Here is a 56,749-nt window from a genome sequence, read left to right on the forward strand (position 1 = left end):
GGGCGAAGCGTTCCGTTTCGCCGGCAACACGTTTCGCGTGTTTAACAGCCGCCCGCTTCCCGAAGGCAAGATCAAGGACGGGACCAACTTTGCGCAAGATGCACGCGGCAACTGGTTTCTCAATATCGTGATCGAGATGCCCGATGTGCAGGCCCGCCCGGTCCGTTCCGGTGTTGGCATCGATCTCGGCCTGAAAGACTTCGCCACACTTTCGACCGGCGAGAAACTGCCCAATGACCAGTTCGGTCGACGGGCGGCGGAAAAGCTGGCGAAAGCGCAACGGGCGCGAAAGCACAAGCGGCATATCGCGAAGCTGCACGCCAAAGTGGTGAATGCCCGCGCCGACTTCCAGCACAAGCTCGCGCTCGATCTGGTGCGGCGTTTCGATTACATCGCGGTCGGCAACGTGTCGGCCGCGACGCTCGCCAGAACCAGGATGGCGAAGAGCGTCTACGACGCGTCCTGGTCGTCCTTCCGAAACAAGCTCCGCTACAAGGCGATCGCGCACGGAGCCACGTTCGAGGAAGTCGACGAAAGCGGTTCGACCCAGTCCTGTTCGGCGTGCGGATCGAAAGACAGCACGACGCGGCCGAAAGGTACCGCGGGACTGCGAATAAGAGAGTGGGCCTGCAGTGACTGTGGTGTCGAACATGATCGTGATATCAACGCTGCGCTGAACATTCTCCGATGCGGACGTGCATCGCCAGGTGTGGGAATCCTCCGCCTTTAGGGAGAGGAGGGCGTCAATGTCATGCTCCTCGTTGTCGTTGGATCGCGTTGCGCATCACCGAGTATAGGCGGCGATCGAAGCGGAGAATATGACGGGGCCGATACGGCCGACGAGGGCGGCCGCCTCGCGAAAACCCGCCAAGCGCCCGCCGGGCGGCTGCCCGGCGTGGCTCACGGGCCCTCGGTGCGCCCGCGCGACGCCGCAAGATTGTTTCCGGATCCGGCAACTGTCGGGGCTTTGACCGCGACAAATGGTATCTTTGCCGATCGGGACGGTGCGAAAAAGGGGCCGATGAGCCCTTCGCACCCACGTTCCGCTGTGGAAACTGACGGCCGCGCGAGCGGTCGGATACTGGTTGATCCGGCCGTTGGGCCGGACATCGTGCGTCGCGCGCCGGGGGGCGGCGGGCGGCGCAACGACGCAAATCCGGGAGGACCCTTGAGAGAAACTATTCCCATCCACGACACGCTCACGCGCTGGCTGCCGCAGGCGGCGCTCGTTGCCGCGGCCATCGCGCTGACGGGCTGCACGATGACGCCGTGGACCGACAGCTGGCAACCCGCGCGCCAATCGGCGCCCACGTCGGCCGCGACGCCGGGCGTGATTGCCGGCTATTACCGCGTGAACCCGGGCGATACGCTGGCGGGCATCGCGAACGCCTACGGGCAGCGCGTGCAGGACGTGGCCAGCTGGAACCACATGGCGCCCACGGACGCCGTGTCGCCGGGCCAGGTCCTGCGGGTCGCGCCGCCGCCCGCGGCGACCTCGTACGGGCAGCCGCCCGCGGCAGCCGCCCAGCCGGGTTCGCTCGCATGGCCGGCCACGGGCGTCGTCGCGACACCGTTCTCGGCCGGCAAGACGCGCGGCCTCGTGATCGCCGCATCCGGGCCCGACCATTCGGTGCGGGCCGCGGCAAACGGGCGGGTGGTGTATGCCGGCTCCGGCGTCAAAGCGTACGGTCCGCTCGTGATCCTGAAGCACGACAACGGGCTCATCACGGCCTACGGGCACAACGGCAAGCTGCTCGTCAACGAAGGCGACGCGGTGCGCCAGGGCCAGCCGGTCGCTGAAATGGGCACCGACGCGAGCGGGCGTTCGACGTTCGAGTTCGAAGTCCGCCAGAACGGCAAGGTCGTCGATCCGATGAACTTCCTGCCGCGCAACGGCGGCTGATCGTTGCCAGCGCCACGTGTGCGCCGGGCGGCGCACACGTTCCCGCCCACTTCATTTTTCCATCTTCATCCTTCCTTAAGCGTCGCGCGGCCAGACTGTCTCGCATGATTGCCGAGCCAGCGAATGCCCAGTGCGAGCGCCGCCGCGCCGAGCGCGATCAGCGAGCACTGGATCGCGACGGGCAGGTAGCCGTGCGGCCGCGGATCGACGAACGGGTACGGATACCAGTCCTCCACCGCGCCGCGCACCAGCGTATAGCCGAGATAGACGACCGGAAAGCCGAGCCACGCAAATGCACTGCGGCGCGGAATCGGCGAGCGCGGTTCGACATACAGCCAGTCGCACAGCATCACGAGCGGCACGATCCGGTGCAGTACCCAGTTGTTGAACGCCGGCGTGACGTGGCGCAGCGCATCGAGCCGCGCGAGCAGCAGCTCGTAGACGATCGCGGTGATCAGCACGTACAGCACCGCCGCGCCGCGCATCGATTCGTAGCGGGCCGAGCCGGGGCGCGCGATGCGCCACAGCCCCGCGGCCAGCATCGCGGCCGCGTAGAGGCTGCTCAGTTGCGTGAAGTAGCTGAGGTAGTTGCCGAGATGGAAGGTCGGCAGGCGCCAGTAGTCGGCGACGCTGTGCAGCGTGGTGGACACCGCGAGCAACGCGGCGATCAGCCGGTAGGCTGCAACGAAGAACGCTTTGCTCATGATGCCCGCGCGCCGTCGCACCAAAGCTTCATCCTGCCACAGCCGCCCGGGCGCGCGATGCGGATTTTCCATAGGCGGGCCGCGTGCGGCGCGCGTTGACGATTCGTCGGATATTTGATCGCGTCGTGCAAAACCGGCCGCCCCTGCGGCTACAATCGTCACAGCCTGGGCCGGGCGCAGGCCGGTTGCAGCTGGCCCCTTTCCCCGCATACAACACGAGACGAAGCATGAAAAACATCCTCGCGAAACAGACGCGCTACAGCTCGCCCGCGATCTTCTTCCACTGGGCCATCTTCGTGCTGGTCGCGCTGGCCTACCTGGCCATCGAGATTCGCGGACCGAAGGGTAGCGACAGCCGGGCGTTCTGGATGAACGTGCATCTGATGGCCGGGACGTTCGTCCTCGTGCTGTCGGTGCTGCGTGTGCTGTGGCGGGTCGTCAGCCGCGTGCCGGAAGCGATTCCGCAGGCCACGCTGCTGCGCTGGCTGTCGAAGCTCGCGCATGTCGCGCTCTACGTGTTCATCATCGCGCAGCCGCTGCTCGGCATCATGATGGTCAACATGGGCGGCAAGCCTGTGTCGCTCGACTGGCTCGGCGTGTCTTTCACGTTGTTCGGCCCCGACAAGGCGCTGCGGCCGACGATCAAGGAAGCGCACGAGCTGATCGGCAACGCGTTCTATTTCGTGATCGGCCTGCATGCGCTGGCCGCGCTCTACCATCACTTCATCCGGCGCGACGACGTGCTGCGGCGCATGGCGCCCTGATCGTCCGGCTCCGGACGCGCACGGAAGGCGAGGGCGCATGGTTGTGTTGACAACCATGCGCCCTCGCTTCGTTTACCTTCGCCCGCACTGGCCATCGTATTGAACATTCTGTAACATCTCGGCTGTTTTTACATTCCGCTTACTCGTCGCCGCACATGCTGCACCGACATCGTCACCTGACTGCCTGGCTTGGCCTGTTCGCGATCTGGATCGCGATTGCGGCGCCGCTGGTGTCGCAGTGGCGTATCGCGCAGGCGGCCACGCCCGAGGCGATCGTCTGCAGTACCGAGCATGGTGCGCATCGTTCGTCGGACGCGAGCGGCATGCACGATCATGCGCTGCATCTCGACGCGTGCGGCTACTGCGGCTTCTTCGCTCATAGCCCGGCCATCGGCGCGCCTGCCGCCACGTCGGTCGCCTTCATTCCCGTCGTTTCCGTTTCCGCCGTCGCGTCGCCTGCCGTCGCGGCGCGCGGTGACCGCTATCCGCGCGCCTATCCGCGCGCACCGCCCGAGCGCGCCTGACGCGTTTCTTCCGTTCTTATTACCGCCGATATCCGTGCGGCCCGTCGAGGCCGCGTGGAGGGCGTCACTCGGGCTTTCGATCATGATCAATTTCCAGTTGCGTGCGCCGCGGGCGCCACGCAATGCCGGTGCGCGGCCGCTGCCGCGCGTACTGAAACTCACCGTTCCCGCGCTGGCTGTCGGCGCGCTGGCCGCGAGCGCTGCCGCTGCCGATACCCCGCATGCGGCCGGCGCGGCGGCGGACGACACGGCCATGCTGTTGCCGCCCGTCGAAGTCGTCGCGTCGCCGCTGTCGACGCCACTCGTCGTCGTCACCGATCCGAAGGCGCCGCGCCAGCCGCTGCCCGCCAGCGACGGCGCCGATTACCTGAAGACGATTCCCGGCTTCACGTCGATCCGCAGCGGCGGCACGAACGGCGACCCCGTGCTGCGCGGGATGTTCGGTTCGCGGCTGAACATACTGGCGAACGGAATGCCGACGCTCGGCGCGTGCCCGAACCGGATGGATGCGCCGACCTCGTACATCGCGCCGGAAAGCTATGACAAGGTCACCGTCGTGAAGGGGCCGCAGACCGTGCTGTACGGTCCGGGCGCGTCGGCCGGCACCGTGCTGTTCGAGCGCGTGACGCCGCGTTTCGAGCGCCCCGGCATGCGCTTCGACGGCAGTCTCGTCGGCGGGTCGTTCGGCCGCAACGACCAGAACATCGACCTGACCGCCGGCACGCCCGACGTCTATGGCCGCGTGACCGCGAACCATGCCCATTCGCAGGACTACAAGGACGGCAACGGCAACACCGTGCCGTCGCAGTGGGACAAATGGAACGCCGATGCGGCGCTCGGCTGGACGCCCGACGACCATACGCGACTCGAGCTGACCGCCGGCACCGGCGACGGCTATGCGCGCTACGCGGGCCGCGGGATGGACGGCGCACATTTCCGCCGTGAGACGTTCGGCCTGTCGTTCGACAAGCGGCATCTCGGCGACGTGCTCGACCGGATCGAGGCGCGCGTGTACTACAACGAAGCCGATCACGTGATGGACAACTACACGTTGCGGCAGCCCGACCCGACGAGCAGCATGCCGATGCGGATGGCCGCGGACGTGCGGCGCCGCACGGTCGGCGCGCGTGCCGCCGCGACGTTCCGCTTCGGCGACGATTTCAAGCTCGTCACGGGCGTCGATGCGCAATTGAACCGGCTCGATTCGCGTGCGTCGATGGGGCAGCAGAACTACCGCGACCAGCCGTGGGATGCCCAGGCGACCATGTGGAACGCGGGCGTGTTCAGCGAGCTGACGTGGTATGCGAGCGACGTCTCGCGTGTGATCGGCGGCGCGCGCGTCGACTATGCGAGCGCACGCGACAAGCGTGCGATGAAGAGCGGCATGATGATGAGCAAGCCGAACCCGACTGTCGACGACGATCGGACGAAAGTGCTGCCGAGCGGCTTCGTGCGCTACGAGCGCGATCTCGCGTCGCTGCCCGTCACGTGGTACGCGGGGATCGGCCACGCGGAGCGTTATCCGGACTACTGGGAACTGTTCTCCGCGACGCGCGGGCCGGCCGGTTCGGTCAACGCGTTCTCGGCGGTGCAGCCGGAGAAGACCACCCAGCTCGATATCGGCGCGCAATACAAGAGCGACCGGTTCGATGCATGGGTGTCGGCGTACGCGGGCTACGTCCAGGACTTCATCCTGTTCAACTATGCGGCCGGCATGATGGGCCCGGCCACGCAGGCAACCAACGTCAACGCGCAGATCATGGGCGGCGAAGCCGGCGTGTCGTGGCGGCCGGTCGCGCCGCTGCGCGTCGAGACGTCGCTCGCGTATGCGTGGGGGCGCAACGTGGCGAGCGGCGATCCGCTGCCGCAGATGCCGCCGCTCGAGGCGCGCATCGGCCTCGAATACACGCGCGGCGCGTGGTCGGCGGGCGGCCTGTGGCGCATCGTTGCGCCGCAGCATCGCTATGCGCTGAACGAGGGCAACGTGGTCGGCAAGGACTTCGGCCCGAGCGCCGGATTCGGCGTGCTGTCGCTGCATACGCAGTACAACGTCAGCAAGACCGTGCAGATCTCGGTCGGCGTCGACAACGTACTGAACAAGGCCTACACCGAGCATCTGAACCTCGCCGGCAACGCGGGTTTCGGCTATCCGGCGAACGCGCCGGTGATGGAGCCGGGGCGTACCGCGTGGGTGCGCGTGAGCGCGAAGCTGTAGCCCGCAGCGCGCGTGTGCATCGCAGCATGCGCGCGCCTGGACGCCGCACCGCCCGAACGGGCGGCGCGCGTCAACCGATTAGAGAACCGTATCTAGTCGGGGCGCAAACGTTCACGAGTCGTGCTTCACTCCCGCTTCGACACCCGCCGTGCGCGCGATGCGGCGTGCGTGTCGATCCGGTGTCATTCGCACCGGCAGCACAATAATCAGGAGAACATGCATGGCCAGATCGATGCGTTCCAGGGTAATGGCAGGGGCAGTGGCATGCGCGATGAGCGTCGCGCCGTTCGCGGGGACGACCGCGCTGATGACGCTCGCGACGACGCACACGGCGATGGCGGCAACCGCGCCCGCCGACAACTATGCGGCGACGCGCTATCCGATCATTCTCGTGCACGGGCTGACCGGCACCGACAAGTACGCGGGCGTACTCGAGTACTGGTACGGCATCCAGGAAAACCTGCAGCAGCATGGCGCGACCGTCTACGTCGCGAATCTGTCGGGCTTCCAGAGCGACGACGGCCCGAACGGGCGCGGCGAACAGTTGCTGGCCTACGTGAAGACGGTGCTCGCCGCGACCGGCGCGACCAAGGTCAATCTCGTCGGTCACAGCCAGGGCGGGCTGACGTCGCGCTATGTCGCGGCCGTCGCGCCCGATCTCGTCGCGTCGGTGACGACGATCGGCACGCCGCACCGCGGCTCCGAGTTCGCCGACTTCGTGCAGGGCGTGCTCGCATACGATCCGACCGGGTTGTCGTCGACGGTGATCGCCGCGTTCGTCAATGTGTTCGGCATCCTGACGAGCAGCAGCCACAACACGAACCAGGACGCCCTCGCCGCACTGAAGACGCTGACGACCGCGCAGGCCGCCACCTACAACCAGAATTATCCGAGCGCGGGCCTCGGCGCCCCGGGAAGCTGTCAGACCGGCGCGCCGACGGAAACCGTCGGCGGCAACACGCATCTGCTGTATTCGTGGGCCGGCACGGCGATCCAGCCGACGCTTTCCGTGCTCGGCGTGACGGGCGCGACGGACACGAGCACGATTCCTGTGATCGACCCGGCGAATGCGCTAGACCTGTCGACGCTCGCGCTGTACGGCACGGGCACGGTGATGATCAACCGCGCCTCGGGCCAGAACGACGGGCTCGTGTCGAAGTGCAGCGCGCTGTACGGCAAGGTGCTGAGCACGAGCTACAAGTGGAACCATCTCGACGAGATCAATCAGTTGCTCGGTGTGCGCGGTGCCTATGCGGAAGATCCGGTCGCGGTGATCCGCACGCATGCGAACCGGTTGAAGCTCGCGGGCGTGTGATCGATGGCGGCACGTGAAGGACGCGCGCCGCTGGCGCGGCGCGCCGCGATCTATGGTGTCGTGGGGCTGGCGGCGATCGCCGGCGTCGCGATGTGGAGCGGCGCGGGACCGCATCGCGGCACGGGCGCCGCCGGTGACGCGCCGGATGCGGCCGCGGTGGGCGGCGTGGCGACCGCCGCACCGCAGGCCGCCGTGCCGGCGAGCGCGGGCCTGCCGCCGTCGCTGGCCGGCTCCAGCGCACCGCGCTTGCCGCTCGATGCAGGCGGCCATCTGGCGAAGTCGCGTGCGGTACGCGATTTCTTCGACTATTGCCTGACCGCGCGGAGCGACCTGAGCGCGGCCGCGCTCGATGCGTTCGTCGTGCGCGAGATCGCCGCGCAGCTCGACGGCACGGTCGCGCAGGCCGAGGCGCTCGACGTGTGGCACCGCTATCGCGCGTATCTCGACGCGCTCGCGACATTGCGCGATGCGGGTGCGGTCGACAAGTCCGATCTGGGCGCGTTGCAACTCGCGCTCGACCAGCGCGCGTCGATCGCGTACCGCACGCTCGGCGACTGGAGTCAGCCGTTCTTCGGCGCGGAGCAGTGGCGGCAGCGCTATGACCTCGCACGGTTGAAGATCACTCAGGATCGCTCATTGACCGATGCGCAGAAGGCGGAGCGGCTCGCGGCGCTCGAGCAGCAGATGCCCGCCGACGAACGCGCGGCGCAGCAGCAGGTGGACCGGCAGCGCGCCGCGATCGACCAGATCGCGCAATTGCAGAAGAGCGGCGCGACGCCCGACGCGATGCGCGCGCAACTGACGCAGACGCTTGGCCCCGAGGCGGCCGAGCGCGTCGCCCGGATGCAGGAGGACGATGCGTCGTGGCAGAGCCGTTACGCGGATTATGCGACGCAGCGTGCGCAGATCGACTCGGCCGGCCTGTCGCCGCAGGATCGTGACGCACAGATCGCCGCATTGCGGCAGCGTGTGTTCACGAAGCCCGGCGAAGCCGTGCGCGCGGCATCGCTCGATCGTGGCGCGGGCAGCGCGCATTGACGAAGCGCGCGCCGCCGTGTGCGGCGCGCTTCACGCCGCGCGCGTGATGTCCCGCGGCAGATGTTGCTCGATGGTATCCGCGAGCGTGTCGAACGCGGGGCGGATGCCTTCGTGCGCGACGCAGGCATAGCCGAGCAGCAAACCCTGCCGCGCGGTGTCGAGGTTGCTGTAGTAACTGGTGAGCGGGCGCACGATCACGCCGGCGTCGAATGCGCTCTGTGTGACCGCGCGATCGTCGCACGCGTCGGGCAGGCCGAGCACCAGATGCAGACCGGCCTCGTCGCCCATCACCGGCAACGCATCGCCGAAGCGTGCGCGGATCGCGTCGATCATCAGCTGCCGGCGCTCGCCGTACAGCGTGCGCATTCGTCTGACGTGCGAAGTGAGGTGGCCGTCCATGATGAATTCGGCGAGCACGGCCTGCTGCATCAGCTGGCCTTCGCGGTACAGCTCCGACAGCCCGGTGCGGAAGGTGTCGACCAGATGCTCGGGCACGACCATGTAGCCCATCCGCAGCCCGGGGAACAGCATCTTGCCGAGACTGCCGACGTAGATCACGCGGCCGCCGTCGTCGAGCCCCTGCAGCGACGCGAGCGGGCGGCTGCCGTAGCGGAATTCGCTGTCGTAATCGTCCTCGATGATCCAGCAGCGGTGCTGGCGCGCATATTCGAGCAGCATGCGGCGCCGCGCGAGACTCATCACCATCCCGAGCGGGTACTGGTGCGACGGCGTGACGAGCACGAGCCGCGGCGGATGCTGCATGTCGCTCGCGCGCGGATCGAGCCCTTCCTGGTCGACCGGCACCGGCGCCAGCGTGAGGCCGGCTGCCTGCAGCACGCTGCGCACGCCCCAGTAGCACGGCTCCTCGACCCACGCGCGATCGCCGATGTCGGACAGCAGCCGCACCGCGAGATCGATCGACTGATGGATACCGGTCGTGATGATCACCTGGTCCGGCGAGCATTTGACCGAGCGCGCGACGCGCAGGTAATCGGCGAGTGCGCGCCGCAGCGGCCGGTAGCCGCCGCCCGGCGCATAGGTCAGCAACTCCGGATTGGCCTCCTTCCACAGCCGCGCCTGCAGGCGGCTCCACGTGCGGCTCGGGAATTCCGACACGTCCGGCACGCCGGGCATGAACGCCCCCCACTGGCGCCGCGAGACGCCCGCATGCTCGACCAGTTGCCGCCCGCGCATCGACAGGCTGCCCTGCGCGTCGGGCAGCGGTAGTTCGTCGGCCGCCGCGGGCGGCGGCGGGGCGCCCGGCACGCGGATCGCGGCGGCGTCCGGCCGCGTATCGGCTACATAGGTGCCGCTGCCGGTGGTCGTCAGCACGTAGCCTTCGGCCGTCAGCTGGTCGTACACGTGCAGCACGGTATTGCGCGCGATCGACAGGTCGCCCGCGAGCGTGCGGGAGCTTGGCAGCTTCGTCCCCGGCCCCAATTCCCCGGTCAGGATGGCCTGTTGCATCAGTTGCAGCAGTTGCCGGTACATCGGTTCGGGCGAGTTGCGGTCCAGACGGGCGGACAGCCAGTCGGCGAGGATCACGGTATCCAAAGTGGTCCTACTAGGAATATTGAAATGGTTCCCTAGTATAGAACCGTGCGCGCCGTATAGTGGCTCGCATCTCAAAATCAATTGGCGCGGAACCAGGGGACAGCACGATGAAGTCCGATGATGTGATCGTCAGCTTTCGCGGCGTGCGGAAGACCTACGACGGCGAGACGCTGGTCGTCAAATCGCTCGACCTCGACATCCAGCGGGGGGAATTCCTGACGCTGCTCGGGCCGTCCGGCTCGGGCAAGACCACCTGCCTGATGATGCTGGCCGGCTTCGAATTCCCGACCGGCGGCGAGATCCGTCTCGACGGCGAACTGCTGAACAGCGTGCCGCCGCACAAGCGCAACATCGGCATGGTGTTCCAGAACTACGCGCTGTTTCCGCACCTGACGGTCGAGCAGAACGTCGGGTATCCGCTGACGGTGCGCAAGCTGCCCGCCGCCGAGCGCGCGGAGCGCGTCGCGCACGCGCTGAAGATGGTGCAGATGGAGCGCTTCGCGAAACGCTATCCGGCGCAACTGTCGGGCGGCCAGCAGCAGCGCATCGCGCTGGCCCGTGCGCTCGTGTTCGAGCCGAAGCTGGTGCTGATGGACGAGCCGCTCGGCGCGCTCGACAAGCAGTTGCGCGAACACATGCAGTACGAACTGAAGGCGCTGCACGAGAAGCTCGGCGTGACCTTCGTGTACGTGACGCACGACCAGGGCGAGGCGCTGACGATGTCCGATCGCGTCGCCGTGTTCGACAAGGGCATCGTGCAGCAGCTCGACACCGTCGACCGCCTGTACGAATCGCCGTGCAACGAATTCGTCGCGAACTTCATCGGCGACAGCAACCGGCTGCGCGGCACCATTGCGCGCGTCGACGGCGAATTCTGCGAATTCCGGCTCGACGACGGCACGAAGCTCGTCGGCCGCCATATCGGCGAAGCCGCCGAGGGCGCATCGGCCGTCGCGTGCATCCGCCCGGAGCGCATGAGTCTCGCCGCGCACGGCGTGAATGGTGCGAACGGCACGAACGGCGCCGCCGCCAATTGCGTGAGCGGCGAGGCGCGCAGCCTCATCTATTTCGGCGACCACGTGCGCATGCGTTGCGCACTGCCGGGCCAGGACGAATGTTTCGTGAAGGTGCCGCTCGGCACCGGCGCGCTCGACGCGTTCTCGCCGGGCGCCCCGGTCTCGCTTGCGTTCTCGCCCGAACACCTGCGCGTGTTCGCGTGAGCATGGTTTACCCGGTTTTCCGCAGCACGTCGTCAACAACAAAGCCCACTTCCACCACGAGAGGAGAGGAACCATCATGAAACGAGCAAGCTTTACCGCGCGCCGCACGGCGCTCGCGCTGGCACTGGTCGCATTTGGCGCATCGGCCACCGCTGCCGAGCTCACGGTCGTCAACTTCGGCGGCGCGAACGGCGACGCGCAGAAGGTCGCGTTCAACCAGCCGTTCGAGAAGGCGACCGGCAACAAGGTCACGGCCGTCGAATACAACGGCGAGCAGGCGAAGGTGAAGGCGATGGTCGAGGCGAAGCACGTCAACTGGGACGTGGTCGAAGTCGAATCGGGCGACCTGAACCGCGGCTGCGACGAGGGGCTGTACGAGAAGCTCGACTGGTCGAAGATCGCGAAGAAATCCGACCTGATTCCGGAGGCGCCGCAGGTGTGCGGCGTCGGCTTCTTCGTGTGGTCGACGGCGCTGTCGTACAACGCGGACAAGCTGAAGTCGGCGCCCACCGGCTGGGCCGATTTCTGGAACGTGAAGAAATTCCCCGGCAAGCGCGGGATGCGCAAGGGCGCGCGCTACAACCTCGAATTCGCGCTGATGGCCGACGGCGTCGCGACGAAGGACGTCTACAAGGTGCTCGGCACGAAGGCCGGCCAGGATCGCGCGTTCAAGAAGCTCGACGAGCTGAAGCCGTACATCCAGTGGTGGGAAGCGGGCGCGCAGCCGCCGCAGTTCCTCGTCGCCGGCGACGTCGTGATGTCGACCGCGTACAACGGCCGCATCGATGCCGCGCAGAAGGAAGGCAAGAACCTGAAGGTCGTGTGGAACGGCAGCATCTACGACCTCGACTACTGGGCGATTCCGAAGGGCTCGCCGAACAAGGCGCTGGCCGAGCAGTACATCGCGTACTCGCTGACGCCGAAGCCGCAGCAGGCGTATGCGCAGCACATCGCGTACGGTCCGGCGAACATCGCCGCGATCAAGGCGCTCGACGCCAAGACGCTCGCGAACCTGCCGAACTCGCCGGCCAACGGCAAGAACGCGGTGCTGGAGGACATCGGCTTCTGGACCGACCACAGCGACGAGCTCGAACAGCGCTTCGCCGCGTGGGCAACGAAGTAAGCGGTCAGGCATCCTCACGGGTGTCGTGATGCAACCGGCCGCGCGACGCGTCGATCGTGTCGCGCGGCATTCCGCCGGAACGTGCCCGGCCGGAGAGAACTCTTGAATACGATGACGATCGCGCCTTCCTCGCCGTCGACCGCCGCGCTCAAGCGCGAGCTGAAGGCCGCCGAGGCCCGCAAGCGCACGATGGCGCTGCTGCTGGTCGCGCCGCTCGCGATTTTCCTGCTGCTGATTTTCGTCGTGCCGATCGGCACGCTGCTCACGCGCGCGGTGCAGAACCCGGAGATCGCGACTGCCTTGCCGAACACGGTCGCCGCGTTGTCGGGATGGGACCGCAAGACGCCGCCGGCGGACGCCGCCTATGTCGCGCTCGCGGCCGACATGACGAAGGTGGCCGACAGCGAGGCGATGGGCGCGCTCGCGCGGCGCCTGAACACCGAGATTCCCGGCTATCGCTCGCTCGTCGCGAAGACGGCCCGCGCGATGCCGCTGAAGGGCGACAATGACGCGGCGCTGACGCCCGCGCAGACGCGCGCCAAATTCATCGACCTCGATGCACGCTGGGGCGACGTCGCGTACTGGCAGTCGATCGCGAAGAACGGCAGCCAGGTGTCGCCGTTCTACCTGCTCGCCGCGCTCGATCACAAGCAGGACGGCTTCGGCCACATCGTGCAGGCCGATCCCGACCAGTCGATCTACCTCGCGATCTTCGGACGCACGTTCGTGATCGGCGTGGCCGTCACGCTGTTCGCGCTGCTGCTCGGCTATCCGCTCGCGTACTGGATCTCGACGCTGTCGGAGCGTCGCGCGAACCTCGTGATGATCCTCGTGCTGATTCCGTTCTGGACGTCGGTGCTCGTGCGCGTCGCCGCGTGGATCGTGCTGCTGCAGAGCGAAGGGCTCATCAACACGGCGCTGATCGGCAGCGGGCTGATCTCGCATCCGCTCTCGCTGCTGTTCAACCGCGTCGGCGTGTACATCTCGATGACGCACATCCTGCTGCCGTTCATGATCCTGCCGCTCTACAGCGTGATGAAGTCGATTCCGCCGACCTACCAGCGCGCGGCCGTGTCGCTCGGCAGCCATCCGTTCGCCGCGTTCTGGCGCGTATACGTGCCGCAGACCTATCCGGGCGTCGGCGCGGGCGCATTGCTGGTGTTCATCCTCGCGATCGGCTACTACATCACGCCCGCGCTGCTCGGCGGGCCGAACGACCAGATGGTCAGCTATTACGTCGCGTACTTCACCAACGTGACGATCAACTGGGGCATGGCGTGTGCGCTCGGCGGGCTCCTGCTCGCGGCGACGCTCGTGCTGTATGCGGTATACGGGCGCTTCACGCGCACCAACGTGAGCCTCGGCTGAGCGCCGGGCACAGGGAAACGGGAAGGGGATGCCGACCATGAAACTCGCCAGGCCGCTGTTCGCGCCGCACATGTCGTTCGTCGAGCGCGCGTGGTACGTCGCATTGCGCGTGCTCGTCGTGCTGACGCTGCTGTACCTGATCCTGCCGGTGCTCGCGATCGTGCCGCTGTCGTTCTCGTCGAGCACGTTCCTCGTGTATCCGATTCCGGGTTTCTCGCTGCGCTGGTACGAGAACCTGATCGCATCCGACGAGTGGCGCATGGCCGCGAAGAACAGCTTCATCGTCGCGCCGTCGGCGACCGTCGTCGCGACCGTGCTCGGTACGCTCGCGGCCATCGGCCTGACGAAGGCCGACTTCCGCGGCAAGGGGCTGCTGATGGCCGTGCTGCTGTCGCCGATGATCGTGCCCGTCGTCGTGGTTGGCGTCGGCATGTACCTGTTCTTCGCGCCGCTCGGGCTCGCGAATACCTACACGGGGCTGATCGCCGCGCACGCAGCGCTCGGCGTGCCGTTCGTCGTGACGACGGTGGCCGCGACGCTTCAGGGCTTCAACCAGAACCTCGTACGGGCGAGCCTGTCGCTCGGCGCGAACCCGGTCACGACGTTCTTCCGCGTGACGCTGCCGGTGATCGCGCCGGGCGTGATGTCGGGTGCGCTGTTCGCCTTCGCGACGTCGTTCGACGAAGTGGTCGTCACGCTGTTCCTCGCGGGCGCGGACCAGACGACGCTGCCGCGCCAGATGTTCACGGGCATCCGCGAGAACATCAGCCCGACGATCGCGGCGCTCGCCACGATCCTGATCATTTTCTCGACGAGCCTGCTGCTCGCGCTCGAATGGCTGCGCGGCCGCAATGCGCGGCGTGCGGTGACCTGAAGCGGTAGCGCGACGGCGGCGCACGCGTGTCACGCATCGGCGCATTGCCGATGCTTGATGTCGCCGTCGGACGCGGCCGGGCCGGTCGCCGGCGCCGCACGACGAAGCTGGCCGCGAGCCCGGAAGGCCGCCCGGCAGCCGCCGGATCGTCGATCGTTGTGCGCATCGACGATGCCGCGCACAAGGCACGGTATCTCCCCAGCTTTCGTTTCGCTGACTGACATGGCGGCCGCCTGCAGGTTCGGTGCGGCTCTGCAACAATACGGATCGCGGCAACGCGCGCGCCGGTCTTGCCGTCCGGCACGCACGCCGCCGCGCCGCTCAATCCGCGACGCCGAGCGTCGCTCGTCAGCCGAGCCCAACTTGTCCGAAATCGCTTCCCCCGCCGGTGCGCACGAGCCGGCCGTCAACTGGCGCGCGATGTCCGCCGTGCTGCTGGCCGTCGCGCTCGCGACCCTCGACACCGCGATCGCGAACACCGCGCTGCCCGCGATCGCCGCCGACCTGCATGCGTCGCCGGCCGCGTCCGTGTGGATCATCAACGCGTACCAGCTCGCGATGGTCGCGACGCTGCTGCCGTTCGCGTCGCTCGGCGACATCGTCGGCCACAAGCGCGTGTATGTCGCCGGGCTGGCGGTGTTCACGCTGGCTTCGCTCGGTTGTTCGCTCGCGTCGACGCTGCCGATGCTGACGGCCGCGCGCATCGTGCAGGGCTTCGGCGCGAGCGCGATCATGAGCGTCAACGTCGCGCTGATCCGCGGCCTGTTTCCTGCGCACCGGCTCGGGCGGGGCGTCGGCTTCAACGCGCTCGTCGTCGGCGTGTCGTTCGCGGTGGGGCCGACGATCGCGTCGCTGATCCTGTCGGTGGCCGCGTGGCCGTGGCTGTTCGCGGTGAACGTCCCGCTCGGCGTGTTCGCGCTTGCGGTCGCGATTCCGTCGCTGCCGCAGACGGCGCGCGGCAAGCATGCGTTCGATCCGGTGGCCGCGCTGTTCAACGTGATCACGTTCGCGTCGCTGATCTTCGCGCTCGGCGAATTCGCGCAGCGCGGGCCGCTCCCGGTCGTGTTGGCGGCGGCCGCGGTGGCGTTCGTGTTCGGCTGGCTGCTGATCCGCCGTCAGGCCGGGCACCCTGCGCCGATGCTGCCGGTCGATCTGTTCCGCCGGCCCGTGTTCACGCTGTCCGCGCTGACCGCCGTATGCGCGTTCGCTGCGCAGGGGCTCGCGTTCGTGTCGCTGCCGTTCTATTTCGAAACCGTCCTGCATCGCAGTGCGGTTGAAACGGGGTTCCTGATGACGCCGTGGTCGGCGATCGTCGCGCTTGCCGCGCCGATCGCGGGGCGGCTGTCGGATCGTTATCCGCCCGGGCTGCTCGGCGCGATCGGCCTTGCATTGTTGAGCGCGGGCATGGTGTCGCTCGCCGCGCTGCCGGTGTCGCCGGGCGTCGTCGACATCGGCTGGCGGATGATGCTGTGCGGCGCGGGCTTTGGCTTCTTCCAGTCGCCGAACCTGAAAGCGCTGATGTCGAGCGCGCCGCCCGAACGCAGCGGCGGCGCGAGCGGGATCATCGCGACCGCGCGGCTGATCGGGCAGGCGACGGGCGCGGCGCTGGTTGCGCTGTCGTTCGGGATCGCGGGGCGCCACGGGCCGACGCTCGCGTTGATGCTCGGTGCGGGTTTCGCGGGCGCGGCGAGCGTCGCGAGCGGGCTGCGGCTGTTCGCGCCATCGCATCGGGCCGGCGCGCCGGTCGTGTCGGAGCCCGTGAAGGAGCCGGCGACGGAGTAGGGCACGGGATGCTCACCACCGGCGCGCGGCAGGCCATCGCCGCGCACCGGCCTTCACGCTTCGCTCAGAACCCGCCCGACTTGATCAGCTGGTTGAGGTTCGCGATGTTCAGGCTGCCGAAGCCGGTCGTCAGATCCCAGCCGGTGCCGGCCTTGTAGCCATACCCCTGATAGCCGTTGTTGCCCGACACGACGTCGTAGCGCACGAGCGACGAATGCGACGGAATGTCCGCATAGAAGTTGCCGGCCGGGAAGCCGAGACCCGTGCCGTTCGCCGCGAGCAGTCGTGCCCAGAAGCCCGTGAAGATCGGCGCGGCGAGGCTCGTGCCGCCGATCTGCTGCAACTGGCCGTAGTTGTAGATGTACGCGCCCGTGCTTTGCGCGGCATCGAACGCGACGTCCGGCAACCGGCGATTGCTGCCCGACTGCCACGACGGCGCGGGCAGGATCGTGCTGACGCCGCCGCCAGTCGCCCACAGCTTGCCGTTCGAATCGAGCCCTTCGTTCCACACCGTCTCGTTCGAGAACGCGCCGGACGACGTCGTGTAGAGCGTCGTGCCGCCGATCGCGAGCACGTGCGGCGACGAAGCCGGCCACGACACCGTGTAGTTCGAGCCGTCCGGATAGCCGCGGTTGTTGCACTCGTACACGCCTTCGTCGCCCGACGATACCGAGAACGTCTGGCCTTGCGCGGCTGCCGTCGTGAAGATCTGCTCCTCGGCGTCGAGCGTGCCGTCCGCGTCCGCATCGGTTTCGCACCAGCCGAGCGACACGTTGATCACCTTCGCGGTGTTGTCCGACACCGCACGGTTGAATGCCTGCGTGAGGCCCGTGTTGCCGGAGGCGTTCAGGTCCGCCATGTAGAACACCAGCTTGCCGACCTGGCCGCCGGCCGAGCCGACGATCGACTGGCTGTCGAGATCCCATTCGCCCTGTCCGTCCTGGTCGTCGCTGTAGCTGCCGCCGGTGCCGTTGGTCTTGACGGTCTGCGTCGACACCGTGCCGTAGCCGTTGCTCGACGTGAACTGCTTCAGATCCTGCAGCGTCTGCGATACGCCGCCGATCGTGATGATGCCGACGGTCACGCCGGCTGCGGTCGGCACGACGGTCGCGTTGTAGAGGCCCGGGAATTCCTTCGGATAGTGGCCCGTCGCCGTGCCGGCGGCGAGCGCCAGCGGCTTCGCCACGTTGCCGATGCGCAGCAGCGGCCGTGCGTGCGCGACACTTTGCAGCCCGAGCACCGAGCCGACGACGTCGCCGAGCGCACGCGGCACCTGCGCGGTCGACGTGTTGGCGAAGCCCGAGCGGCCCGCGTACTCGAAGTGCACGAGCGACGTGTTGAACGCGGCCTTCACCGTGCCAGCCGTGCCGCTGGCGGAGACCAGCAGCCGGTTCGGCGCGACTTCGACATTCGTGAAGCCGCTCTTGTGCAGATAGTCGACGACCGACTGCACCTGCGCATCGGTCGGCGCGTAGTTCGCTAAGAACTGCTCATGCGTCAGGTACTGGCGGTAATGCGCGCTGCCGGGCCGGTTCACGTCGCGCGCCAGCTGCTTGAGCTGCGCGGCGTTGCGCAGCTTCAGGCTGACGACGACGTTGGTCGTCTCACCGGCCGCGAGTTCGAGCGATGGCGCCGCACTGCGCGCCATCAACTGCGGGCCGGTCAGAAAGGCCTTCGTATGAGTATCGACCCAATCCGTCGCCGCGTGCGCCGTTGCGGCGGCGAACACGAGCGGTGCCACGCACGCGAGGCGGCGGGGCGACGGAAGGGGAAGGGCAAACCAGGCGTTCCTTTTCATCGGGAGTCCTTTTTAGGAGAGGCGACGTTACTGGAACCCCCGGCCCTTGTGGGGCCGCGAGCGGTGACGAGCGTAGGGCGTCGGTGCGCATCGGGTAGCTGCCATTTTCCATAGCTGTCAGTTCTGACAACGGGGGCGCATGAGTGCGCGCACGGCGTCGTACATGCCGACAAGGGCGAGCCCGAAGGCCGGAACCGGTTCGCGGTACGACGGTGCGGCGACGCGCGTCGCTCACACGCACGAGTCGTTCGTTGCAGCGTTGGAATGTGCGCGTTCGTGGAGGGGAGGGCCGCGTGGATGCATGACGTTTGCGTGTCAATGACCGAGCGCCGTATCGCACTATGTGGTCATTGGAAGCCACTCGTCAGGAACGGCTTCGCGCAGGCACAAGAACGGGGCCGGCCGAACCCGAACGTTTCCCGAACTGTGGAACAGCGCATCGGCCAGTCTTGCAGGCTGCTTTCGGATCGTGTGCCGCAATTGCGGATTAGAGGAAATGTTCGAATCGGGCGCCGACGCGAGCCGCTGCGACGCACGCGCCGGTCGCGCACGATCGAACGATGTCGTTCGCGAAATTCCGCCTTGACGCGCGCCGATTAGCGGATATCCTTCAATCCATAACCAACCGGTTATGGATTTTGGACGATATGCAAAACGCTCACGACACGCTGTTCCGGACACTCGCCGATCCCACGCGCCGTGCGCTCTTCGAGCGGCTGTGCGCGGAGGGCGAGCTGACGGTTGCCGCGCTGACCGCCCACGCGGGCGTATCGCAGCCGGCCGTGTCGAAGCACCTTGGCGTACTGAAGCAGGCCGGGCTCGTGAACGACCGTCACGAAGGCCGGCAGACGCACTACAGCGCGCAGCCACAGGCGCTGGCCCCGTTGATCGACTGGACGAGCCAGATGGCAGGCTTCTGGCAGAGCCGGTTCGATGCCCTCGAAGATCTGCTCAAAAGGATGGATCAGTAATGAACCAAGCCTCTACCGAAACGCGCTCCGTCGTCGTCGACCGGGAGCTGCCGCATCCGCCGGAGAAGATCTGGCGCGCGCTCACGCAACCGCACCTGATCGAGGCGTGGCTGATGAAGAGTGACTTCGAGCCCGTCGCGGGCCGTGCGTTCAGCTTTCGCGCGGACTGGGGCTCGGTCGACTGTACGGTGCTGGCGATCGAGCCGCACCGCACGCTGTCCTATACGTGGGCGGCCCACGGCCTTGAAAGCGTCGTGACGTGGACGCTCACGCCGACGCCGGCCGGCACGCACCTGCGCATGGAACAGGTCGGCTTCCGCGCGGATCAGGAGCAGGCGTACCGCGGTGCGCAGCACGGCTGGGTACGGTTCTTCGAATCGCTCGAACAGGTGCTGTCGCGCCCCGACGCGCAAACGGAGACCCGCGCATGAGCTCAACGGACCTCACGCCGTCCGAGCGCATCGATGCGCTGATTGCAGGCATCGTCGACTGGCGCGGCAAGACGTTCGCCGAGCTCCGCCAGACGATTCTCGCGGCGGACGAAGGCATCGTCGAGGAATGGAAGTGGATGGGCAGCCCCGTGTGGTCGTGCGACGGGATGATCGCGGTCGCGAACGCGCACAAGGGCAAGGTGAAGCTGACCTTCATGCACGGCGCGAAATTGCCCGATCCCGGCCAGCTGTTCAACGACGGTCTCGAAGGCAATGCGCGGCGCGCGATCGATTTCTTCGAAGGCGACAAGATCGACAAGCGGGCGTTGAAAAACCTCGTGCGCGCGGCGATCGAATACAACCGCACGCATCTGAAGAAGAACGCGCGATCGGGTTCCTCGGCGGGCGCGAAGGTGCGAAGCAGCAAGGCGGCGTGACGCGCGAGCCGGATACCGGCCGGTGACGTTCGGCGAGAGCGGGGCGCTGCCGCGCGGTCGGCGCTACGCCGCGCGCCAACCGAGCGGCAGGCGAAAAAAAGCCCGACACGAGGTCGGGCATCCAAATCGGCCGCAACCGCCCGCGAGGCGGCTGCGGCACCTGCAAATGGCTGCTTGCTTACGCTGCGAGCAGCGAGCGCAGCACGAACGGCAGGATCCCGCCGTGCTTGTAGTAGTCGACTTCGATCGGCGTATCGATGCGCAGCAGCACCGGCACGCGCTGCGTTTCGCCGTTCTTGCGATGGATCACGAGCGTGACGTCCTGCTGCGGCTTGAAGTCGTCGCCGAGGCCTTCGATGTCGTACGTCTCTTCGCCGGTGATGCCGAGCGACTGCACGCTGTCCGCGCCCTTGAACTGCAGCGGCAGCACGCCCATGCCGACTAGGTTCGAGCGGTGGATGCGCTCGAAGCTGCGTGCGATCACGGCCTTCACGCCGAGCAGTTGCGTGCCCTTCGCGGCCCAGTCGCGCGACGAGCCCGTGCCGTACTCTTCGCCCGCGAACACGACGGTCGGCGTGCCGGCTGCGACGTACTGCATCGCTGCGTCGTAGATCGACTGCTGTTCGCCGCTCGGCTGGTGGATCGTCAGGCCGCCTTCGACGCGCGTGCCGTCCGCCTTCGGCGGGATCATCAGGTTCTTGATCCGGACGTTCGCGAACGTGCCGCGCATCATCACGTCGTGGTTGCCGCGGCGCGAGCCGTAGCTGTTGAAGTCGGCCTTCTGCACGCCGTTTTCCTTCAGCCACTTGCCTGCCGGCGAGTCTTCCTTGATCGAGCCTGCCGGGCTGATGTGGTCGGTCGTGACCGAGTCGCCGAAGATGCCCAGCGCGCGCGCGCCCTTGACCGTCGGGATCGATGCAGCCGGTTCCATCGAGAAGTCGTTGCCGAAGAACGGCGGCTCGGCGATGTACGTCGACTTCGGCCAGTCGTAGACCTCGCCCGATTCGCCCTCGATCTTGCTCCAGAGGTCGCCTTTCTTGGTCAGCTTCGAGTAGTTGTCCTCGAACTTCTTCGGATCGAGCGCGAACTTGAGCAGCGCGTGGATTTCTTCGCTCGTCGGCCAGATGTCGCCGAGGTAGATGTCGCGGCCGCCCTTGCCCTTGCCGACCGGCTCGGTCATCAGGTCGCGCGTGATGTTGCCGGCGATCGCGTACGCGACGACGAGCGGCGGCGACGCGAGGAAGTTCGCGCGGATGTTCGGGTGGATACGCGCTTCGAAGTTACGGTTGCCGGACAGCACGGCCGCCGCGACGATGTCGTTCTTCGTGATTGCTTCGTTCAGTTCCGGCGTCAGGTCGCCCGCGTTGCCGATACAGGTCGTGCAGCCGTACGCCGCGACTTCGAAGCCGAGCTTCGACAGGTAGGGCAGCAGGCCCGTCTTCGTCAGGTACTCGGTGACGATGCGCGATCCCGGCGCGAGCGACGTCTTGATCTTCGGATCGACCGTGAGGCCGGCCTCGACCGCCTTCTTCGCGAGCAGGCCGGCGGCCAGCAGCACGCTCGGGTTCGACGTGTTCGTGCACGACGTGATCGCGGCGATCAGCACGTCGCCGTTCTTCACGTCGACGCCGTTGCTCGTCGTGTATTGCGTGTTGAGGTCTTCCGCCTTCTTCGCGAAGCCGTTTTCCGCGACCGGCTTCGAGAACAGGTCGGTGAACGTCGACTTGACGTGACCGATCTCGATGCGGTCCTGCGGGCGCTTCGGGCCGGCCAGCGACGGGGCGACCGTCGCGAGGTCGAGCATCACCGTCTTCGTGTAGTCGATGTCGCCGGCCTTCGGGATGCCGAACAGGTTCTGCGCCTTGAAGTAGTTTTCGAACGCGGCGATTTCGGCCTTCGTGCGGCCCGTGCCTTCGAAGTAGTCGATCGTCTTTTCGTCGACCGGGAAGAAGCCCATCGTCGCGCCGTATTCCGGCGCCATGTTGCCGATCGTCGCGCGGTCCGGCAGCGACAGCGAGCGCGTGCCTTCGCCGAAGAATTCGACGAACTTGCCGACGACCTTCTCCTTGCGCAGCATTTCGGTGATCGTCAGCACCAGGTCGGTGGCCGTCACGCCTTCGCGCAGCTTGCCCTTCAGCTCGACACCGACGACGTCCGGCGTCAGGAAGTACACCGGCTGGCCGAGCATACCCGCTTCCGCCTCGATGCCGCCCACGCCCCAGCCGACCACGCCGATGCCGTTGATCATCGTCGTGTGGCTGTCCGTGCCGACGAGAGTATCCGGGTAGTACACGGTGTCGGCGCCGTCCGTCTTCTTGTGGACGCCGCGCGCGAGGTATTCGAGGTTCACCTGGTGGACGATGCCCACGCCCGGCGGCACGACCTTGAACGTGTCGAACGCCTGCATGCCCCACTTCATGAACTGGTAGCGCTCGTTGTTGCGCTGGAATTCCAGCTTCATGTTCAGGTCGAGCGCGTCCTTCTGGCGGAAGTAGTCGATCTGGACCGAGTGATCGACGACGAGATCGACCGGGACCAGCGGTTCGATCTTCTTCGGGTTCTTGCCCGTACGCTCGGCGACGCCGCGCATGGCCGCGATGTCGGCGAGCAGCGGCACGCCCGTGAAATCCTGCAGCACGACGCGCGACACGACGAACGGAATCTCGTCGACGCGCTTCGCGGTCGGCTTCCAGTTCGCGAGCTGCTCGATGTGCTCTTCGGTGATCTTCTTGCCGTCGTAGTTGCGCAGCACGGACTCGAGCACGATGCGGATCGACACCGGCAGGCGTTCGATCTTCGTCTTCAGTTCCTTGCCGAGCTGCGGCAGCGAGTAGAACTTGCCTTTGCCGGAACCGCTGTCGAATTCCTTGAGGGTCTTGTGGAGATTGTGGGCCATGGTGATTTTCCTGGGTTTAAGGCTAGGAAACAAAGAGTCCTGTAGATGACGGCTATATCACATACAAGTCGACGTACTCATCGACCGGCATCGCTTCGAGCTTTGCCTGGTCCAGCGACACGTCGAGAATCGCTTGTTGCTGCTTGGCCGGAAAGCGGCGGGCGAGGTTGGTCCTGAACTTCTCGACCAGGAGCGGAACGCCTTCGGCGCGGCGCCGCCGGTGGCCGAGCGGATACTCGACCGCCACTTCGGCAAGCTTCGATCCGTCCGTGAACGCGATCGTCAGCGCATTCGCGATCGATCGCTTGTCCGGATCGTGGTAATCCTTCGTGAACTGCGGATCCTCGACGCACACGGTTTTCGCGCGCAGCGCGTCGATGCGCGGGTCCGCCGCGGCCGAGTCTTCGTAGTCGGCTGCCGTCAGCCGGCCGAACAGCAGCGGCACGGCGACCATGTACTGGATGCAGTGGTCGCGGTCGGCCGGATTGGCGAGCGGGCCCTGCTTGTCGATGATGCGGATCGCGGCCGCGTGCGTGCGGATCGTGATCCGGCTGATGTCGTCGGTGGTGCGGCCCGCCGCGGCGAGCTGCGCGTGCAGCTGCAGCGCGGCCTCGGCGGCCGTCTGCGCATGGAATTCGGCGGGGAATGCGATCTTGAACAGCACGTTTTCCATCACGTACGTGCCGTACGGGCGCTGGAAGCGGAACGGCTTGCCGTCGAACAGCACGTCGTAGAAGCCCCAGGTTTTGGCGGTGAGCGCCGACGGATAGCCCATTTCACCCGTTTTCGCGATCAGCGCGAGGCGCACCGCGCGGGACGTCGCGTCGCCGGCCGCCCACGATTTGCGCGAACCGGTGTTCGGCGCATGGCGGTAGGTACGCAGCGCGTGGCCGTCGACGAATGCGTTGGAGACCGCGTTGATCAGCTCGTCGCGCGTGAGCCCGAGCAGGCGCCCGACGACGGCCGTCGATGCGACCTTCACGAGCAGCACGTGGTCGAGCCCGACCGCGTTGAACGAATTCTCGAGAGCGAGGCAGCCCTGGATCTCGTGGGCCTGGATCATCGCGACCAGCACGTCGCGCATCGCGAGCGGCTTCCGGCCGGCCGCGCGGGCCGTGCGGGAGAGCCAGTCTGCCGTCGCCAGGATCCCGCCGAGGTTGTCGGACGGATGACCCCATTCGGCGGCGAGCCAGGTGTCGTTGAAGTCCAGCCAGCGGATCATCGCGCCGATGCCGAACGCGGCCTGGACGGGATCCAGCTGGAAGGACGTGCCCGGCACCTTCGCGCCGTTCGGCACGATCGTGCCGGGCACGACGGGGCCGAGCAGCTTGGTGCAGGCAGGGTAGGACAGCGCCTCGAGTCCGCATCCGAGCGTGTCGATCAGGCAATGACGCGCCGTCTCCAGCGCGAGCGCGCTGTCGATGCCGGTGTTCAGCACGTAGTCGACGATGTCGACGAGTACCGAATCCGGCGCGGGGCGGACGTTGGAGACCGGGGCGGACATCGAGGGGCCGGGAGGACGCTTAGTTCGCGGCCGGCTTCAGCTCGTTCGACTGCGTCGGCGCTGCGTTGCCCTGTGCCATTTCCGGCGTCACGCATTCGTCCGCGAGACGCTCGCCGCCGTTCGCGTCGGAGAACAGCATCGCCTTGGTCGGAATCACGACCAGCTTGAAGCCGGCTGCCGGATCGTAGAACGTGTCGGCGCCCGTCGTCGTGGCCTGACGCGGCAGCTTGTAGTTCTTCTTCGCCCAGTGAACCGTGACGACCTGGTCGCGCTTCATGTCGCCGGCGAGGTCGAACGACAGACCTTCCTTACAGGACCACTTGACCGCGCCGTCCGGTACCGGATCGACCTTGGCGGCTGCGCGCGCCTGCGCCTTCTTGCTGCGCGGGATGATGCGCTTGGCCGGCGCCGGGCGCTTGGCCGTGGCCTTCTTCGCGGTCGTGGTGGCCGTACCCTGGGCAAACGCGCTCGGAGCCGACACCAGCATCGTGGCGGACAAGGCGCCGATGGCGGTAGCGATCAGGAGTTTCTTCATGGAGTCAGAACCTTTCGATAATCAGTTGACAAGGGCCGGCAATCGAAACTGCCGGCCGGTTTGAAACTGCACGCGCCCCGAAAGCGCGCAGCGGCCGCTATTTTCACCTATTTGGCCGCGCATATATCAGGTTTTCGGGCTCCGTTACGTTTTTTGTCGTTTCGCAAACCTCTGTCCGGCTTGCGTCCCGGCGAATGCATGAAACGCGTGTATCGGCCGGCGGCGCGCCCTCAAGGCGCGGCGCCCGCGGCGGCCGGGCCGAACAGCGGCGCGGCCTCTCCCGGTACGGGCTGGCCGGTGGCGCGCGCACGGCGCAGCACCGACCAGTAATAACGGTAACTCGCGCGATCGTGCAGCGTATCACCGTGGCGCGTCGGGCCCCAGTCGGCAGCTTGCGCGGCGAGCAGGATCTCGGCGGCCAGCGTGACTTCGTCGGTGCGCGGCGCGAAGGCGTCGACGATCGGGCGGATCTGCGCGGGATGGATGCTCCACATCCGCGTGAAGGCGAATTCGTCGCGCGCGCGGCGAGCATCGCCGGCGACGACGCTCATGTCGCGCACCTCGGTCGTCACGTTGTGCGACGGCGTCTTGCCGTGCGCATGACAGGCCGCGGCGATTTCCAGCTTCGCGCGGCGCACGAGCGGGTGGTCGAACTGGCCGGGCGAGCGCATCGCGGAATCGGGGATCGCGCCATGGTGCGCGGAGACGAAATCCATCAGCCCGAAGCTCAGCGTGCCGACCGTCGGCAGCGCGGCGAGAGCGGCCGCCTGCGCGAGCGCGCCGTGCGTCTCGATCAGCACGTCGACCGGGATCGGCTGCGCGATGCCGAGTTCGCGGCGTGTGCCTTCGATGAACGCGGTCATTTCGGCCGCGTCGGCGGCGTTCGCGATCTTCGGCAGCGTGACGTAGGCGGGTGCGCGTGACGCACGCAGCACGATGCGCACGTCGTCGCGCCAGTGCGGGTGGGAAAAGTCGTGGATACGGACGCCGACGCGGCCGAAGCGGTTCTCGGCGCTGCCGAGCAGATCGGCGACGAGCGCCGCGTGGGCGGCTTCCTGGCCGACGGCCGCGCCGTCCTCGCAGTCGAGCGTGAGGTCGAACACGGGGCCCAGCTCGGCCTGCAGCGCGAGCGACTTGCGCATCAGCTTCTCGCTGCCCGCGTAGTGATCGCAGCAGGGCAGGATCGCGGGCGGGGACGCCCCGTCGTACAGCACTTGTGCAGGAGTGAGCGCGGCCATCTCGTCTACGTCAGGGGAGCGGGTCAACGTGGAGAAAATCGGATTCGGGCAGGTTCTGGGCCGGTGCGCGGCGGGCGCGGGGCGGCAAAACGTGCGCGGATCGGATCGGCCGGCACGGGCCGGCGGCGTGCCGGCCCGTGCCGAAGCCAGGCGCCCCGAAGGCCGCCCGGCGCGATGCGTGATGCTTAGTTCTTCAGCAGGTGGGCGACGCCATCGCGCTCTTCGAGCAGCTCGGCCAGCGTGCCGTCCATCTTCTCGCGCGAGAACGCGTCGATTTCCAGGCCTTCGACGCGCTTGTATTCGCCGTTTTCGCAGGTGACCGGCACGCCGTAGATGATGTCTTCGGGGATGCCGTACGAGCCGTCCGACGGGATGCCCATCGTGACCCACTTGCCGTTCGTGCCGAGCACCCAGTCACGGACGTGGTCGATCGCCGCGTTGGCTGCCGACGCCGCCGACGACAGGCCGCGCGCTTCGATGATCGCCGCGCCGCGCTTGCCGACGGTCGGGATGAACGTGTCGCGGTTCCACACGTCGTCGTTGATCAGCTTCAGCAGCGATTCGCCTTCGGCGGTCGCGAAGCGGAAATCCGGGTACATCGTCGGCGAGTGGTTACCCCACACGGCGAGCTTCTCGATCGACGCGACCGGCTTGCCCGACTTGGCGGCGAGCTGCGACAGCGCGCGGTTGTGGTCGAGGCGCAGCATGGCCGTGAAGTTCTTCTTCGGCAGATCCGGCGCCGACTTCATCGCGATGTACGCGTTCGTGTTCGCCGGGTTGCCGACGACCAGCACCTTCACGTCGCGGCTCGCGACTTCGTTCAGCGCAGCGCCCTGAACCGTGAAGATTTCGGCGTTCGCCGACAGCAGGTCCTTGCGCTCCATGCCCTTCGAGCGCGGACGTGCACCGACCAGCAGCGCGACGTCTGCATCCTTGAATGCAACCTTCGGATCGTCGGTGATCACGACGCCGGCGAGCAGCGGGAACGCGCAGTCGTCGAGTTCCATCACGACGCCCTTGACGGCGCCTTGGGCTTGCGGGAGGTCGAGCAGTTGCAGGATGACCGGCTGGTCCTTGCCGAGCAGGTCGCCGTTCGCGATGCGGAACAGCAGGGAGTAAGCGATTTGACCTGCGGCGCCGGTGACGGCAACGCGCTTTGCGGGCTTAGCCATTGAAAATCTCCAGGACGGGTGAAGCGTTGGACGCGAGCGAAAACGCCATTCTATGCGCGTTGTGCGTAGCGTTGCATTGAAGCAGGGCGGAGGACTCGCGATGGCAGACGCGGTGAACCTGGAGACGGCCGTGGCACGTAGCCGGGGACGCGCTGTTGCACCCGCGAACCCTTGCTCGACCGGGAGTGTAGGAGCCGTCAGGCGCAAAGTCAAACGGTATCATATGTCTTATATAAGACAGATGTTTTGCGGAAATTGAGTGGACGAAAAAGTGCGGTTTGTGATGAAATGCGCGCCATGACATCGAACCAGGCGAACACCGCGAATCAGACCGGCGCAGGCGGCCCAGGGCAGCCGGGCGCGGGCGATCCCGCAGCCTCGCCCGCGGCCTCCGCGTCGCCGACGTTCAGCCCGTTATACCAGCAGATCAAGTCATTGATCACGCAAAGTCTCGAATCCGGCGAATGGAAGCCGGGCGAGATCATCCCCAGCGAAGTGGAGCTCGCGGCCCGTTACAAGGTCAGCCAGGGCACCGTGCGCAAGGCGATCGACGAACTGGCCGCCGAAAACCTCGTGGTCCGGCGGCAGGGCAAGGGCACTTTTGTTGCAACGCACAACGAAGATCGCGCGCAGTTCCGCTTTCTGCGTCTGCTGGCCGACGACGGCGCCGAGCACCCGCACGTGAGCCGCCTGCTCGAATGCCGGCGCCTGCGTGCGCCGGCGGAGATCGCGCGGCAGCTCGACCTGAAGCCCGCCGATCCCGTCGTGCAGGTGCGCCGCCTGCTGGAATTCGACAGCGAAGTGACGGTGCTCGACGAGATCTGGCTGCCGGGCGCGATGTTCCGCGGCCTCACGTTCGAGCGGCTGAGCGAGTACAAGGGGCCGCTCTACGCGATGTTCGAGACGGAGTTCGGTACGCGGATGATCCGCGCGACGGAGAAGATCCGCGCGGTGGCGGCCGACCCGGCGGTGGCCGACCTGCTGCACGTGCCGGCGGGGTTCCCGTTGCTGTCGGTCGAGCGCGTGTCCTATACGTACGGGGACCGGCCGGTGGAAGTGCGTCGGGGCTGGTATGTCACAACCGGGTATTACTATCAGAATGACTTGAGCTGACGACGTTTGGCTCAGCCGCGTGCATTCGCGTTTCCCACGCTCGCGAAGCACGTTTCGGGCCGCCTTTGTTCTTGTTCGCGCAATTATCCAGAGCAGACTTTCGCTGCAGCGCGATATAAAAAGGCGCTAAAATCGCGGATTAGTGTGACAACATAGTAGGGGTCTAGCATGACTGACGCAGTAAGAAAGCCGAGGCCGGAATACCGGAACATCGGAATCGGCGACATCACGTTGAAATATCGCATGCCGCTGGCCGCGATATTGTCGATTCTCCATCGTATCAGCGGCGCGCTGCTGTTCCTGTTCCTGCCGTTCCTGCTGTTCCTCTTCGACCAGAGCCTCACCTCCGAGCTCAGCTTCGAAGTCTTCAAGGCTTTCCTCTCCAACATCGTCGTCAAGCTGATCGTCCTCGCGTTGTCGTGGGCCTTCTTCCACCATTTCTGCGCCGGCATTCGCCACCTGCTGATGGACGTCAACCACGACGCCGTCACGAAGGAAGGCGGCAAGCGGACGGCAGTCGTCGTCTTTGTCGTCTCGATCGCGCTGACGATCGCCATGGCACTCAAACTGTTCGGAGCATTCTAAGAAAATGGCAGCCAACAACCGAATCGGCTCGAAGCGCCTCGTCGTCGGCGCACACTACGGCCTGCGCGACTGGCTCGCGCAGCGCGTCACCGCCACGATCATGGCGGTCTACACGGTCATTCTGCTCGTCCTGTTCTTCGGCGCGCACGATTTCTCGTACGAAGGCTGGGCATCGATCTTCGCCGCGCAATGGATGAAGCTCGCGACCTTCGTGATGCTGCTTTCCCTCTTCTACCACGCATGGGTCGGCGTGCGCGACATCTGGATGGACTACGTGAAGCCCGTCGGTGTGCGCCTGCTGCTGCAATCGCTGACCATCGTCTGGCTGCTCGCATGTGCGGGCTACGCCGCGCAGATTCTCTGGAGAGTGTAAAGAATGGCTGCAATCAAAACTTCCCTCCCGCGCCGCAAGTTTGACGTCGTGATCGTCGGCGCAGGCGGCTCCGGCTTGCGCGCAGCGCTGCAACTGTCGCGCGCGGGCCTGTCGGTCGGCGTGCTGTCGAAGGTGTTCCCGACGCGTTCGCACACGGTGGCCGCGCAGGGCGGTATCGGCGCGTCGCTCGGCAACATGAGCGAAGACAACTGGCACTACCACTTCTACGACACGATCAAGGGCTCCGACTGGCTCGGCGACCAGGACGCGATCGAGTTCATGTGCCGTGAAGCGCCGAACGTCGTGTACGAACTCGAGCACTTCGGCATGCCTTTCGACCGCAACGCGGACGGCACGATCTACCAGCGCCCGTTCGGCGGCCATACCGCGAACTACGGCGAGAAGCCGGTCCAGCGCGCTTGCGCGGCCGCCGACCGTACCGGTCACGCGCTGCTGCACACGCTGTACCAGCAGAACGTCGAAGCGAAGACGCAGTTCTTCGTCGAATGGATGGCGCTTGACCTGATCCGCGACGCGGACGGCGACGTGCTCGGCGTGACGGCCCTCGAGATGGAGACGGGCGACGTCTACATCATGGAAGGCAAGACCACGCTGTTCGCGACGGGCGGTGCAGGCCGAATCTTCGCGGCATCGACCAACGCGTTCATCAACACCGGCGACGGCCTCGGCATGGCGGCGCGCTCGGGCATCGCGCTGCAGGACATGGAGTTCTGGCAGTTTCACCCGACCGGCGTGGCCGGCGCGGGCGTGCTGATCACCGAAGGCGTGCGCGGCGAAGGCGGTATCCTGCGCAACGCGAACGGCGAGCGCTTCATGGAGCGCTACGCGCCGACGCTGAAGGATCTGGCGCCGCGTGACTTCGTGTCGCGTTCGATGGACCAGGAAATCAAGGAAGGTCGCGGCGTCGGTCCGAACAAGGATCACGTGCTGCTCGACCTGTCGCACATCGGCGCCGAGACGATCATGAAGCGTCTGCCGTCGATCCGCGAAATCGCGCTGAAGTTCGCGAACGTCGACGCGATCAAGGAACCGATCCCGGTCGTCCCGACGATCCACTACCAGATGGGCGGCATCCCGACCAACATCCACGGTCAGGTCGTCGGCACGTCGCGCGATCACAAGGAGCCGGTCAACGGCTTCTACGCAGTGGGCGAATGCTCGTGCGTGTCGGTGCACGGCGCGAACCGTCTCGGCACGAACTCGCTGCTGGACCTCGTGGTGTTCGGCCGTGCGGCCGGCAACCACATCGTCGAGCACGTGAAGAACCAGAAGGAACACAAGCCGCTGCCGGCTGACGCAGGCGAATTCTCGCTGGCGCGCCTGGCGAAGCTCGAGAAGTCGAGCTCGGGCGAGTACACGCAGGACGTCGCGAACGACATCCGCGCGACGATGCAGAAGCATGCAGGCGTGTTCCGTACGTCGGCGCTGCTGAAGGAAGGCGTCGATCAGATGGCCGACCTGAAGGCGCGCGTGGAAAACATCCACCTGAAGGACAAGTCGAAGGTGTTCAACACCGCGCGCGTCGAAGCGCTCGAGCTGGAGAACCTGATCGAAGTGGCCCGCGCCACGATGGTGTCGGCCGAAGCGCGCAAGGAAAGCCGTGGTGCACACGCACACAGCGACTACGAACACCGCGACGACGACAACTGGCTGCGCCACACGCTGTGGTACAGCGAAGGCGATCGCCTCGACTACAAGCCGGTTCAAATGAAGCCGCTGACGGTCGAATCCGTGCCGCCGAAGCCGCGCACGTTCTAAGCCGAGTCAAAGGAATCCGAAATGGCAAAACGCATTTTTGAAGTCTACCGCTACGATCCGGACAAGGACGCAGCGCCGCGCATGCAGACGTACGAGCTCGAGATCCAGCATGAGCGCATGCTGCTCGACGCGCTGGTCAAGCTGAAGGCACTGGACGAGACGCTGTCGTTCCGCCGTTCGTGCCGTGAAGGCGTGTGCGGTTCGGACGCGATGAACATCAACGGCAAGAACGGTCTCGCGTGCCTGACGAACCTGAACGACCTGCCGCAGAAGATCGTGCTGCGTCCGCTGCCGGGCCTGCCGGTCGTGCGCGACCTGATCGTCGACATGACGCACTTCTTCAACCAGTACCACTCGATCAAGCCGTACCTGATCAACGACGCGCCGCCGCCGGAGAAGGAACGCCTCCAGTCGCCGGAAGAGCGCGACGAGCTCGACGGCGTGTACGAGTGCATTCTGTGCGCGAGCTGCTCGACGTCGTGCCCGAGCTTCTGGTGGAACCCGGACAAGTTCGTCGGCCCGGCCGGCCTGCTGCAGGCTTACCGCTTCATCGCGGATAGCCGCGACACCGCCACCGGCGAGCGTCTCGACAACCTGGAAGACCCGTACCGTCTGTTCCGTTGCCACACGATCATGAACTGCGTCGACGTTTGCCCGAAGGGCCTGAACCCGACGAAGGCGATCGGCAAGATCAAGGAACTGATGGTTCGCCGCGCGGTATAAAGATTGATGAGCGACGATTCGCATCAATCCGACCCGCACCGCCGCGCGCGCCTTCGCTGGCGCGCGCGGCGGGGTCTGCTGGAGAACGACATCGTTTTCGAACGGTTCTTCGGCAGATACGAGCATGACCTCACCGATGCAGACGTAGGCGCGTTGTCGCGCCTGCTCGATCTGAGCGACAACGACCTGATGGACTTGCTCCTCGCGCGCAAGGAACCAGAGGGCGACCTAGACAGCCCGGACATTCACAGGCTGTTGGAGATGCTGCGCAACGTGTAACGCCAAGGTGTAACGCGCTGTGCCCGTTATCGAATCCCGTTTCTTTATTTCGATTGAGGATGTGCCATGACTCCGTCTGATGTTAAAGCCACGCTATCGTTCAGCGACAACTCGCCGAGCGTCGAACTGCCGATCTACAAGGGCACGATGGGCCCGGACGTGATCGACATCCGCAAGCTGTACGGCCAGACCGGCAAGTTCACTTATGACCCGGGCTTCATGTCGACGGCAGCTTGTAATTCGGCGATCACGTACATCGACGGCGACAAGGGCGAACTGCTGTATCGCGGCTACCCGATCGACAACCTCGCGCAAAACGCGGACTTCCTCGAAAGCTGCTACCTGCTGCTGAAGGGCGAACTGCCGAACGCCGCGCAGAAGAAGGAATTCGTCGACACCGTCACGAAGCACACGATGGTGCACGAGCAGATGCACTTCTTCTTCCGCGGCTTCCGCCGCGACGCGCACCCGATGGCGATCCTGGTCGCCGCAGTCGGCGCGCTGTCCGCGTTCTACCACGACTCGCTCGACATCAACGACCCGCGTCACCGCGAAGTGTCGGCGATCCGCATGATCGCGAAGCTGCCGACGCTCGTCGCGATGGCGTACAAGTACAGCATCGGCCAGCCGTTCGTGTATCCGAAGAACTCGCTGTCGTACAGCGCGAACTTCATGCACATGATGTTCTCGAACCCGTGCGAAGAGTACAAGGTCAACGACGTGCTCGTCCGCGCGCTCGACCGTATCCTGATCCTGCACGCCGATCACGAGCAGAACGCATCGACGTCGACGGTCCGCCTGGCCGGTTCGTCGGGCGCGAACCCGTTCGCGTGTATCGCGGCCGGTATCGCGTGTCTGTGGGGCCCGGCGCACGGTGGTGCGAACGAAGCCGCGCTGAACATGCTCGAGCAGATCGGTTCGCCGGACAACATCCCCGAATTCATCAAGCAGGTGAAGGACAAGAATTCGGGCGTGAAGCTGATGGGCTTCGGTCACCGCGTGTACAAGAACTACGATCCGCGTGCGAAGCTGATGCGCGAAACGTGCTACGAAGTGCTGAACGAACTGGGCCTGCACGACGACCCGCTGTTCAAGCTCGCGATGCAGCTCGAGAAGATCGCGCTGGAAGACGAATACTTCGTGTCGCGCAAGCTGTACCCGAACGTCGATTTCTACTCGGGTATCGTCCAGCGCGCGCTGGGCATCCCGACGTCGATGTTCACGTGTATCTTCGCGATGGCACGTACGGTCGGCTGGATCGCGCAGTGGAACGAAATGATCGCGGATCCGGAACAGAAGATCGGCCGTCCGCGTCAGCTGTTCGTCGGCGATACGCCGCGCGAAGCGAAGCCGATCGACGCACGTTAAACCGTGTGTGGCGCGAACGGCCGGCAGGCCGCTCGCGTCGGGCAATCGCCACGCCACGACACCCCGACGGGTCAGTCCGTCGGGGTGTTTTCATTTGTACGGCCGACGTTGGCCCGATCCGGCGCGGTGCTCCAGCGACGGTGGCCGTGTGTCGAGCGCGGGCGCATCGCCGTCGGGTGCATGGCCATGCTGCTTGAAGAACTGCCGGTACGCGCCGGGCGTCGTGCCGCGCGCGGCGAGGAACTGGCGATTGAAGTTCGCGGTATTCGGAATGCCGCAGCGCGCGGCCACCGTCGCGATCGGCCAGTCGGTGCCGACGAGATGGCGACATGCGTGCGCGAGCCGCAGCCGCTGCACGTAGCGGCCGACGCTTTCGCCGAGATGCCGGACGAACAGCCGTTGCAGTGTGCGTTCGGACAGGTGCGCGACAGCGGCGAGGGCGTCGATGCGCAGCGGTTCGTGGAAATGCCGGTCGATCGCGTCGAGCACGCGGTCGAGGCGTTCGGCTTCGGGGGCGGCCGGATCGGCGGGCGACGGCGTGCCGTGAGCCCGGTCGTACGCCTGCGCGGTGGCGAGCGGTTCGCCGCCGGCCTCCGCGAGATCGGCGAGCGTATCGAGCGTGGCCGCGAGCCGCACGCGCGGCGACGGATCGAGCAATCGCGGCAGCCGCGCGCGCATCGCGCGGGCCGTCTCCACGTCGAAGTGCAGGCCCGGCGCCGCACGCCGCAGCAGCGAGCGCAGCGGCGCGTATTCGGGGCAGCAGTCGGCCAGCCGCCGCACCCAGTCTCCGTCGAACCAGACGACGAGCGCGACCTCGGGCGCGTCGCGATCGATGCGCGCGTTCGACGACCACGTATGCGGCAGGTTCGGCGGCACGAGCACGAGATCGTCGTCCGCGTAACGCGCGACGTGATCGCCGATGAAGCGCTGGCCACGGCTGTTGAGCGTCAGCGTCAGCTCGTACTCGGGGTGGCGATGCCATTCGAACGGAATGCGCGCGAGCTGGCGGTGATACACGCGGATCGAACAGCCGGATGCGAACGTCACGTGCTCGTATTGCGGTTTCATCGCGGCCTCCGGGGGGAGCGGGCAGCGCGCCGTGGCATGATCGTGAGCGTTCTTCACGACGGAGCGATGCCATGTTTTCACATGTTTGCGTGGGTGTCGGCGATACGGTGCGTGCCTACGATTTCTACGCGCCGCTGTTCGCGGAACTCGGGCTGCGCCTGAAATTCCGCGAGCCGGACGGCTGGTCGGGCTGGATGCCGGCAGACGCCGAGCGGCCGCTGTTCTTCTTCGGCAAGCCGCTCGACGGCCATCCGCCGGAGCCGGGCAACGGCCACACGATCGCATTCGATGCGCCGACCCGCGCGCACGTCGATCGCTGCCACGCGCTCGCGCTGCGGCAGGGTGGCACCTGCGAAGGGCCGCCGGGCCTGCGGCCGCACTATCACCGCGACTATTACGGCGCCTATTTCCGCGACCCGGATGGCAACAAGCTCTGCGTGGTCTGCCATCGTCCTGAGTGACACGAGATTGTCAGGATTGTATCGATTATTGGCTGGATAGTGGTGATGGTGATCACGTGTCGGCCGTACGCTGACAGCACATCACGACATGCTTCAGCGAGGAGACGACGATGCAACTGACGATTGACGATCTGCCCGCCGCGATTCGCGCGGCGAAACGGGCGCTACGCGCCGACCTGCCCGGTTACGCGGCCACGTTCCGCGAAGTGGAGGGCGACATCGCACGGCAGGTCGACGCGATCCGCCGCGCGCACGCGCACGGCCGGGACGTGATTCCGGTCGTGCCGTTCGCGGATATCGCGGGTGGGCGGGTCGATCCGCACGCGACGACCGCGATCCGCGCGCATGGTGCGGTGGTGATCCGCGGCGTGTTCGATGCGCAGCAGGCACGCGACTGGAATGACGAGATCGGTGCGTATCTGGATGCGAACCGTTTCACCGAGCGGCTGCATGCACGCGCGGAAGACCGCTATTTCGGCAATCTCGCGTCGGGCAAGCCGCAGATTTACGGCGTTTATTGGTCGAAGCCGCAGGTGGCCGCGCGCCAGTCGCCGGCGCTGACGCGGGCGCGGGTGTTCCTGAACCGTCTGTGGCGACATGCGGACGGCGCGCGTACCCATTTCGATCCCGATCAGGTGCCCGCGTACGCGGACCGGATTCGCCGCCGGCCGCCCGGTTCGACGTCGCTCGGGCTGTCGCCGCATGTCGACGGCGGCTCCGTCGAGCGCTGGCTCGGCGCGAATTTTCGGCAGGTCTATCGTCACGTGCTGGCCGGCCGCTGGCGCGACTACGATCCGTTCGATGCGGCGTTCCGCCCCGACGTCGAGGAAATTCCGTCGCCGGCCGTGTGTTCGATGTTTCGCACTTTCCAGGGCTGGACCGCGCTGACGCCGCAGGGGCCCGGCGACGGCACGCTGCAGCTGATCCCGGTCGCGAACGCGATGGCCTATGTCGTGCTGCGCGCGCTGCAGGACGACGTCGCGGACGACGACCTGTGCGGCGCGCGTCCCGGCCGAGCGCTGTCGATCCGCCCGGAATGGCACGCGCTGCTGCTCGACGCACTGGTGCCGATCCCGCACATGGAGCCAGGCGACACGGTGTTCTGGCACGGCGACGTCGTGCATGCGGTCGAGGATGCGCATCTCGGCAGCGGCGACAGCAACGTGATGTACATCGCGGCCGCGCCCGGCTGCGCGAAGAACGATGCGTACCTGCAACGCCAGCGTGCGGCGTTCCTGCGTGGCGACAGCCCGCCCGATTTCCCGGCCGATCATTTCGAGGTCGATTTCGACGGGCGCGCGCAGGCGGGCGAACTCACGGCGCTCGGCCGTGCGCAGATGGGGTTCGAGCCCGACGCGTAAAGCGTGTGAGGCGGGCGAAAACCGCCGTTCGCGAGAGGGCGGGCGGCCGGTCTGCCGAATCCGCTGCGTGACGCGCGCAATTCGACGCAATCGGCTGTCGGCGCCGCCGAAATCGACGCGAATTGCGCAATTTGGCTTCCGATAATGGTCCGGACACAACGCCGCCGGCCCGTGCGCCGCACGGGTGCGGCAGACCATGGAGGAGTCGATGCAATTCACGCAAGCGATCGTTCGTCGTCCCGCGCCGTCCTGCGGCGCGGGTCTGACCACCGCCGAACTCGGTGCGCCCGATTACGACAAGACGCTCACGCAGTTCCACGCATACTGCGACGCGCTGCGCGCGCTCGGCGTCGAGCTGACCGAACTGCCGCCGCTGGATGCGTTTCCCGATTCGCACTTCGTCGAGGACGTCGCGGTCGTCACGCCCGAATTCGCGGTGATCACGTGCCCCGGCGCGCCTGCGCGGCGCGGCGAGACCGTTCATATCGAAGCCGCGCTCGCCGCGCATCGCGACCTGCTGCCGATGCAGTCCGGCCGCCTCGACGGCGGCGACGTGATGCAGGTCGGCAAGCGCTTCTTCATCGGCCTGACGAGCCGCACCGACGCGGAAGGCATCGCCGCGTTCGAAGCGTTGGTGTCGCGCCACGGCTATTCGGTCGTCGCGGTGCCGGTCGGCGCCGGCCTGCACCTGAAATCGGTCGTCAACGCGCTCGGCGATGACACGCTGCTCGTGACCGACGCGCTGGCCGCACACCCTGCGTTCGCCGACTATCGCCGGATCGCGATCTCGGCCGCCGACGAATACGCGGGCAACACGCTGCGCGTGAACGGCACGCTGATCACGCCGGCCGGGTACCCGCGCGTGCATGACGCGATCGCGTCGCTCGGGTTGCCGCTGCATGTGATCGACACGAGCGAATTCCGCAAGATGGACGGTGGCCTGACCTGCCTGTCGCTGCGGTTCTAGCCGATTGGCGCGCGGCCGCTTCGGCCGGATAATGTGGCCCCGCGCGGAACGGCAGACGTTGCGCGCACCAGCCACGACCCGACCGGAGCGAACGCGGATGACCGACAAGAAGATGCAGCTCGACAAGATCGATCTCCGGATCCTCGACATCCTGCGTACCGACGGGCGCATTTCCTACCGGAAGCTGTCGGAACTCGTGAACCTCACGCCGCGGCCGTGCCAGGCGCGTGTGGAGCGGCTCGAGGCGCTCGGCGTGATCGAAGGGTATCGCGCGGTGATCAAGGCGCCGCGTGCGACCAAGCCGATCGTCGTGATCGCGCAGATCGTGCTGGCCGACCACGGGCGTTCGCAGGTGCCGTTCGAAGAGGAAATGCGCGCGAATCCGGCCGTGCTCGATTGCTGGCTGGTGAGCGGCACGTTCGATTTTCTGGTGCGGCTCGCGTGCGAGGATCTCGACGAATACCGCCGGATCGCGAACGCGTGGCTGGAAAGCCCGCGCTTCCGGATCGAGAAGATCGTGACGACGGCCGAACTGCAGGCGATCAAGCGCAGCGTCGTGTGAGGCGTCCGGCCCGGCAGGGCCGGTTTCGATGCGAATGACCGGGGCAACCGATTTGCATTCCAAATCAAATCGGCTGGCGGGATCACAATCAGGGTGAACACTATGGATGCCATGCAAGCGGCAGCGCAGACGGCCGCGCCGTCCGGGACGACGCTGAAGCGCCGTCTGCAGGGGCGCCACATCGCGATGATCGCGATCGGCGGGTCGATCGGCACGGGGCTGTTCGTCGCGTCGGGCGCGTCGGTCGCGCAGGCGGGGCCGGGCGGGGCGATCGCCGCGTATGTCGCGATCGGGATCATGGTCTACTTCGTGGTCACCGGGCTGGGCGAGATGGCCGCGCTGATGCCGGTATCGGGTTCGTTCGCGATCTACGGCGAGAAGTACGTCGACGAAGGCTTCGGCGTCGCGCTCGGCTGGACCTACTGGTACAGCTGGGCGGTGACGATCGCGATCGAGCTGGTCGCCGCGCAGATCGTGATGCGCTACTGGTTTCCGTCGGTGCCGGGCGTGTGGTGGGGCGCGGGTTTTCTCGTGCTGATCTTCCTGCTCAATACGCTGTCGGTGCGCGGCTTCGGCGAATCGGAATACTGGTTCTCGCTGATCAAGGTCGTCACCGTGATCGCGTTCATCGCGGCCGGGCTGCTGATCGCGGCCGGCGTGCTGGGCGACGGGCATACCGGCAGCGGGCATACCGGCACCGGGCATCCGGTCGGCTGGCGCAACTTCACGACCGGCGACGCGCCGTTCGTCGGCGGCGTGCACGCGATGATGAGCGTCGCGTTGATCGCGGGCTTCTCGTTTCTCGGCACCGAGCTGGTCGGCATCACGGCCGGCGAATCGGAAAACCCGCGCAAGACGATTCCGCGCGCGGTGAAGCAGATCTTCTGGCGGATCATGCTGTTCTACGTGCTCGCGATCTTCGTGATCGGCCTGCTCGTGCCGTACACCGATCCGAACCTGCTGAAGAGCGACGTGACCGATGTCGGCGTGAGCCCGTTTACGCTGGTGTTCAGCCACGCGGGATTCCCGCTCGCCGCCGGCGCGATGAATCTGGTGATCCTGACGGCCGTGCTGTCGGCCGGCAATTCCGGCACCTACGCGGCGACGCGGATGCTGTACAACCTCGCATCGGAAGGGCGCGCGCCGGCGACGTTCGCGACGCTGTCGCCGGGGGGCGTGCCGCGCAACGCGCTGTACGCGACGATGGCCGTCGGCGGACTGTGCTTCCTCACGTCGCTGACCAACAACCAGCGCATCTATCTGTGGCTGCTGAATACGGTCGGCATCACCGGCTTCATCGCGTGGCTCGGCATTGCGGTCTGCCATTACCGGTTCCGCAAGGGCTTCCTGAAGCAGGGCTATCGGCTCGACCAGTTGCCGTATCGCGCGAAATGGTTTCCGTTCGGGCCGTTGTTCGCGATCGCGATCTGCATCGTGATTTCGCTCGGCCAGGATTACCAGGCGTTCTTCGCGGCGCGCATCGACTGGATGGAGGTGCTGTCGATCTACGTGTGGATTCCGCTGTTCGTCGCGATCTGGTGGGCGTATCGCCGCGCGCGCAAGAGCCGGCTCGTGCGCTACGAGGAGATGGACATCGGGCCTTGGCTCACGCGCTCGGTCGAAGCCGTCGATGTGGCCGCCTCGCAGCACGGGCAGCCGCACTGATCGCCCGCGGGCGATAGCGAAGCAACGGTAGCCGGCCGCATCGCATGGCCGGAGGCACGTGCCGCGTCGCTATTTGTCCAGCTCCGGATAGTGCCGGAAGATTCCCATGTCGTTGAACGGGATGCGGCGCTCCGACTCGAGATAGCGCGCGATGGGCGGATGCTGCGCAACGCGATCGTGCAGTGCGACGAGCGACGCGACCTTGCGCTCCGCGCGCTTCATCGCTTTCGGGAACGCATAGCGCAGGCCCTCGATCAACTGGAACATCGTCAGGTCCGCATAGCTGAGCGCGCTGCCCGCGATATAGCCGCTCTTGTGCGGATTCTGGTCGAGCACGCGCTCGAAGTAGCCGAGGAATTTCGGCAACCGGTTCTCGATGAAATCGGCGGAGCGTTCGGCCGCTTCCGCTTTCTGGTCCTCGTAGTAGAGGCCGCTGCCGATCGGGTGGTGCGTGTCGTGGATCTCGGTAATGAAATCGGCGGCGGTCAACTGGATCTGATGAACCCACAGCCGGCCGGCTTCGTCGTCGGGCGCGAGCCCGAGCCGGGCGCCGAGAAACAGCAGGATGTTCGCGGTCTGCCCGACGAGCACGTCGCCCGTCTTCAGGAACGGCGGCGCGAACGGCACGCATTCGGCCTTCGAGCTGTCCATCATGCGCATCATGGCGGACACGCCCATTCCGCGCCCCGATTCGCGCGCGACGTCGACGTAGTCGGCTTCGGCTGCCTCGAGCGCGAGCCGTACGTATTCGCCGCGGCCCTGGATCTCGGGCCAGTAATAGAGTTCATATCGCATGCTGTTCTCCTGTTCGTTGCACCGAATGCTGCCGGCTGCGTGACGGCGGGGCGGCCATGCGGCGCCCGCTGCGAATAGACAGTCTAGGAGATCGAAGGAAAAGTGCGGCCTTCGGAGCCGTAGAAGAACGCCCTGTGCTGGCCACCGGCGAAACAGAGGTGCGATGCGCTCGCCACCGATGAAACGGATGCGTCCAGCGGCGGAACGGCGCGGCGGCCGAGCAGATTCGACCGCCGTTTTCACTGCAATTTAACCGACGCCGCCTACGATCGTGCTTCGTCGCTCGGCAATACGTCGCGATGCCGATCCGTGCGTGGTTGCCCGATGGGCTTTTCCCTTGACCTCGCGAAATCCTGCGATCGTGCCTGTCGTCAGGTGCGTTCGTCATTCGCATCCTTTCGTCTCGTACTCATGAGTCAGCATATCCCGGCTTCGTCCCGCAGAACGTTCCTCTCCGCCGCGCCCGCCGTCGCCGCGGCTTCATTGCTCAGCGCATGCGGCGACGACGACGTCACGTCGGCGCCGGTCAGCGACGCCGCGCTTGCCGCGCAGATATCCGCGAAACTGAACGCCCAGCTCGGCGATGCGGCGACGGTCGACGCGATCGTGCCGGCAATGACCGACGTCGGCTTCACATGGGATCTGCCGACGGCGCCGGCCGCGCAGGTCGGCGCGATCGTCGCGTACAGCTTCGGCAATCGGCCGAACGCGGCGAGCGGCAATACGTCGAGCACCGGCGGCAACCAGTCCGCGCTGCCCGATCCGGGACCCGTGAACGAAGCGCTCGCGGACGTCGTGTACCGCATCCGCCAGTTGAAGCCCGTCAAGGTCTACGCGCAGTGGGAAATCGCACGCTTTCTCGTGTCGAAATACGGACTGGGCGCCGACGTGCTGTCGTCGATCGAACCGGTGACCGCGAGCGACGGCTCGATCGTGTACCTGAGCACCGCGGGTGTCGCGGCCGTGGCCGTATCGCGCGCGGGCGGCGCGGCGGCGATGGGCACCGTCGCGGTGGTCGGCCATCGCGATCATGCGAAGCGCTGCATCCAGACTTCGCAGCAGGCGGGCATGAAGGCGGCCGCGGTCGCCGAGGTGCCGCTGCCGACGACGTACGACCCGCAGTCGGGCCAGCCGTGGACGCGCAACCGCAGCCTCTATCTCGTCCACGACATGTATGCGCAGATGCTGACGCGCGCGATGACCGCGACGATGCAGGCGTTCCCGAAGGGCTGATCCCTTCCATTGTTTCTCATTCGAATCCCGTATCCCCTGACCATGACGAATCGCCGCCATTTCCTGGCTTCCACTTCATTGCTCGCCGCATCGTGCGCCGCTGCCGCGCCCGCTTTCGCGGACGACGCGCCCGTTTCCGACGCGGAACTGCAACGCCAGATGCTCGGCAAGCTGACGAATGAACTGAACGACCGCGCGGCCGCCGCCGACGAAACCGCTTACCTGCTCGACACGTTTTTCTCGTGGACGCCGCCAACGGTCGACGCTGCCGCCATCAACGCGATTGCCGCGTTCAGTTTCAGCAGTCGCGCCGGGGCATCGGCCGCTGCGCCGGTGCCGGGCCCCGTGAACGAGGCGATCGCCGATGCGGTGTTCCAGCTCCGCCAAAAAGTCGCGGCGCCGGTTTTCGCGCAGCAGGAAGTCGCGAGCGTGCTCGCGTCGAAGTACGGACTGATGGCGGGCGTCACGTCGATCGCGACGCCCGCCGCAGTCGCCGGCAGCCCGATACCGACGCCCGACGGCGTGGTGGCCGCGATCGTCAGGCAGGCCGGGTCGGCCGCGGCGCTCGGCAAGGTCGGCGTGGTCACGCATCGCGATCAGGCGTCGCTCGCCGTGCGCGTGTCGAACGCGGCGGGGATGCAGGCGGCGGTGCCGGCCGGACTGGCGCTGCCGGGCGTCTACGATGCATCGGCCCAGCAGCCGGCGATGCGGCGGCGCGATCTTTACCTGATGAGCAACGCCGGCATACAGCTCGCGATGCTGCGGCTCGCCCTGATCAATCGCGAATATCCGAACGGGTAGGCGAGGGGCGAACACGGGCACCGCACGCGCAATCGTCTCGCGCCGGATCGTGTGTGCCCCGTTTTGGCTGGTAATGCCGATACAGGTATTGGCACTACCAGCCAAACCACTGTTTTTAATGGGTTTTTTCGCGTCCGGCCCGCGCCGGCGCGCGTTCTGCGTGGCATAATCGACCACATCCGCAAGGCTTGTAGTCACAACGACCCCGCATACCCATGGCACAGACTCTCTACGACAAACTGTGGAACACCCACGTGGTCCACACCGAGGAAGACGGCACGACCCTGCTCTATATCGACCGTCAGCTGCTGCATGAAGTCACGAGCCCGCAGGCATTCGAAGGGCTGAAGATCGCGCAGCGTCCGGTGTGGCGCATCAGCGCGAACCTGGCCGTGTCGGACCACAACGTGCCGACGACGGACCGCAGCCACGGCATCGCCGATCCCGTCTCGAAGCTGCAGGTCGACACGCTCGACGCGAACTGCGACGCATTCGGCATCACCCAATTCAAGATGAACGACGTGCGCCAGGGCATCGTCCACATCATCGGGCCGGAGCAGGGCGCGACGCTGCCGGGCATGACGATCGTGTGCGGCGATTCGCATACGTCGACGCACGGCGCGTTCGGCGCGCTCGCGCACGGCATCGGCACGTCGGAAGTCGAGCACGTGCTCGCGACGCAGACCCTGCTGCAGAAGAAGAGCAAGAACATGCTCGTGAAGGTCGAGGGCGCACTGCCGCGCGGCTGTACCGCGAAGGACATCGTGCTCGCGATCATCGGCAAGATCGGCACCGCGGGCGGTACGGGCTACGCGATCGAATTCGGCGGCTCGACCATTCGCGCGCTGACAATGGAAGGCCGCATGACCGTCTGCAACATGGCGATCGAGGCCGGCGCGCGCGCAGGCATGGTCGCGGTGGACGACACGACGATCGACTACCTGAAGGGCCGTCCGTTCGTGCCGACCGGCGCGGAATGGGATCAGGCCGTCGAATACTGGCGCCAGTTCAAGTCGGACGACGGCGCGCAGTTCGACCGCGTGGTCGAGCTGAACGCGGCCGAGATCGTCCCGCAGGTCACGTGGGGCACGTCGCCGGAAATGGTCACGTCGATCGACGGTCGCGTGCCCGATCCCGAGCGCGAAAAGGATCCGGTCAAGCGCGACGCGATGGAGCGCGCGCTGGCGTACATGGCGCTCGAGCCGAACACGCCGATCGAATCGATCAAGGTCGACAAGATCTTCATCGGCTCGTGCACGAACGCACGGATCGAGGACATCCGCGCGGCCGCGTACGTCGTGAAGAAGCTGAACCGTCGCGTCGCGTCGAACGTGCGGCTCGCGATGGTCGTGCCGGGCTCGGGCCTCGTGAAGGCGCAGGCCGAGCGCGAAGGGCTCGACAAGGTGTTCACCGATGCGGGCTTCGAATGGCGCGAGCCGGGCTGCTCGATGTGCCTCGCGATGAACGCCGACCGGCTCGATCCGGGCGAGCGCTGCGCGTCGACGTCGAACCGCAACTTCGAAGGCCGGCAGGGCGCGGGCGGCCGCACGCACCTCGTGAGCCCCGCGATGGCGGCGGCCGCGGCGATCGAAGGTCACTTCGTCGACATTCGCCAGCTGGGGTAACACGTGACGGCATCGAAGGTCATCGCGCGGCTGGTTGCCGCGCTGGCGCTGGCGGGGCTGGGCTTCGGCCTCGCGGGCTGCAATACCGTCCGAGGCTTCGGGGAAGACGTCAACGCCGCCGGCAGCGCACTGAAGCGCGCCGCGGAGTGACGTTCCCGCCGAGAATTTGTCGATGTGCGCCGGCTGAATGCCGGCCCTTCAACCGGATAGACGGATCATGGAAAAATTCAATGTACATACCGGCGTCGTGGCGCCGCTCGATCGCGAGAACGTCGACACCGACGCGATCATCCCGAAGCAGTTCCTGAAGTCGATCAAGCGCACGGGCTTCGGCCCGAACGCGTTCGACGAGTGGCGTTACCTCGATCACGGCGAGCCGGGCCAGGACAACTCGAAGCGCCCGCTGAACCCGGACTTCGTGCTGAACCAGCCGCGCTACCAGGGCGCATCGGTGCTGCTTGCACGCAAGAACTTCGGCTGCGGCAGCTCGCGCGAGCACGCGCCGTGGGCGCTGCAGCAGTACGGTTTCCGCGCGATCATCGCGCCGAGCTTCGCCGACATCTTCTTCAACAACTGCTACAAGAACGGTTTGCTGCCGATCGTGCTGACCGAGCAGCAGGTCGATCACCTGTTCAACGATACTTACGCGTTCAATGGCTACGAGCTGACGATCGATCTCGACGCGCAGGTCGTGCGCGCGGGCGACGGCCGCGAGTATCCGTTCGAGATCGCCGCGTTCCGCAAGTACTGCCTGCTGAATGGCTTCGACGACATCGGCCTCACGCTGCGCCACGCGGACAAGATCCGCCAGTTCGAGGCGGAGCGGCTCGTGAAGCAGCCGTGGCTCAACACCAAGCTGGTCGGCTGATCGCGCGTGGCGGGTGGGCGTGCCGTGCGTGCGCTCGCCGGCCTGCCTCCATAACAATCTACCCAGTCAGGAATTTCGCATGAAGATTGCAGTGCTGCCCGGCGACGGCATCGGTCCGGAAATCGTCAATGAAGCGGTGAAGGTGCTGAACGCACTCGACGAGAAGTTCGAACTCGAACAGGCGCCGGTCGGCGGCGCGGGCTACGAGGCGAGCGGCCATCCGCTGCCCGACGCGACGCTGGCGCTCGCGAAGCAGGCCGACGCGATCCTGTTCGGCGCGGTCGGCGACTGGAAGTACGACTCGCTGGAGCGCGCGCTGCGCCCCGAGCAGGCGATCCTCGGGCTGCGCAAGCACCTCGAGCTGTTCGCGAACTTTCGCCCGGCGATCTGCTATCCGCAGCTCGTCGATGCCTCGCCGTTGAAGCCGGAACTCGTCGCGGGGCTCGACATCCTGATCGTGCGCGAACTGAACGGCGACATCTACTTTGGCCAGCCGCGCGGCGTGCGTGCGGCGCCGGACGGCCCGTTCGCCGGCGAGCGCGAAGGCTTCGACACGATGCGCTATTCGGAGCCGGAAGTGCGCCGCATCGCGCACGTCGCGTTCCAGGCCGCGCAAAAGCGCGCGAAGAAGCTGCTGTCGGTCGACAAGTCGAACGTGCTGGAAACGTCGCAGTTCTGGCGCGACATCATGATCGACGTGTCGAAGGAATACGCGGACGTCGAGCTGTCGCACATGTACGTCGACAACGCGGCGATGCAGCTCGCGAAGGCGCCGAAGCAGTTCGACGTGATCGTCACCGGCAACATGTTCGGCGACATCCTGTCGGATGAAGCGTCGATGCTGACGGGTTCGATCGGCATGCTGCCGTCGGCGTCGCTCGACAAGCACAACAAGGGGTTGTACGAGCCGTCGCACGGTTCGGCGCCGGACATCGCGGGCAAGGGCATCGCAAACCCGCTCGCGACGATCCTGTCGGCCGCGATGCTGCTGCGCTACTCGCTGAATCGCGCCCAGCAGGCCGATCGCATCGAGCGTGCGGTGAAAACGGTGCTCGAACAAGGCTATCGCACGGGCGACATCGCGACGCCGGGCTGCAAGCAGGTCGGCACGGCGGCGATGGGCGACGCGGTGGTCGCGGCGCTGTAAGCGGACGGAAATGAAGTCCGGTAATTAAGATGAAAAGGGCGCGAACGGGCCGGAAAAATCGGCCGGTTCGCGCACCGTTGGCCGTTGTGCGGGCCACCGGCTTTGTGTAGACTCGAACGATGGCGCTGATTTCCCTGATCTCCCCGGTCCTGAAACTCCACGGCAACACTGCCCGTGCGGGTGCGCGCGCCATCGTCATCACGAAAACCATTACCACGAAAACGATCATTAAACGCTGATCGCCGTCGTGCCCGCCTGTTTCCCCGCGCGGTCACGCGGGGACGGAAATGGCGGGGAAGCTCCATTCAAAGCAAAGGGTTAGTCATGAACGTAGGTCTCGTAGGTTGGCGCGGCATGGTCGGCAGCGTCCTGATGCAGCGCATGCAGGAAGAGGGCGATTTCGACCTGATCGAACCGGTGTTCTTCAGCACCAGCAACACGGGCGGCAAGGCGCCGTCGTTCGCTAAAAACGAGACTACGCTCAAGGACGCGACCAACGTCGACGAGCTGAAGAAGTGCGACGTGATCATCACGTGCCAGGGTGGCGACTACACGAACGACGTGTTCCCGAAGCTGCGCGCGGCCGGCTGGAACGGCTATTGGATCGACGCGGCATCGTCGCTGCGGATGAAGGACGACGCGGTCATCATCCTCGATCCGGTCAACCTCGACGTGATCAAGGACGCGCTCGTCAAGGGCACGAAGAACTTCATCGGCGGCAACTGCACGGTCAGCCTGATGCTGATGGCGCTCGGCGGCCTGTTCCGCGAGAACCTCGTCGACTGGCTGACGGCGATGACCTACCAGGCCGCATCGGGCGCGGGCGCGCAGAACATGCGCGAGCTGCTGTCGCAGATGGGCACGCTGAACGGCGCGGTCCAGGAACAGCTCGCCGATCCGGCATCCGCGATCCTCGACATCGACCGTCGCGTGCTGGCCGCGATGAACAGCGATGCGATGCCGACGAGCCACTTCGGCGTGCCGCTCGCCGGTTCGCTGATTCCGTGGATCGACAAGGATCTCGGCAACGGGATGTCGAAGGAAGAGTGGAAGGGCGGCGCGGAAACCAACAAGATCCTCGGCAAGCCGGCGATGGGCGAACCGGGGTCGATCCCGGTCGACGGCCTGTGCGTGCGAATCGGCGCGATGCGCTGCCACTCGCAGGCGCTGACGATCAAGCTGAAGAAGGACGTGCCGCTCGACGAGATCAACGGCATCCTCGCATCGGCGAACGACTGGGTGAAGGTCGTGCCGAACGAGCGTGAAGCGTCGATGCGCGACCTGTCGCCGGCGAAGATCACCGGCACGCTGTCGGTGCCGGTCGGCCGCCTGCGCAAGCTCGCGATGGGCGGCGAATACCTGTCGGCGTTCACGGTCGGCGACCAGTTGCTGTGGGGCGCGGCCGAGCCGCTGCGCCGCATGCTGCGCATCCTGCTCGACAAGTAAGCACGCTGACTGTCCGGCCCGCGGGCCGGGCTGCATGATACGACGCGCCGCGTCGGCCTCGAGATTCGGGGTCGGCGCGGCGCGTTTTTCATGCGTGGTTCAGCGCAGGTTCAGCAGCGTCTGGTCGACGGCCTGCTGGGTCTTGATCGTCTGCGCATTCGCCTGGTAATTGCGCTGCGCGGTGATCAGGTTCACGAGCTCGGTCGTCAGGTTGACGTTCGAGTTTTCGAGGGCGCTGCCCTGCAGCGTGCCGTGGTTCGTGCTGCCAGGAGCTGAGATCTGCGGCACGCCCGACGCGGCCGTTTCCGCATACTGGTTGCCGCCGATGTTCACGAGCCCGTTCGGGTTGTTGAAGTTCGCCAGCGCGATCAGGCCGAGCACCGCGCTCTGGCCGTTCGAATAGTTGCCGGTGAGCTTGCCGTCGGTGCCGATCGAGAACGTCGTCAGCGTGCCGCTCGCGAATCCGTCCTGCGCGAGATTGTTCACGCCGTCCTTGCCGCCGTACTGCGTCGTGCCGCCGAGGTCGAGCGTCAGGTTCTGCGGATTGGCGCCGCCCGTCGTGTTCGGGATCGAGAACGCGAACTGGCCGAGGCTCGGCGTCGGCTGGCCGGTCGTGGCCGACGTCGTCGAGCTGAGCCGGCCCGATGCATCGAACGTGACGGTGCCGAGATTCGTCGGCGTCTGGCCCTGCACGCCCGCGTAGGCCTGCCACGTGCCGGCCGCGCTCTTCGCGAAGTACATCGTGACCTGTTGCGAGCCGCCGAGCGTGTCGTAGAACTGGATCGACGCGTTGTAGTTGTACGTCGTGTTGTCGGTCGCGTTGAATGGCGTCTTGGCCGGCACCTTGTCTTGCGCGTTCAGGTTGAACTGGCCGGTGATCTTGCTCGTCGCGCGCGGTGCGATGTTGCTGGTCGGCGCTTGCAGCGGCACGGTCTGCGCGGTGTTGATCACGCCGCCGGCGCCTGCCGCATAGCCCATCAGGCTGCGGCCTTGCGCGTCGACGATCGCGCCGTTCTTGTCGCGGTGGAACGTGCCGTCGCGTGAGTACGTGGTCACGCCGTTGCTCGACATCTGGAAGAAGCCGTTGCCGTTGATTGCAACGTCGAGCGACGACTTCGTCGAATTGATCGTCCCCTGGCCGAAATTCTGCTGCACCGACGCGAGCCGCGTGCCGATGCCGATCTGCGTGTTGACCGACGTCGCGACCGAATTCGCGTACATGTCGGCGAAGTTCGCGCGTCCCTGCTTGAAGCCGACCGTGTTTGCGTTCGCGATGTTGTTGCCGATCACGTCGAGATTGCTCGACGCCCCGGCCAACCCGCTCAAACCCTGCTGATAGCCCATGTTCGTCCCCGTAACGAGCTGGTGAGTGATGCAGTCGTGCGACTGCGCGATGGCCCTCCGGTACTTCACGGCATCAGCCCGATCGCGCGTTCCTGTCTTTCCGGCATGTGCAGGCGCGAGGTCGAAATGTGCCGATTCCTGTTTGAAGGCGATCGTATCGACGGCGGTTATCAGGTCTGTGTAATTTTGTGTAATGTAATTGAATTGATGCAGAAACGATCGCTTTTGTATGAGCAATGGATCGTATGGAAGGCGGCGAAAGCCTTGCGGGGCGGGGCTTTGGTGGCGTGAATTTACATTTATCCGATAAGAGGGGGAAATTGCCTTCTTATCGAGGAATTGGAATTGGAATTGATTCGGGCGGGATTGATCGCCAGTCGGGATTCGTTTTGATTTCTGGCGGCTAATTCATTAACGGCCGGCGGGGCGGATTGTTGAGAGTGCTGGAGATCCTGTCGCTCCGGTCCTGCGGAGGATGCCCGCTGAGCGCCGGAAAGCCATGTCATTCGAGTGGGGCGCGAGTCTGCCAGAAGACGGCTTTCGACTGCGGCACGCAGGTTCGTTTTGATCGATCGGATGCATGCGCTACGACACGCGTACCCGCTCGACATGAGCGCCCGCCCGCGCCCGGTGGCACCTGCCGGCGACGAATTCGGCCGGAACCCGATCGCGTGAAGTAAACTACGCGGTTACGACGCACAGACCCGCCGAAAGCGTCGCGTTCCGCGCGACGCTTTTGCATTTCTGCAGCCACTTTATTGACGCTTCCAACCGCGAATCCGAGCCGCGCCCGCGCGCGGCGATAGAGCCAACGATGTCCCGAATTTTCTTGTTTCCGCGTCAGTCCCGCTTGTCGCGCGCCGTGCGTGGCGCGCTGGCGATCCTGGCGCTCGGCGCAGCCGCATCGGCGTGGGCAGTCGGCACCGGCGAATTGCCGGCGTCCGCCGCCGGCGCCGCCGCACCGCTTACCGTGACGGTCCAGCCCGGCCAGTCGCTGAACGACATCGCGAAAGCGGCCACGCAATCGCATGATCCGGCCGTGCTCGCACGCGCTGGCCGTGCGTTGTTCGACGCCAATCCGCAGGCGTTCATGAAACGCGACGCGAGCCGCCTGAAAGTCGGCGCGACGCTGACCGTGCCCGCGCTCGACGTCACTGGCGCGGCGCTCGCGCCGGCCGGTGCATCCGTTGCCTCCGGTGCGGCGGCTGCTTCCGCGCCCGCCGCCGCGTCGGGCGGAGCGGCGATCGCGCAGCATGGCGCATCCGCGCCGCATCCCGGCTCGGCCGTGCAAGCCGCGCCGGTGGCGCCGGCCGTGCATGCGGCTCCGGTGAGCGGGGCGAGTGTCGCGACGGCGACGGCGGCGGGGGTGTTGGCTTCGAGCGGTGCTTCGGCTTCTATCGGCGCGTCGGCCCCATATGGCGCGTCGGCTGTCGAAAGCACGCAGCCGGCGGCGTCCACGGCCGGTGCAAGCGGCCCGCACGTGTGGAGCGGTGCGATCCAGTCGGCGCCGTCGTCCGCGAGCGAGGCTGCGGGGCAGGCGGTGCCGGGTAGCCCGGTCTCCGGCGTGCACGAACCGGCCGGCGCGGCGCCCGCCCTGAGTGCGTCGCAGCCGCGGCCGTCGAGCCTGCAGCAATTGCTGGCGTTGAAGAATCGCGTGCTGATGGAGTTGCAGAAGCACGGCATCGGCAAGCCGGCGACGACGACCGGCGTCGCGCCTGCGCCTGCTCCGGCGCCCGCCGCGCCGCGTCCGGCCGCGGATGACGCGGGTGCATCGGCCGCGGCATCGACGGCGGACGAAGCCGCGTCGGGTGCGGCAGCGAGTGCGCCGCAACCAGCATCGGCTTCGGTACAACCGGTCGCGCCTGTCGCGACGCCTGCACGTCGTACCGAACAGATGGACTGGCGCCCGGTCGCCGTGGCCGGCGCTGCCGTGATCGTGCTTGCGGTCGGCTTCGCATGGCGCAAGCGCCGGAAGGGTCGCCGCGCTGACGATGCGAGTACCGTTGCGGCTGCGGCCGCAGCAGGCGCCGCCGCGGCTACAGAAACGGAAGCCGAAGCTACGCCGTCCGTCGAACGCGAACTGCCGATCACGCCCGAGATGCCGGTCGCACGCGATGCGGCGTCCGACATGAACCTCGCCGCGGCGACTGCCGCTGCGGCGGAGACGATCGAGCCGCCCGCAGCGGACACATCTCCCGCGCGCGAAGTGGCGGTGCCGCACGACGAGTCGCCCGAATTGCCGACTGCTCATGCTGCGGGCTCGCCCGCGAACGGGGCGACTTCGGTTCCGGTCGAGGCTGCGCACGACGTACAACCGGCTGAAGAAGCCACTGCCGACGACAAGCCGGCCGAATCTGCCGAGCTGACCGCCGCATCCGCCGCATCGGTCGCATCGGTCGCATCTTCGACGACCGAAGCGCAGCACGCGTCGCTGATGCAGAACGCGATCAGCGCGCTCAACAGTCTCGACATGCCGTTGCCGCCGCGGACGGCGGACGAGCCATCGTCGACGGCGGAGGAACTGTCTGCGCCGGCCGCGCAGTCTGGCACCGATAAAATCGCAACTAACGGTCAGTCCGCCCAGCACCCGCCAATGGGCGCGGGGGAACCGCCACCGGAACATCCCGCCGACCAGGACGACGAGTTCGATTGGGACCCGGACGCAGCGACGCCCGCCGGCCAAGCTGGCAGCCCGCCCGCGACGACATCGCTGCCCCCGCTCGGCGGCGCGCAGTTCGGCGCGCTGAAGCTCGACTTCGATCTCGACCTGCCGTCCACGCCGGGCGCCGCGCTGCCCGCGCTCACCCCGAACGAGCTCGCGCGCATTGCCCGCAACAAGCTCGATCTCGCGGCCGAATACGTCGAACTGGGCGACCTGTCCGGCGCACGGACGCTGCTGCAGGAAGTGGTCGACGCGAACGATGCCGCGACCCGCGACGACGCACGCGCGCTGCTCGCGAAACTGGCGGACGAGGCGTGATGCGGATCGCGCTGGGCATTCAGTACGACGGCGCGGCGTTCTGCGGGTGGCAGGCGCAGCCGCACGGCAAGACCGTGCAGGACCGGCTCGAACATGCGCTGGCCGAATTCGCGCGGGTGCCGCTGCACACGACGGTGGCCGGGCGGACCGATACCGGCGTGCACGGGCTCGGGCAAGTCGTGCATTTCGACACCGATCTCGAACGGGAGGTGTTCTCGTGGGTGCGCGGCACCAACGCGTTCCTGCCGTCGACCGTATCGGTGCAATGGGCGAAGCCGATGCCGGACACGTTCCATGCGCGTTTCTCGGCGTTCGAGCGCACCTACTACTACGCGCTGTACGTGCATCCGGTGCGTTCGCCGATGCTGGCCGGGCGCGCCGGCTGGATCCACACGCCGCTCGACGACGACGCAATGCGCGCCGCCGCCGCGCATTTGATCGGCGAGCACGACTTTTCGTCGTTCCGGTCGTCGGAATGCCAGTCGAAGACGCCGGTCAAACACCTGTATCAGATCGACGTGCGGCGCGCGGGGCATTTCATTCATTTCCGCTTCCGCGCGAACGCGTTCCTGCATCACATGGTGCGCAACCTGATGGGCTGCCTCGTCGCAGTCGGGCGCGGCCGCTATCCGGCCGACTGGCTCGCCGACGTACTGGCCGGGCGCGACCGCACTCTCGCTGCGCCCACGTTCATGGCCGACGGGCTGTACCTCGCCCACGTCGGCTACCCGGCGGAATTCGCCGTCCCGCCCGCGCAGCTCGGCAGCGTGCCATGGAGCAGCGTTTGGGCCGATCTGGACCCACAAACATGACGGAGCACGCCGTGTCTTCTTCGACTTCCGCCGCGGCCGGCCTGCCGCCGCGCACGCGTATCAAGCTGTGCGGGCTGTCGCGCCCCGAGGACGTGCTGCACGCGGCGGCGCTCGGCGCCGATGCGATCGGCCTCGTGTTCTATCCGAAGAGCCCGCGCGCGGTGACGATCGCGCAGGCGGCCGAGCTGGCGAGCCTCGCGCCGCCGTTCGTGTCCGTGGTCGGGCTGTTCGTGAACGCGACCGAAGCCGACATCGAAGCCGTCGTGCGCGACGTGCCGCTCACGCTGCTGCAGTTCCACGGCGACGAGACGCCGCAGCAGTGCGACGCGCTCGGCCGCGCGGCCCGCCTGCCGTGGTTGCGTGCGGTGCGCGTCGGCCCCTCGACGCAGCGTGCCGATTTGGTAGAATCGGCTCTTCATTATTCGAAAGCGCGCGGCCTCCTGTTCGACACTTTGGTGCCGGATTACGGCGGTAGCGGCAAGGTCTTCGATTGGTCTCTTATTCCCGCAGAGCTCGCGCGTCGGGCCGTTTTGAGTGGTGGCTTGAACGCGCAAAACGTCGGTGATGCGATCCGCCAGCTGCGTCCGTTCGCTGTCGATGTCTCGAGTGGCATCGAAGTGGAGGGCGCGAAGGGCGTGAAGGATCACGCCCGGATGGCGGCGTTCGTACGCGCGGTGCGCGCAGCGGACGCCGGGTGATGCAAGCCGGTGCGGCCCCCAAAGCGGGCGCACCGACCGATCGAGAGAGACACCATGTACAACCTTCCTGATGATCGCGGCCATTTCGGCCCATATGGCGGCGTGTTCGTCGCCGAGACGCTGATTCACGCGCTGGACGAACTGCGCGCGGCGTATGCAAAGTTCCAGAACGATCCTGACTTCGTCGCCGAATTCGAGCGCGAGTTGAAGTATTTCGTCGGCCGCCCGTCGCCGATCTATCACGCGCAGCGCTGGAGCGAGATGCTCGGCGGCGCGCAGATCTACCTGAAGCGCGAAGACCTGAACCACACGGGCGCGCACAAGATCAACAACGTGATCGGCCAGGCGCTGCTCGCGAAGCGCATGGGCAAGAAACGCGTGATCGCGGAAACGGGCGCCGGCCAGCACGGCGTCGCGACCGCGACGATCTGCGCGCGCTTCGGAATGGAGTGTGTCGTCTACATGGGCTCGGAGGACGTGCGCCGGCAGGCCGCCAACGTCTACCGGATGAAGCTGCTGGGCGCGACGGTCGTGCCGGTCGAATCGGGTTCGCGCACGCTGAAGGACGCGCTGAACGAAGCGATGCGCGACTGGGTCACGAACATCGAAAGCACGTTCTACATCATCGGCACGGTCGCGGGCCCGCACCCGTACCCGATGATGGTGCGCGACTTCCAGCGCGTGATCGGGGACGAATGCAAGGTGCAGATGCCCGAACTCGCGGGGCGTCAGCCGGATGCGGTGATCGCCTGCGTCGGCGGCGGGTCGAACGCGATGGGCATCTTCTATCCGTACATCGACGACAAATCGGTGCAGCTGATCGGCGTCGAAGCGGCCGGCGACGGCCTCGACACGGGCCATCATGCGGCCTCGCTGATCGCCGGCAGCCCGGGTGTGCTGCACGGCAACCGCACGTATCTGCTGCAGGACGACAACGGCCAGATCATCGAGACGCATTCGGTGTCGGCGGGCCTCGACTATCCGGGCGTCGGCCCCGAGCACGCGTGGCTGAAGGACAGCGGCCGCGCGCAGTACGTACCGATCACCGATGACGAGGCGTTGAAGGCGTTTCACGACTGCTGCCGGATCGAGGGGATCATTCCCGCGCTCGAGTCGAGCCATGCGATCGCGTACGGCGTGAAGCTCGCGCCGACGTTGCCGAAGGACAAGCTCCTGCTCGTCAACCTGTCGGGCCGCGGCGACAAGGACATGCACACGGTCGCCGAGCGATCGGGCATCGAGCTCTGACCCCGACCGATGCGTGACCTGATCGAAGAGCCGGGCGGCGGTGCCGCGAGCGAGGCGGAGGCGGTTCAGCCCGCCGCTGCCGTGCCGCGCGCGCTGCCGTCCGGTATCGAGTTGCACAACCGCGATTTCCTGACCGATGCCGCGTACCTGCCGGATGCGTCGATCGACCTGATCGTCGCCGATCCGCCGTACGGGCTCGGCAAGGACTACGGCAACGATTCGGACAAGCGTTCGGGCGACGATTTCCTCGCGTGGACGCGCGGGTGGCTCGAACTCGCGATTCCGAAGCTGAAGCCGAGCGGGTCGATGTACATCTTCTGCACGTGGCAGTACGCGCCGGAAATCTTCAGTTTCCTGAAGACGCAGCTCACGATGGTCAACGAGATCATCTGGGACCGGCGCGTGCCGAGCATGGGCGGCACGACGCGCCGTTTCACGTCGGTGCACGACAACATCGGCTTTTTCGCGGTTTCGAAGGCGTATTACTTCGATCTCGATCCGGTCCGCATCCCGTACGACGCCGACACGAAGAAGGCCCGCTCGCGCAAGCTGTTCGAGGGCAGCAAGTGGCTGGAGATGGGCTACAACCCGAAGGACGTCTGGTCGGTCTCGCGCCTGCACAGGCAGCACGCGGAGCGCGTCGATCATCCGACCCAGAAGCCGCTGGAAATCATCGAGCGGATGGTGCTCGCAAGCTGCCCGCCGGGCGGCCGCGTGCTCGATCCGTTCATGGGCAGCGGCACGACCGCGGTGGCCTGCGCACGGCAGGGGCGCGACTTCGTCGGCTACGAGATCAACGAAAGCTATTGTGCGATCGCGCACGAGCGCGTGAGCGCGCTCGCCGCGCCGGCGTGCGCGTGAATCGCGCCGCCGCATCGCCGAATGCTGCTTTGCATGGGACCGGAGTAAGCGCTAAAGCGCTAACTCCGGTCGACATAGGAAAATTATCATGAATCGTATTCAGCAGACCTTCGCCGCGCTCGCCGAACAAGGCCGTAAGGGCCTGATCCCGTTCATCACGGCCGGCGACCCGGATCCCGCGAAAACCGTCGAATTCATGCACGCGCTCGCCGCGGGCGGCGCGGACGTGATCGAACTCGGCGTACCGTTCTCGGACCCGATGGCCGACGGCCCCGTGATCCAGCGCTCGTCGGAGCGCGCGCTCGCGCGCGGCGTCACGTTGAAGAGCGTGCTCGCCGACGTGAAGCGTTTTCGCGAAACCGACCCCAAAACCCCCGTCGTGCTGATGGGCTATGCGAATCCGATCGAACGGATGGGCGTCGACGCGTTCGCGGCCGAGGCGCACGCGGCCGGCGTCGACGGCGTGCTGGTGGTCGACTATCCGCCGGAAGAGGCGGGCGTGTTCGCGGAAAAAATGCGCGCCGCGCAGATCGATCCGATCTTCCTGCTCGCGCCCACGTCGACCGACGAACGCATCGCCGACGTCGGCAAGATCGCGAGCGGCTACGTGTATTACGTGTCGCTCAAGGGCGTGACCGGTGCGGGAAATCTGGATGTTTCGAGCATTGCAGGTAAAATCCCGGCCATCAAGTCGCGCGTGCCGGTTCCGGTGGGCGTCGGCTTCGGCATCCGCGACGCCGAAACGGCGCGCGCGGTGGCCGAAGTGTCGGACGCCGTCGTGATCGGCAGCCGCCTCGTGCAACTGCTCGAAAGCGCCGAACCGGACGCTGCCGCCGCCGCGTTGAAGACTTTCATCGCCGAGCTGCGCGCCGCGCTGGACGGTGCGGGCAAGACGGCGCGATAAACACAACACAGGAAGCGGGAACGGGCCGGTTGGGCCGCCCCGCCACGGAACAGGAAACCATACGATGAGCTGGCTCGACAAACTGTTGCCGCCGAAGATCAAGCAGACCGACCCGAAAAGCCGCAAGGGCATTCCGGAAGGCCTGTGGGTCAAGTGCCCGTCCTGCGAGGCCGTTCTCTATCGCAACGACGTGGACGCGAACCTGCACGTGTGCCCGAAGTGCGATCACCACATGCGCATCGGCGCGCGCGAGCGCCTCGACGGGCTGCTCGATCCGGAAGGCCGCTATGAAATCGGCCAGGAAATCGTGCCGGTCG

The 56,749-nt window shown here is 66.5% G+C and carries 55 protein-coding genes (1 of these 55 cut by a window edge); 44 read left to right on the plus strand and 11 right to left on the minus strand.

Annotated features, from left to right (window positions below; all coding sequences use genetic code 11):
* Both HWX07_RS29020 and HWX07_RS29025 read left to right on the plus strand, forming a co-directional pair.
* Nucleotides 1-730 (plus strand): RNA-guided endonuclease TnpB family protein (locus HWX07_RS29020; RefSeq protein ID WP_175878625.1); only part of this gene is annotated, 730 nt, incomplete at its 5' end.
* Between the two features lie 438 nt (nt 731-1,168).
* On the plus strand, nt 1,169-1,903 hold the full coding sequence (locus tag HWX07_RS29025) for a peptidoglycan DD-metalloendopeptidase family protein (protein WP_011548123.1): 735 nt from the start codon (nt 1,169-1,171) through the stop codon (nt 1,901-1,903).
* 65 nt (nt 1,904-1,968) lie between these two features.
* On the opposite strand, the gene HWX07_RS29030 is transcribed toward HWX07_RS29025, so the two are convergent.
* A complete protein-coding gene (locus HWX07_RS29030) occupies nt 1,969-2,607 on the minus strand; it encodes a Pr6Pr family membrane protein (protein ID WP_175878626.1) in 639 nt (212 codons plus the stop codon).
* Between the two features lie 227 nt (nt 2,608-2,834).
* Here HWX07_RS29030 and HWX07_RS29035 point away from each other — a divergent pair, with 227 nt between their 5' ends.
* The 5 genes from HWX07_RS29035 to HWX07_RS29055 all read left to right on the plus strand — a co-directional run bounded on the left by HWX07_RS29035 (nt 2,835) and on the right by HWX07_RS29055 (nt 8,463).
* Nucleotides 2,835-3,371, plus strand: a complete 537-nt coding sequence (locus HWX07_RS29035; protein WP_175878627.1) for a cytochrome b — start codon at nt 2,835-2,837, stop codon at nt 3,369-3,371.
* 155 nt (nt 3,372-3,526) lie between these two features.
* A complete protein-coding gene (locus tag HWX07_RS29040; RefSeq protein WP_175807827.1) occupies nt 3,527-3,895 on the plus strand; it encodes a DUF2946 domain-containing protein in 369 nt (122 codons plus the stop codon).
* Nucleotides 3,896-3,977: 82 nt separating this feature from the next.
* A complete protein-coding gene (locus tag HWX07_RS29045; protein WP_175878628.1) occupies nt 3,978-6,110 on the plus strand; it encodes a TonB-dependent copper receptor in 2,133 nt (710 codons plus the stop codon).
* 220 nt (nt 6,111-6,330) lie between these two features.
* Nucleotides 6,331-7,425 (plus strand): triacylglycerol lipase, encoded by a 1,095-nt coding sequence (locus tag HWX07_RS29050; RefSeq protein WP_175807829.1) that lies wholly within the window; start codon nt 6,331-6,333, stop codon nt 7,423-7,425.
* Nucleotides 7,426-7,428: 3 nt separating this feature from the next.
* Nucleotides 7,429-8,463, plus strand: a complete 1,035-nt coding sequence (locus tag HWX07_RS29055; protein WP_175878629.1) for a lipase secretion chaperone — start codon at nt 7,429-7,431, stop codon at nt 8,461-8,463.
* Between the two features lie 30 nt (nt 8,464-8,493).
* On the opposite strand, the gene HWX07_RS29060 is transcribed toward HWX07_RS29055, so the two are convergent.
* Nucleotides 8,494-10,017 (minus strand): PLP-dependent aminotransferase family protein, encoded by a 1,524-nt coding sequence (locus HWX07_RS29060; RefSeq protein WP_175878630.1) that lies wholly within the window; start codon nt 10,015-10,017, stop codon nt 8,494-8,496.
* Nucleotides 10,018-10,124: 107 nt separating this feature from the next.
* Between HWX07_RS29060 and HWX07_RS29065 the strand changes: the two genes are divergently transcribed.
* From HWX07_RS29065 to HWX07_RS29090, 6 genes are all read left to right on the plus strand, one after another.
* Entirely contained in the window at nt 10,125-11,237 is a 1,113-nt protein-coding gene (locus HWX07_RS29065) for an ABC transporter ATP-binding protein (protein WP_175878631.1), read from the plus strand.
* A gap of 76 nt (nt 11,238-11,313) precedes the next feature.
* A complete protein-coding gene (locus tag HWX07_RS29070; protein ID WP_124698196.1) occupies nt 11,314-12,360 on the plus strand; it encodes an ABC transporter substrate-binding protein in 1,047 nt (348 codons plus the stop codon).
* A gap of 111 nt (nt 12,361-12,471) precedes the next feature.
* Entirely contained in the window at nt 12,472-13,728 is a 1,257-nt protein-coding gene (locus HWX07_RS29075; RefSeq protein WP_175878793.1) for an ABC transporter permease, read from the plus strand.
* 37 nt (nt 13,729-13,765) lie between these two features.
* Nucleotides 13,766-14,602: an ABC transporter permease gene (locus tag HWX07_RS29080; protein ID WP_006479368.1), complete on the plus strand. Its 837-nt coding sequence runs from the start codon at nt 13,766-13,768 to the stop codon at nt 14,600-14,602.
* A 26-nt stretch (nt 14,603-14,628) separates the two neighbouring features.
* Entirely contained in the window at nt 14,629-14,823 is a 195-nt protein-coding gene (locus HWX07_RS29085) for a hypothetical protein (RefSeq protein ID WP_175807832.1), read from the plus strand.
* A gap of 142 nt (nt 14,824-14,965) precedes the next feature.
* Complete coding sequence (locus HWX07_RS29090; RefSeq protein ID WP_175878632.1) at nt 14,966-16,384, plus strand: MFS transporter; 1,419 nt, start codon at nt 14,966-14,968, stop codon at nt 16,382-16,384.
* Nucleotides 16,385-16,448: 64 nt separating this feature from the next.
* Here HWX07_RS29090 and HWX07_RS29095 read toward each other — a convergent pair whose 3' ends face one another.
* Complete coding sequence (locus HWX07_RS29095; protein WP_175878633.1) at nt 16,449-18,182, minus strand: S53 family peptidase; 1,734 nt, start codon at nt 18,180-18,182, stop codon at nt 16,449-16,451.
* 647 nt (nt 18,183-18,829) lie between these two features.
* On the opposite strand from HWX07_RS29095, the gene HWX07_RS29100 reads away from it, so the two are divergent.
* The 3 genes from HWX07_RS29100 to HWX07_RS29110 are packed head-to-tail and all read left to right on the plus strand — an operon-like array spanning nt 18,830 to nt 20,021.
* Nucleotides 18,830-19,153, plus strand: a complete 324-nt coding sequence (locus HWX07_RS29100) for a metalloregulator ArsR/SmtB family transcription factor (protein ID WP_069230879.1) — start codon at nt 18,830-18,832, stop codon at nt 19,151-19,153.
* Entirely contained in the window at nt 19,153-19,584 is a 432-nt protein-coding gene (locus HWX07_RS29105; RefSeq protein WP_175807835.1) for an SRPBCC domain-containing protein, read from the plus strand. Before HWX07_RS29100 ends, HWX07_RS29105 begins: the two co-directional genes overlap by 1 nt.
* The gene (locus tag HWX07_RS29110; RefSeq protein ID WP_175878634.1) at nt 19,581-20,021 is read left to right on the plus strand and encodes a DUF1801 domain-containing protein; all 441 of its coding nucleotides are present in this window, start codon (nt 19,581-19,583) and stop codon (nt 20,019-20,021) included. The genes HWX07_RS29105 and HWX07_RS29110 overlap by 4 nt, the downstream gene beginning before the upstream one ends.
* Nucleotides 20,022-20,199: 178 nt before the next feature.
* On the opposite strand, the gene acnA is transcribed toward HWX07_RS29110, so the two are convergent.
* From acnA to HWX07_RS29135, 5 genes are all read right to left on the minus strand, one after another.
* Nucleotides 20,200-22,917, minus strand: a complete 2,718-nt coding sequence (acnA, locus tag HWX07_RS29115; protein WP_175878635.1) for an aconitate hydratase AcnA — start codon at nt 22,915-22,917, stop codon at nt 20,200-20,202.
* Between the two features lie 52 nt (nt 22,918-22,969).
* A complete protein-coding gene (locus HWX07_RS29120) occupies nt 22,970-24,421 on the minus strand; it encodes a bifunctional 2-methylcitrate dehydratase/aconitate hydratase (protein WP_124632538.1) in 1,452 nt (483 codons plus the stop codon).
* A 19-nt stretch (nt 24,422-24,440) separates the two neighbouring features.
* Nucleotides 24,441-24,956: a hypothetical protein gene (locus tag HWX07_RS29125; protein WP_027805661.1), complete on the minus strand. Its 516-nt coding sequence runs from the start codon at nt 24,954-24,956 to the stop codon at nt 24,441-24,443.
* 230 nt (nt 24,957-25,186) lie between these two features.
* Entirely contained in the window at nt 25,187-26,194 is a 1,008-nt protein-coding gene (locus HWX07_RS29130) for an aldolase/citrate lyase family protein (protein ID WP_175878794.1), read from the minus strand.
* A gap of 185 nt (nt 26,195-26,379) precedes the next feature.
* Nucleotides 26,380-27,366: a malate dehydrogenase gene (locus tag HWX07_RS29135; protein ID WP_006479357.1), complete on the minus strand. Its 987-nt coding sequence runs from the start codon at nt 27,364-27,366 to the stop codon at nt 26,380-26,382.
* 288 nt (nt 27,367-27,654) lie between these two features.
* Here HWX07_RS29135 and HWX07_RS29140 point away from each other — a divergent pair, with 288 nt between their 5' ends.
* The 7 genes from HWX07_RS29140 to gltA all read left to right on the plus strand — a co-directional run bounded on the left by HWX07_RS29140 (nt 27,655) and on the right by gltA (nt 33,586).
* Nucleotides 27,655-28,479 carry a GntR family transcriptional regulator gene (locus HWX07_RS29140; protein ID WP_006479356.1) on the plus strand — a complete coding sequence of 275 codons (825 nt, stop codon included), beginning with the start codon at nt 27,655-27,657 and terminating at the stop codon, nt 28,477-28,479.
* A 168-nt stretch (nt 28,480-28,647) separates the two neighbouring features.
* Entirely contained in the window at nt 28,648-29,064 is a 417-nt protein-coding gene (sdhC, locus tag HWX07_RS29145; protein ID WP_023474464.1) for a succinate dehydrogenase, cytochrome b556 subunit, read from the plus strand.
* 4 nt (nt 29,065-29,068) lie between these two features.
* The gene (gene sdhD, locus HWX07_RS29150) at nt 29,069-29,437 is read left to right on the plus strand and encodes a succinate dehydrogenase, hydrophobic membrane anchor protein (protein ID WP_006487767.1); all 369 of its coding nucleotides are present in this window, start codon (nt 29,069-29,071) and stop codon (nt 29,435-29,437) included.
* A gap of 3 nt (nt 29,438-29,440) precedes the next feature.
* Nucleotides 29,441-31,216, plus strand: a complete 1,776-nt coding sequence (sdhA, locus tag HWX07_RS29155; protein ID WP_027805663.1) for a succinate dehydrogenase flavoprotein subunit — start codon at nt 29,441-29,443, stop codon at nt 31,214-31,216.
* A 21-nt stretch (nt 31,217-31,237) separates the two neighbouring features.
* Nucleotides 31,238-31,939 carry a succinate dehydrogenase iron-sulfur subunit gene (locus HWX07_RS29160; protein WP_006479352.1) on the plus strand — a complete coding sequence of 234 codons (702 nt, stop codon included), beginning with the start codon at nt 31,238-31,240 and terminating at the stop codon, nt 31,937-31,939.
* A gap of 6 nt (nt 31,940-31,945) precedes the next feature.
* Nucleotides 31,946-32,218 carry a succinate dehydrogenase assembly factor 2 gene (locus HWX07_RS29165; RefSeq protein ID WP_011548107.1) on the plus strand — a complete coding sequence of 91 codons (273 nt, stop codon included), beginning with the start codon at nt 31,946-31,948 and terminating at the stop codon, nt 32,216-32,218.
* Between the two features lie 66 nt (nt 32,219-32,284).
* A complete protein-coding gene (gltA, locus tag HWX07_RS29170) occupies nt 32,285-33,586 on the plus strand; it encodes a citrate synthase (protein ID WP_006479350.1) in 1,302 nt (433 codons plus the stop codon).
* 90 nt (nt 33,587-33,676) lie between these two features.
* Here the strand turns inward: gltA and HWX07_RS29175 are convergent, their stop codons facing one another.
* A complete protein-coding gene (locus HWX07_RS29175) occupies nt 33,677-34,654 on the minus strand; it encodes an AraC family transcriptional regulator (protein WP_175807838.1) in 978 nt (325 codons plus the stop codon).
* Nucleotides 34,655-34,725: 71 nt separating this feature from the next.
* On the opposite strand from HWX07_RS29175, the gene HWX07_RS29180 reads away from it, so the two are divergent.
* The 5 genes from HWX07_RS29180 (at nt 34,726) to HWX07_RS29200 (ending at nt 39,670) form a co-directional block, all read left to right on the plus strand.
* On the plus strand, nt 34,726-35,115 hold the full coding sequence (locus tag HWX07_RS29180; protein ID WP_175878636.1) for a VOC family protein: 390 nt from the start codon (nt 34,726-34,728) through the stop codon (nt 35,113-35,115).
* Between the two features lie 110 nt (nt 35,116-35,225).
* Nucleotides 35,226-36,476, plus strand: coding sequence for a DUF1479 domain-containing protein (locus tag HWX07_RS29185; RefSeq protein ID WP_175878637.1), 1,251 nt, complete (start codon nt 35,226-35,228; stop codon nt 36,474-36,476).
* Nucleotides 36,477-36,684: 208 nt separating this feature from the next.
* Entirely contained in the window at nt 36,685-37,443 is a 759-nt protein-coding gene (locus tag HWX07_RS29190) for an arginine deiminase family protein (protein WP_175878638.1), read from the plus strand.
* Between the two features lie 97 nt (nt 37,444-37,540).
* Nucleotides 37,541-38,005, plus strand: a complete 465-nt coding sequence (locus HWX07_RS29195) for an Lrp/AsnC family transcriptional regulator (protein ID WP_175807842.1) — start codon at nt 37,541-37,543, stop codon at nt 38,003-38,005.
* A gap of 102 nt (nt 38,006-38,107) precedes the next feature.
* Entirely contained in the window at nt 38,108-39,670 is a 1,563-nt protein-coding gene (locus HWX07_RS29200) for an amino acid permease (protein ID WP_175878639.1), read from the plus strand.
* A gap of 69 nt (nt 39,671-39,739) precedes the next feature.
* Here the strand turns inward: HWX07_RS29200 and HWX07_RS29205 are convergent, their stop codons facing one another.
* Complete coding sequence (locus HWX07_RS29205) at nt 39,740-40,465, minus strand: glutathione S-transferase (RefSeq protein ID WP_175878640.1); 726 nt, start codon at nt 40,463-40,465, stop codon at nt 39,740-39,742.
* 411 nt (nt 40,466-40,876) lie between these two features.
* Between HWX07_RS29205 and HWX07_RS29210 the strand changes: the two genes are divergently transcribed.
* The 8 genes from HWX07_RS29210 (at nt 40,877) to asd (ending at nt 47,585) form a co-directional block, all read left to right on the plus strand.
* Complete coding sequence (locus HWX07_RS29210) at nt 40,877-41,698, plus strand: hypothetical protein (RefSeq protein ID WP_175878641.1); 822 nt, start codon at nt 40,877-40,879, stop codon at nt 41,696-41,698.
* A gap of 42 nt (nt 41,699-41,740) precedes the next feature.
* Nucleotides 41,741-42,499, plus strand: coding sequence for a Tat pathway signal protein (locus HWX07_RS29215; protein WP_175878642.1), 759 nt, complete (start codon nt 41,741-41,743; stop codon nt 42,497-42,499).
* 215 nt (nt 42,500-42,714) lie between these two features.
* Nucleotides 42,715-44,124 carry a 3-isopropylmalate dehydratase large subunit gene (gene leuC / locus HWX07_RS29220; RefSeq protein WP_175807847.1) on the plus strand — a complete coding sequence of 470 codons (1,410 nt, stop codon included), beginning with the start codon at nt 42,715-42,717 and terminating at the stop codon, nt 44,122-44,124.
* Nucleotides 44,125-44,127: 3 nt separating this feature from the next.
* Nucleotides 44,128-44,274, plus strand: coding sequence for an entericidin A/B family lipoprotein (locus HWX07_RS29225; RefSeq protein ID WP_011548098.1), 147 nt, complete (start codon nt 44,128-44,130; stop codon nt 44,272-44,274).
* A gap of 67 nt (nt 44,275-44,341) precedes the next feature.
* Nucleotides 44,342-44,992, plus strand: coding sequence for a 3-isopropylmalate dehydratase small subunit (gene leuD / locus HWX07_RS29230; protein WP_175878643.1), 651 nt, complete (start codon nt 44,342-44,344; stop codon nt 44,990-44,992).
* 79 nt (nt 44,993-45,071) lie between these two features.
* On the plus strand, nt 45,072-46,139 hold the full coding sequence (leuB, locus tag HWX07_RS29235; protein ID WP_175878644.1) for a 3-isopropylmalate dehydrogenase: 1,068 nt from the start codon (nt 45,072-45,074) through the stop codon (nt 46,137-46,139).
* A 119-nt stretch (nt 46,140-46,258) separates the two neighbouring features.
* Nucleotides 46,259-46,378 carry a hypothetical protein gene (locus HWX07_RS29240; protein WP_006756675.1) on the plus strand — a complete coding sequence of 40 codons (120 nt, stop codon included), beginning with the start codon at nt 46,259-46,261 and terminating at the stop codon, nt 46,376-46,378.
* Between the two features lie 85 nt (nt 46,379-46,463).
* Nucleotides 46,464-47,585, plus strand: coding sequence for an aspartate-semialdehyde dehydrogenase (gene asd / locus HWX07_RS29245; RefSeq protein ID WP_175807848.1), 1,122 nt, complete (start codon nt 46,464-46,466; stop codon nt 47,583-47,585).
* A 99-nt stretch (nt 47,586-47,684) separates the two neighbouring features.
* Here asd and flgE read toward each other — a convergent pair whose 3' ends face one another.
* Nucleotides 47,685-48,929 (minus strand): flagellar hook protein FlgE, encoded by a 1,245-nt coding sequence (gene flgE, locus HWX07_RS29250; protein WP_175878645.1) that lies wholly within the window; start codon nt 48,927-48,929, stop codon nt 47,685-47,687.
* 21 nt (nt 48,930-48,950) lie between these two features.
* Between flgE and HWX07_RS29255 the strand changes: the two genes are divergently transcribed.
* The 8 genes from HWX07_RS29255 to accD form a co-directional block, all read left to right on the plus strand.
* Entirely contained in the window at nt 48,951-49,220 is a 270-nt protein-coding gene (locus HWX07_RS29255; protein ID WP_175878646.1) for a hypothetical protein, read from the plus strand.
* Between the two features lie 523 nt (nt 49,221-49,743).
* A complete protein-coding gene (locus HWX07_RS29260) occupies nt 49,744-51,909 on the plus strand; it encodes a FimV/HubP family polar landmark protein (protein ID WP_175878647.1) in 2,166 nt (721 codons plus the stop codon).
* The gene (gene truA, locus HWX07_RS29265) at nt 51,909-52,721 is read left to right on the plus strand and encodes a tRNA pseudouridine(38-40) synthase TruA (protein WP_175807852.1); all 813 of its coding nucleotides are present in this window, start codon (nt 51,909-51,911) and stop codon (nt 52,719-52,721) included. The genes HWX07_RS29260 and truA overlap by 1 nt, the downstream gene beginning before the upstream one ends.
* Nucleotides 52,718-53,419, plus strand: a complete 702-nt coding sequence (locus HWX07_RS29270) for a phosphoribosylanthranilate isomerase (RefSeq protein ID WP_175878795.1) — start codon at nt 52,718-52,720, stop codon at nt 53,417-53,419. The genes truA and HWX07_RS29270 overlap by 4 nt, the downstream gene beginning before the upstream one ends.
* A 54-nt stretch (nt 53,420-53,473) precedes the next feature.
* Entirely contained in the window at nt 53,474-54,667 is a 1,194-nt protein-coding gene (gene trpB, locus HWX07_RS29275; protein WP_175878648.1) for a tryptophan synthase subunit beta, read from the plus strand.
* 9 nt (nt 54,668-54,676) lie between these two features.
* Nucleotides 54,677-55,528: a site-specific DNA-methyltransferase gene (locus HWX07_RS29280; protein WP_175878649.1), complete on the plus strand. Its 852-nt coding sequence runs from the start codon at nt 54,677-54,679 to the stop codon at nt 55,526-55,528.
* A gap of 88 nt (nt 55,529-55,616) precedes the next feature.
* Entirely contained in the window at nt 55,617-56,432 is an 816-nt protein-coding gene (gene trpA, locus HWX07_RS29285) for a tryptophan synthase subunit alpha (protein WP_124467598.1), read from the plus strand.
* Between the two features lie 64 nt (nt 56,433-56,496).
* Nucleotides 56,497-56,749, plus strand: the start of a protein-coding gene (gene accD / locus HWX07_RS29290; protein WP_009691548.1) for an acetyl-CoA carboxylase, carboxyltransferase subunit beta. Its footprint extends 620 nt past the window's final position; 253 of the gene's 873 nt are visible here — the first part of the coding sequence; its start codon is at nt 56,497-56,499; the stop codon falls past the right edge of the window.

Origin of the sequence: Burkholderia sp. BCC0097 (assembly GCF_902832985.1) — a bacterium.
Taxonomy (GTDB): Bacteria; Pseudomonadota; Gammaproteobacteria; order Burkholderiales; family Burkholderiaceae; genus Burkholderia; species Burkholderia orbicola.

Coding starts and splice junctions, on each gene's coding strand:
- HWX07_RS29030 (WP_175878626.1), bottom strand. CDS start 2,607: ATGAGCAAAGCGTTCTTCGTTGCAGCCTACCGGCTGATCGCCGCGTTG.
- HWX07_RS29035 (WP_175878627.1), top strand. CDS start 2,835: ATGAAAAACATCCTCGCGAAACAGACGCGCTACAGCTCGCCCGCGATC.
- HWX07_RS29040 (WP_175807827.1), top strand. CDS start 3,527: ATGCTGCACCGACATCGTCACCTGACTGCCTGGCTTGGCCTGTTCGCG.
- HWX07_RS29045 (WP_175878628.1), top strand. CDS start 3,978: ATGATCAATTTCCAGTTGCGTGCGCCGCGGGCGCCACGCAATGCCGGT.
- HWX07_RS29050 (WP_175807829.1), top strand. CDS start 6,331: ATGGCCAGATCGATGCGTTCCAGGGTAATGGCAGGGGCAGTGGCATGC.
- HWX07_RS29055 (WP_175878629.1), top strand. CDS start 7,429: ATGGCGGCACGTGAAGGACGCGCGCCGCTGGCGCGGCGCGCCGCGATC.
- HWX07_RS29065 (WP_175878631.1), top strand. CDS start 10,125: ATGAAGTCCGATGATGTGATCGTCAGCTTTCGCGGCGTGCGGAAGACC.
- HWX07_RS29070 (WP_124698196.1), top strand. CDS start 11,314: ATGAAACGAGCAAGCTTTACCGCGCGCCGCACGGCGCTCGCGCTGGCA.
- HWX07_RS29075 (WP_175878793.1), top strand. CDS start 12,472: ATGACGATCGCGCCTTCCTCGCCGTCGACCGCCGCGCTCAAGCGCGAG.
- HWX07_RS29080 (WP_006479368.1), top strand. CDS start 13,766: ATGAAACTCGCCAGGCCGCTGTTCGCGCCGCACATGTCGTTCGTCGAG.
- HWX07_RS29095 (WP_175878633.1), bottom strand. CDS start 18,182: ATGAAAAGGAACGCCTGGTTTGCCCTTCCCCTTCCGTCGCCCCGCCGC.
- HWX07_RS29100 (WP_069230879.1), top strand. CDS start 18,830: ATGCAAAACGCTCACGACACGCTGTTCCGGACACTCGCCGATCCCACG.
- HWX07_RS29105 (WP_175807835.1), top strand. CDS start 19,153: ATGAACCAAGCCTCTACCGAAACGCGCTCCGTCGTCGTCGACCGGGAG.
- HWX07_RS29110 (WP_175878634.1), top strand. CDS start 19,581: ATGAGCTCAACGGACCTCACGCCGTCCGAGCGCATCGATGCGCTGATT.
- acnA (WP_175878635.1), bottom strand. CDS start 22,917: ATGGCCCACAATCTCCACAAGACCCTCAAGGAATTCGACAGCGGTTCC.
- HWX07_RS29120 (WP_124632538.1), bottom strand. CDS start 24,421: ATGTCCGCCCCGGTCTCCAACGTCCGCCCCGCGCCGGATTCGGTACTC.
- HWX07_RS29125 (WP_027805661.1), bottom strand. CDS start 24,956: ATGAAGAAACTCCTGATCGCTACCGCCATCGGCGCCTTGTCCGCCACG.
- HWX07_RS29130 (WP_175878794.1), bottom strand. CDS start 26,194: ATGGCCGCGCTCACTCCTGCACAAGTGCTGTACGACGGGGCGTCCCCG.
- HWX07_RS29135 (WP_006479357.1), bottom strand. CDS start 27,366: ATGGCTAAGCCCGCAAAGCGCGTTGCCGTCACCGGCGCCGCAGGTCAA.
- HWX07_RS29140 (WP_006479356.1), top strand. CDS start 27,655: ATGCGCGCCATGACATCGAACCAGGCGAACACCGCGAATCAGACCGGC.
- sdhC (WP_023474464.1), top strand. CDS start 28,648: ATGACTGACGCAGTAAGAAAGCCGAGGCCGGAATACCGGAACATCGGA.
- sdhD (WP_006487767.1), top strand. CDS start 29,069: ATGGCAGCCAACAACCGAATCGGCTCGAAGCGCCTCGTCGTCGGCGCA.
- sdhA (WP_027805663.1), top strand. CDS start 29,441: ATGGCTGCAATCAAAACTTCCCTCCCGCGCCGCAAGTTTGACGTCGTG.
- HWX07_RS29160 (WP_006479352.1), top strand. CDS start 31,238: ATGGCAAAACGCATTTTTGAAGTCTACCGCTACGATCCGGACAAGGAC.
- HWX07_RS29165 (WP_011548107.1), top strand. CDS start 31,946: ATGAGCGACGATTCGCATCAATCCGACCCGCACCGCCGCGCGCGCCTT.
- gltA (WP_006479350.1), top strand. CDS start 32,285: ATGACTCCGTCTGATGTTAAAGCCACGCTATCGTTCAGCGACAACTCG.
- HWX07_RS29175 (WP_175807838.1), bottom strand. CDS start 34,654: ATGAAACCGCAATACGAGCACGTGACGTTCGCATCCGGCTGTTCGATC.
- HWX07_RS29180 (WP_175878636.1), top strand. CDS start 34,726: ATGTTTTCACATGTTTGCGTGGGTGTCGGCGATACGGTGCGTGCCTAC.
- HWX07_RS29185 (WP_175878637.1), top strand. CDS start 35,226: ATGCAACTGACGATTGACGATCTGCCCGCCGCGATTCGCGCGGCGAAA.
- HWX07_RS29190 (WP_175878638.1), top strand. CDS start 36,685: ATGCAATTCACGCAAGCGATCGTTCGTCGTCCCGCGCCGTCCTGCGGC.
- HWX07_RS29195 (WP_175807842.1), top strand. CDS start 37,541: ATGACCGACAAGAAGATGCAGCTCGACAAGATCGATCTCCGGATCCTC.
- HWX07_RS29200 (WP_175878639.1), top strand. CDS start 38,108: ATGGATGCCATGCAAGCGGCAGCGCAGACGGCCGCGCCGTCCGGGACG.
- HWX07_RS29205 (WP_175878640.1), bottom strand. CDS start 40,465: ATGCGATATGAACTCTATTACTGGCCCGAGATCCAGGGCCGCGGCGAA.
- HWX07_RS29210 (WP_175878641.1), top strand. CDS start 40,877: ATGAGTCAGCATATCCCGGCTTCGTCCCGCAGAACGTTCCTCTCCGCC.
- HWX07_RS29215 (WP_175878642.1), top strand. CDS start 41,741: ATGACGAATCGCCGCCATTTCCTGGCTTCCACTTCATTGCTCGCCGCA.
- leuC (WP_175807847.1), top strand. CDS start 42,715: ATGGCACAGACTCTCTACGACAAACTGTGGAACACCCACGTGGTCCAC.
- leuD (WP_175878643.1), top strand. CDS start 44,342: ATGGAAAAATTCAATGTACATACCGGCGTCGTGGCGCCGCTCGATCGC.
- leuB (WP_175878644.1), top strand. CDS start 45,072: ATGAAGATTGCAGTGCTGCCCGGCGACGGCATCGGTCCGGAAATCGTC.
- HWX07_RS29240 (WP_006756675.1), top strand. CDS start 46,259: ATGGCGCTGATTTCCCTGATCTCCCCGGTCCTGAAACTCCACGGCAAC.
- asd (WP_175807848.1), top strand. CDS start 46,464: ATGAACGTAGGTCTCGTAGGTTGGCGCGGCATGGTCGGCAGCGTCCTG.
- flgE (WP_175878645.1), bottom strand. CDS start 48,929: ATGGGCTATCAGCAGGGTTTGAGCGGGTTGGCCGGGGCGTCGAGCAAT.
- HWX07_RS29260 (WP_175878647.1), top strand. CDS start 49,744: ATGTCCCGAATTTTCTTGTTTCCGCGTCAGTCCCGCTTGTCGCGCGCC.
- truA (WP_175807852.1), top strand. CDS start 51,909: ATGCGGATCGCGCTGGGCATTCAGTACGACGGCGCGGCGTTCTGCGGG.
- HWX07_RS29270 (WP_175878795.1), top strand. CDS start 52,718: ATGACGGAGCACGCCGTGTCTTCTTCGACTTCCGCCGCGGCCGGCCTG.
- trpB (WP_175878648.1), top strand. CDS start 53,474: ATGTACAACCTTCCTGATGATCGCGGCCATTTCGGCCCATATGGCGGC.
- HWX07_RS29280 (WP_175878649.1), top strand. CDS start 54,677: ATGCGTGACCTGATCGAAGAGCCGGGCGGCGGTGCCGCGAGCGAGGCG.
- trpA (WP_124467598.1), top strand. CDS start 55,617: ATGAATCGTATTCAGCAGACCTTCGCCGCGCTCGCCGAACAAGGCCGT.